Source organism: Streptomyces sp. NPDC085524 (assembly GCF_044541755.1).
Lineage (GTDB): Bacteria > Actinomycetota > Actinomycetes > Streptomycetales > Streptomycetaceae > Streptomyces.
Window position 1 is genome coordinate 1 of sequence record NZ_JBITTH010000001.1, and the last position, 55,124, is coordinate 55,124.

General features: G+C 70.9%; 54 protein-coding genes, 5 pseudogenes and 1 riboswitch (1 of these 60 running past the window's edge). Of the genes and pseudogenes, 34 read left to right on the top strand and 25 right to left on the bottom strand.

Annotated elements, in window-relative coordinates:
* Nucleotides 1-342: 342 nt before the first annotated feature.
* Nucleotides 343-2,493, bottom strand: coding sequence for a potassium-transporting ATPase subunit KdpB (gene kdpB, locus ACIGFK_RS00005; protein ID WP_400050016.1), 2,151 nt, complete (start codon nt 2,491-2,493; stop codon nt 343-345).
* A gap of 259 nt (nt 2,494-2,752) precedes the next feature.
* A complete protein-coding gene (locus tag ACIGFK_RS00010) occupies nt 2,753-4,654 on the bottom strand; it encodes an APC family permease (RefSeq protein WP_376661484.1) in 1,902 nt (633 codons plus the stop codon).
* A gap of 63 nt (nt 4,655-4,717) precedes the next feature.
* Between ACIGFK_RS00010 and ACIGFK_RS00015 the strand changes: the two genes are divergently transcribed.
* The 11 genes from ACIGFK_RS00015 to ACIGFK_RS00065 all read left to right on the top strand — a co-directional run bounded on the left by ACIGFK_RS00015 (nt 4,718) and on the right by ACIGFK_RS00065 (nt 15,661).
* Nucleotides 4,718-5,182, top strand: a complete 465-nt coding sequence (locus tag ACIGFK_RS00015; RefSeq protein ID WP_400050017.1) for a DUF4118 domain-containing protein — start codon at nt 4,718-4,720, stop codon at nt 5,180-5,182.
* Nucleotides 5,110-5,328, top strand: coding sequence for a hypothetical protein (locus tag ACIGFK_RS00020; RefSeq protein ID WP_376661483.1), 219 nt, complete (start codon nt 5,110-5,112; stop codon nt 5,326-5,328). Before ACIGFK_RS00015 ends, ACIGFK_RS00020 begins: the two co-directional genes overlap by 73 nt.
* A gap of 88 nt (nt 5,329-5,416) precedes the next feature.
* Nucleotides 5,417-5,572 carry a hypothetical protein gene (locus tag ACIGFK_RS00025; protein ID WP_376661482.1) on the top strand — a complete coding sequence of 52 codons (156 nt, stop codon included), beginning with the start codon at nt 5,417-5,419 and terminating at the stop codon, nt 5,570-5,572.
* Nucleotides 5,569-5,658 carry a K(+)-transporting ATPase subunit F gene (gene kdpF / locus ACIGFK_RS00030; RefSeq protein WP_037884112.1) on the top strand — a complete coding sequence of 30 codons (90 nt, stop codon included), beginning with the start codon at nt 5,569-5,571 and terminating at the stop codon, nt 5,656-5,658. The genes ACIGFK_RS00025 and kdpF overlap by 4 nt, the downstream gene beginning before the upstream one ends.
* 6 nt (nt 5,659-5,664) lie before the next feature.
* The gene (gene kdpA / locus ACIGFK_RS00035) at nt 5,665-7,329 is read left to right on the top strand and encodes a potassium-transporting ATPase subunit KdpA (RefSeq protein ID WP_400050018.1); all 1,665 of its coding nucleotides are present in this window, start codon (nt 5,665-5,667) and stop codon (nt 7,327-7,329) included.
* Nucleotides 7,326-9,428: a potassium-transporting ATPase subunit KdpB gene (kdpB, locus tag ACIGFK_RS00040; RefSeq protein WP_400050019.1), complete on the top strand. Its 2,103-nt coding sequence runs from the start codon at nt 7,326-7,328 to the stop codon at nt 9,426-9,428. Before kdpA ends, kdpB (ACIGFK_RS00040) begins: the two co-directional genes overlap by 4 nt.
* Before the next feature lie 6 nt (nt 9,429-9,434).
* Nucleotides 9,435-10,151, top strand: a complete 717-nt coding sequence (locus ACIGFK_RS00045) for a potassium-transporting ATPase subunit C (protein ID WP_376661479.1) — start codon at nt 9,435-9,437, stop codon at nt 10,149-10,151.
* 104 nt (nt 10,152-10,255) lie between these two features.
* Nucleotides 10,256-10,945: a response regulator gene (locus tag ACIGFK_RS00050; RefSeq protein WP_386473355.1), complete on the top strand. Its 690-nt coding sequence runs from the start codon at nt 10,256-10,258 to the stop codon at nt 10,943-10,945.
* A gap of 55 nt (nt 10,946-11,000) precedes the next feature.
* Nucleotides 11,001-13,544 carry an ATP-binding protein gene (locus ACIGFK_RS00055; RefSeq protein ID WP_376661936.1) on the top strand — a complete coding sequence of 848 codons (2,544 nt, stop codon included), beginning with the start codon at nt 11,001-11,003 and terminating at the stop codon, nt 13,542-13,544.
* A 613-nt stretch (nt 13,545-14,157) separates the two neighbouring features.
* Nucleotides 14,158-14,964: an SDR family NAD(P)-dependent oxidoreductase gene (locus ACIGFK_RS00060; protein ID WP_376661935.1), complete on the top strand. Its 807-nt coding sequence runs from the start codon at nt 14,158-14,160 to the stop codon at nt 14,962-14,964.
* A 334-nt stretch (nt 14,965-15,298) separates the two neighbouring features.
* Nucleotides 15,299-15,661, top strand: coding sequence for a GNAT family N-acetyltransferase (locus ACIGFK_RS00065; protein ID WP_400050208.1), 363 nt, complete (start codon nt 15,299-15,301; stop codon nt 15,659-15,661).
* A 28-nt stretch (nt 15,662-15,689) separates the two neighbouring features.
* Here the strand turns inward: ACIGFK_RS00065 and ACIGFK_RS00070 are convergent, their stop codons facing one another.
* The 4 genes and pseudogenes from ACIGFK_RS00070 to ACIGFK_RS00085 form a co-directional block, all read right to left on the bottom strand.
* The gene (locus ACIGFK_RS00070; protein ID WP_400050020.1) at nt 15,690-15,860 is read right to left on the bottom strand and encodes a hypothetical protein; all 171 of its coding nucleotides are present in this window, start codon (nt 15,858-15,860) and stop codon (nt 15,690-15,692) included.
* A pseudogene (locus tag ACIGFK_RS00075) lies at nt 15,811-15,933 on the bottom strand (transporter); the annotation flags it as partial. The pseudogene ACIGFK_RS00075 and the gene ACIGFK_RS00070, both read right to left, overlap by 50 nt.
* A 153-nt stretch (nt 15,934-16,086) precedes the next feature.
* Nucleotides 16,087-17,301, bottom strand: coding sequence for an MFS transporter (locus tag ACIGFK_RS00080; RefSeq protein WP_400050021.1), 1,215 nt, complete (start codon nt 17,299-17,301; stop codon nt 16,087-16,089).
* 1 nt (nt 17,302) lies between these two features.
* Complete coding sequence (locus ACIGFK_RS00085) at nt 17,303-18,670, bottom strand: NAD(P)-binding domain-containing protein (RefSeq protein WP_400050022.1); 1,368 nt, start codon at nt 18,668-18,670, stop codon at nt 17,303-17,305.
* A gap of 393 nt (nt 18,671-19,063) precedes the next feature.
* On the opposite strand from ACIGFK_RS00085, the gene ACIGFK_RS00090 reads away from it, so the two are divergent.
* Both ACIGFK_RS00090 and ACIGFK_RS00095 read left to right on the top strand, forming a co-directional pair.
* Entirely contained in the window at nt 19,064-20,149 is a 1,086-nt protein-coding gene (locus ACIGFK_RS00090) for an NAD(P)-binding domain-containing protein (RefSeq protein ID WP_400050210.1), read from the top strand.
* Nucleotides 20,137-20,505: a helix-turn-helix transcriptional regulator gene (locus tag ACIGFK_RS00095; protein WP_030724816.1), complete on the top strand. Its 369-nt coding sequence runs from the start codon at nt 20,137-20,139 to the stop codon at nt 20,503-20,505. The genes ACIGFK_RS00090 and ACIGFK_RS00095 overlap by 13 nt, the downstream gene beginning before the upstream one ends.
* 108 nt (nt 20,506-20,613) lie before the next feature.
* Here the strand turns inward: ACIGFK_RS00095 and ACIGFK_RS00100 are convergent, their stop codons facing one another.
* The 4 genes and pseudogenes from ACIGFK_RS00100 to ACIGFK_RS00115 all read right to left on the bottom strand — a co-directional run bounded on the left by ACIGFK_RS00100 (nt 20,614) and on the right by ACIGFK_RS00115 (nt 23,656).
* Entirely contained in the window at nt 20,614-21,429 is an 816-nt protein-coding gene (locus ACIGFK_RS00100; protein ID WP_376661432.1) for a sulfite exporter TauE/SafE family protein, read from the bottom strand.
* A gap of 33 nt (nt 21,430-21,462) precedes the next feature.
* A pseudogene (locus ACIGFK_RS00105) lies at nt 21,463-22,513 on the bottom strand (FAD-dependent oxidoreductase).
* The gene (locus tag ACIGFK_RS00110) at nt 22,510-23,301 is read right to left on the bottom strand and encodes an aquaporin (protein WP_400050023.1); all 792 of its coding nucleotides are present in this window, start codon (nt 23,299-23,301) and stop codon (nt 22,510-22,512) included. The pseudogene ACIGFK_RS00105 and the gene ACIGFK_RS00110 overlap by 4 nt, the downstream one beginning before the upstream one ends.
* Nucleotides 23,302-23,341: 40 nt before the next feature.
* Nucleotides 23,342-23,656, bottom strand: coding sequence for an ArsR/SmtB family transcription factor (locus ACIGFK_RS00115; RefSeq protein ID WP_376661430.1), 315 nt, complete (start codon nt 23,654-23,656; stop codon nt 23,342-23,344).
* A gap of 76 nt (nt 23,657-23,732) precedes the next feature.
* Between ACIGFK_RS00115 and ACIGFK_RS00120 the strand changes: the two genes are divergently transcribed.
* The 4 genes and pseudogenes from ACIGFK_RS00120 to ACIGFK_RS00135 all read left to right on the top strand — a co-directional run bounded on the left by ACIGFK_RS00120 (nt 23,733) and on the right by ACIGFK_RS00135 (nt 25,712).
* Nucleotides 23,733-24,356: a low molecular weight phosphatase family protein gene (locus ACIGFK_RS00120; protein WP_400050024.1), complete on the top strand. Its 624-nt coding sequence runs from the start codon at nt 23,733-23,735 to the stop codon at nt 24,354-24,356.
* A 47-nt stretch (nt 24,357-24,403) separates the two neighbouring features.
* The gene (locus ACIGFK_RS00125) at nt 24,404-24,823 is read left to right on the top strand and encodes an arsenate reductase ArsC (RefSeq protein WP_376661428.1); all 420 of its coding nucleotides are present in this window, start codon (nt 24,404-24,406) and stop codon (nt 24,821-24,823) included.
* A gap of 5 nt (nt 24,824-24,828) precedes the next feature.
* A pseudogene (locus tag ACIGFK_RS00130) lies at nt 24,829-24,957 on the top strand (thioredoxin-disulfide reductase); the annotation flags it as partial.
* Nucleotides 24,958-24,976: 19 nt separating this feature from the next.
* Nucleotides 24,977-25,712 (top strand): annotated as a pseudogene (locus ACIGFK_RS00135) (integrase core domain-containing protein).
* A 9-nt stretch (nt 25,713-25,721) separates the two neighbouring features.
* Here the strand turns inward: ACIGFK_RS00135 and ACIGFK_RS00140 are convergent.
* Nucleotides 25,722-25,832: pseudogene (locus tag ACIGFK_RS00140) on the bottom strand (pirin family protein); the annotation flags it as partial.
* 150 nt (nt 25,833-25,982) lie between these two features.
* Nucleotides 25,983-26,208, top strand: a riboswitch (cobalamin riboswitch).
* A 168-nt stretch (nt 26,209-26,376) separates the two neighbouring features.
* On the opposite strand from ACIGFK_RS00140, the gene metE reads away from it, so the two are divergent.
* The 7 genes from metE (at nt 26,377) to rpsR (ending at nt 32,410) form a co-directional block, all read left to right on the top strand.
* Nucleotides 26,377-28,701, top strand: coding sequence for a 5-methyltetrahydropteroyltriglutamate--homocysteine S-methyltransferase (metE, locus tag ACIGFK_RS00145; RefSeq protein ID WP_400050025.1), 2,325 nt, complete (start codon nt 26,377-26,379; stop codon nt 28,699-28,701).
* Between the two features lie 376 nt (nt 28,702-29,077).
* Entirely contained in the window at nt 29,078-29,248 is a 171-nt protein-coding gene (gene rpmF / locus ACIGFK_RS00150; RefSeq protein WP_376659600.1) for a 50S ribosomal protein L32, read from the top strand.
* Between the two features lie 4 nt (nt 29,249-29,252).
* Entirely contained in the window at nt 29,253-30,437 is a 1,185-nt protein-coding gene (locus ACIGFK_RS00155) for a GTP-binding protein (protein WP_400050026.1), read from the top strand.
* A 102-nt stretch (nt 30,438-30,539) separates the two neighbouring features.
* Entirely contained in the window at nt 30,540-30,704 is a 165-nt protein-coding gene (gene rpmG / locus ACIGFK_RS00160; protein WP_376659598.1) for a 50S ribosomal protein L33, read from the top strand.
* A 28-nt stretch (nt 30,705-30,732) separates the two neighbouring features.
* Nucleotides 30,733-30,981: a type B 50S ribosomal protein L31 gene (locus tag ACIGFK_RS00165; RefSeq protein WP_386466554.1), complete on the top strand. Its 249-nt coding sequence runs from the start codon at nt 30,733-30,735 to the stop codon at nt 30,979-30,981.
* 26 nt (nt 30,982-31,007) lie between these two features.
* A complete protein-coding gene (locus ACIGFK_RS00170) occupies nt 31,008-32,120 on the top strand; it encodes a CobW family GTP-binding protein (protein WP_386466724.1) in 1,113 nt (370 codons plus the stop codon).
* 53 nt (nt 32,121-32,173) lie between these two features.
* On the top strand, nt 32,174-32,410 hold the full coding sequence (gene rpsR, locus ACIGFK_RS00175; protein WP_400050027.1) for a 30S ribosomal protein S18: 237 nt from the start codon (nt 32,174-32,176) through the stop codon (nt 32,408-32,410).
* A gap of 317 nt (nt 32,411-32,727) precedes the next feature.
* On the opposite strand, the gene ACIGFK_RS00180 is transcribed toward rpsR, so the two are convergent.
* Nucleotides 32,728-33,117: a hypothetical protein gene (locus tag ACIGFK_RS00180; protein WP_376659595.1), complete on the bottom strand. Its 390-nt coding sequence runs from the start codon at nt 33,115-33,117 to the stop codon at nt 32,728-32,730.
* A 58-nt stretch (nt 33,118-33,175) separates the two neighbouring features.
* Nucleotides 33,176-33,358, bottom strand: a complete 183-nt coding sequence (locus ACIGFK_RS00185; RefSeq protein WP_376659594.1) for a hypothetical protein — start codon at nt 33,356-33,358, stop codon at nt 33,176-33,178.
* Here ACIGFK_RS00185 and ACIGFK_RS00190 point away from each other — a divergent pair.
* Nucleotides 33,345-33,575 carry a hypothetical protein gene (locus ACIGFK_RS00190; RefSeq protein ID WP_376659593.1) on the top strand — a complete coding sequence of 77 codons (231 nt, stop codon included), beginning with the start codon at nt 33,345-33,347 and terminating at the stop codon, nt 33,573-33,575. The two genes, ACIGFK_RS00185 and ACIGFK_RS00190, sit on opposite strands and share 14 nt — an antisense overlap.
* Nucleotides 33,576-33,755: 180 nt before the next feature.
* Here ACIGFK_RS00190 and ACIGFK_RS00195 read toward each other — a convergent pair whose 3' ends face one another.
* The 10 genes from ACIGFK_RS00195 to ACIGFK_RS00240 are packed head-to-tail and all read right to left on the bottom strand — an operon-like array spanning nt 33,756 to nt 44,945.
* The gene (locus ACIGFK_RS00195) at nt 33,756-35,255 is read right to left on the bottom strand and encodes an ABC transporter ATP-binding protein (RefSeq protein WP_400050028.1); all 1,500 of its coding nucleotides are present in this window, start codon (nt 35,253-35,255) and stop codon (nt 33,756-33,758) included.
* On the bottom strand, nt 35,252-36,061 hold the full coding sequence (locus tag ACIGFK_RS00200; RefSeq protein ID WP_376659591.1) for an ABC transporter permease: 810 nt from the start codon (nt 36,059-36,061) through the stop codon (nt 35,252-35,254). The genes ACIGFK_RS00195 and ACIGFK_RS00200 overlap by 4 nt, the downstream gene beginning before the upstream one ends.
* Complete coding sequence (locus ACIGFK_RS00205) at nt 36,058-37,014, bottom strand: ABC transporter permease (RefSeq protein ID WP_386466726.1); 957 nt, start codon at nt 37,012-37,014, stop codon at nt 36,058-36,060. Before ACIGFK_RS00205 ends, ACIGFK_RS00200 begins: the two co-directional genes overlap by 4 nt.
* Nucleotides 37,002-38,567, bottom strand: a complete 1,566-nt coding sequence (locus tag ACIGFK_RS00210; protein ID WP_400050029.1) for an ABC transporter substrate-binding protein — start codon at nt 38,565-38,567, stop codon at nt 37,002-37,004. The genes ACIGFK_RS00205 and ACIGFK_RS00210 overlap by 13 nt, the downstream gene beginning before the upstream one ends.
* Complete coding sequence (locus tag ACIGFK_RS00215) at nt 38,564-39,385, bottom strand: class I SAM-dependent methyltransferase (protein ID WP_400050030.1); 822 nt, start codon at nt 39,383-39,385, stop codon at nt 38,564-38,566. Before ACIGFK_RS00215 ends, ACIGFK_RS00210 begins: the two co-directional genes overlap by 4 nt.
* A complete protein-coding gene (locus tag ACIGFK_RS00220; protein WP_400050031.1) occupies nt 39,382-40,659 on the bottom strand; it encodes an MFS transporter in 1,278 nt (425 codons plus the stop codon). The genes ACIGFK_RS00215 and ACIGFK_RS00220 overlap by 4 nt, the downstream gene beginning before the upstream one ends.
* Nucleotides 40,656-41,714, bottom strand: coding sequence for a dipeptide epimerase (locus ACIGFK_RS00225; protein WP_400050032.1), 1,059 nt, complete (start codon nt 41,712-41,714; stop codon nt 40,656-40,658). The genes ACIGFK_RS00220 and ACIGFK_RS00225 overlap by 4 nt, the downstream gene beginning before the upstream one ends.
* A complete protein-coding gene (locus ACIGFK_RS00230; protein WP_386466572.1) occupies nt 41,711-42,832 on the bottom strand; it encodes a PLP-dependent cysteine synthase family protein in 1,122 nt (373 codons plus the stop codon). The genes ACIGFK_RS00225 and ACIGFK_RS00230 overlap by 4 nt, the downstream gene beginning before the upstream one ends.
* The gene (locus tag ACIGFK_RS00235) at nt 42,829-43,662 is read right to left on the bottom strand and encodes a Rossmann-like domain-containing protein (protein ID WP_400050033.1); all 834 of its coding nucleotides are present in this window, start codon (nt 43,660-43,662) and stop codon (nt 42,829-42,831) included. The genes ACIGFK_RS00230 and ACIGFK_RS00235 overlap by 4 nt, the downstream gene beginning before the upstream one ends.
* Nucleotides 43,659-44,945: an ATP-grasp domain-containing protein gene (locus tag ACIGFK_RS00240; protein WP_400050034.1), complete on the bottom strand. Its 1,287-nt coding sequence runs from the start codon at nt 44,943-44,945 to the stop codon at nt 43,659-43,661. Before ACIGFK_RS00240 ends, ACIGFK_RS00235 begins: the two co-directional genes overlap by 4 nt.
* 210 nt (nt 44,946-45,155) lie before the next feature.
* Here ACIGFK_RS00240 and ACIGFK_RS00245 point away from each other — a divergent pair, with 210 nt between their 5' ends.
* Nucleotides 45,156-45,716: a GNAT family N-acetyltransferase gene (locus ACIGFK_RS00245; protein WP_400050212.1), complete on the top strand. Its 561-nt coding sequence runs from the start codon at nt 45,156-45,158 to the stop codon at nt 45,714-45,716.
* 116 nt (nt 45,717-45,832) lie between these two features.
* Nucleotides 45,833-46,489 (top strand): DUF6445 family protein, encoded by a 657-nt coding sequence (locus ACIGFK_RS00250; RefSeq protein WP_400050035.1) that lies wholly within the window; start codon nt 45,833-45,835, stop codon nt 46,487-46,489.
* Between the two features lie 398 nt (nt 46,490-46,887).
* On the opposite strand, the gene ACIGFK_RS00255 is transcribed toward ACIGFK_RS00250, so the two are convergent.
* On the bottom strand, nt 46,888-47,853 hold the full coding sequence (locus ACIGFK_RS00255; protein ID WP_400050036.1) for a pirin family protein: 966 nt from the start codon (nt 47,851-47,853) through the stop codon (nt 46,888-46,890).
* Nucleotides 47,854-47,967: 114 nt separating this feature from the next.
* Between ACIGFK_RS00255 and ACIGFK_RS00260 the strand changes: the two genes are divergently transcribed.
* The 6 genes from ACIGFK_RS00260 to ACIGFK_RS00285 all read left to right on the top strand — a co-directional run bounded on the left by ACIGFK_RS00260 (nt 47,968) and on the right by ACIGFK_RS00285 (nt 52,285).
* A complete protein-coding gene (locus tag ACIGFK_RS00260) occupies nt 47,968-48,360 on the top strand; it encodes a tetratricopeptide repeat protein (protein ID WP_376655146.1) in 393 nt (130 codons plus the stop codon).
* Nucleotides 48,361-48,441: 81 nt separating this feature from the next.
* Nucleotides 48,442-49,638, top strand: a complete 1,197-nt coding sequence (locus ACIGFK_RS00265; protein ID WP_376655181.1) for a methyltransferase — start codon at nt 48,442-48,444, stop codon at nt 49,636-49,638.
* 28 nt (nt 49,639-49,666) lie between these two features.
* The gene (locus ACIGFK_RS00270) at nt 49,667-50,422 is read left to right on the top strand and encodes a MerR family transcriptional regulator (RefSeq protein WP_376655145.1); all 756 of its coding nucleotides are present in this window, start codon (nt 49,667-49,669) and stop codon (nt 50,420-50,422) included.
* Nucleotides 50,423-50,643: 221 nt separating this feature from the next.
* On the top strand, nt 50,644-51,201 hold the full coding sequence (locus ACIGFK_RS00275) for a DUF6230 family protein (protein ID WP_376655180.1): 558 nt from the start codon (nt 50,644-50,646) through the stop codon (nt 51,199-51,201).
* The gene (locus ACIGFK_RS00280; protein ID WP_376655144.1) at nt 51,192-51,623 is read left to right on the top strand and encodes a DUF6114 domain-containing protein; all 432 of its coding nucleotides are present in this window, start codon (nt 51,192-51,194) and stop codon (nt 51,621-51,623) included. Before ACIGFK_RS00275 ends, ACIGFK_RS00280 begins: the two co-directional genes overlap by 10 nt.
* Complete coding sequence (locus ACIGFK_RS00285; RefSeq protein ID WP_376655143.1) at nt 51,620-52,285, top strand: hypothetical protein; 666 nt, start codon at nt 51,620-51,622, stop codon at nt 52,283-52,285. Before ACIGFK_RS00280 ends, ACIGFK_RS00285 begins: the two co-directional genes overlap by 4 nt.
* On the opposite strand, the gene ACIGFK_RS00290 is transcribed toward ACIGFK_RS00285, so the two are convergent.
* Entirely contained in the window at nt 52,269-53,033 is a 765-nt protein-coding gene (locus ACIGFK_RS00290) for a metallophosphoesterase (RefSeq protein ID WP_376655142.1), read from the bottom strand. The genes ACIGFK_RS00285 and ACIGFK_RS00290 overlap by 17 nt on opposite strands.
* 167 nt (nt 53,034-53,200) lie before the next feature.
* Between ACIGFK_RS00290 and ACIGFK_RS00295 the strand changes: the two genes are divergently transcribed.
* On the top strand, nt 53,201-55,124 hold the 5' portion of the coding sequence (locus ACIGFK_RS00295; RefSeq protein ID WP_400050037.1) for a DUF4132 domain-containing protein. 1,673 nt of this gene lie beyond the right edge of the window; the window shows 1,924 of its 3,597 coding nt (coding positions 1-1,924); the start codon lies at nt 53,201-53,203; its stop codon lies beyond the right edge, outside the window.

The following is a 55,124-nucleotide window of genomic DNA, read 5'->3' on the forward strand; positions in this document are numbered from 1 at the left end:
GGCCTTCCAGCATCCACGCGCGCAGGCGCGAAGAGCGGGCAGGGGTGGCCATCGTCGGGCGCTCCTGTCGTACGGCACGGGATTCGGCCATCGGAATCGACGGCTGGGCCAGCGTACGCAGACTGATCACTCATGCACGCGAGGGGGCAAATCCTGACGCGTCCTTAACGCGAACAGTGCCACCGGTGGCGTAGCGAATGCCCGCTCATGCCCGGTCCAAGGTGGAGGACGAAAGGAGCGGGGGCGGCCCGGACGGGGCCGCCCCCCGCAGGGGGAATCAGCGGAGTGTGGATCAACGCTGGCCGGCCTGGTACGGCCGTGGTCTGGCGCCCTTGGCTGATGTCAGCCGAAGCCGGGGACGGTGGACACCAGCAGGTCGATGAGCTTGATGCCGACGAAGGGCAGGACCAGACCGCCCAGGCCGTAGACGCCGAGGTTGCGGCGCAGCAGGTCGTGGGCGGAGGCGGGCTTGTAGCGGACGCCGCGCAGGGCGAGCGGAATGAGCGCGACGATGATCAGCGCGTTGAAGATGATCGCCGAGGCGATCGCGGACCGGGGGCTGCTCAGGCCCATGATGTTGAGGGCTTCGAGGCCCGGGTAGGCCGTGGCGAACATCGCGGGGATGATCGCGAAGTACTTCGCGACGTCGTTGGTGATGGAGAAGGTGGTCAGGGCTCCACGGGTGATGAGGAGCTGCTTGCCGATCTCGACGATGTCGATGAGCTTGGTGGGGTTGGAGTCCAGGTCGACCATGTTCCCGGCCTCCTTGGCGGCCGAGGTGCCCGTGTTCATCGCCACGCCGACGTCGGCCTGGGCGAGCGCGGGCGCGTCGTTGGTGCCGTCGCCGGTCATCGCGACGAGCTTGCCGCCGGCCTGTTCCCGCTTGATGAGGGCGAGCTTGTCCTCGGGGGTGGCCTCGGCGAGGTACTCGTCGACTCCGGCCTCGGCGGCGATGGCGCGGGCCGTCAGTTCGTTGTCGCCGGTGACCATGACGGTACGGATGCCCATGCTGCGCAGTTCCGCGAAGCGCTCCCGGATGCCCTCCTTGACGACGTCCTTGAGATGGATGATGCCGAGCACCCTCGGCCCGTCCCAGTCGTGGACCGCCACCAGCAGGGGGGTGCCCCCGGACTCCGACACGGTGGCCGACCAGGTCACGGCCTCCGCCTGTACGGTGCCGCCGCGCATGGCCACCCAGTCGCAGACCTGGGCCGTCGCGCCCTTGCGGATGGCGCAGCCGGCCCCGTTGTCCCAGCTCAGGTTGACCCCGCTCATCCGGGTCCGGGCGCTGAACTCGGTGAACCGCGGATTGCTGAGGTCCTCCGCGGCGGCGGGCTGCAGTCCGTACTGCTGGGCGAGAGCGACGACGGAGCGGCCCTCGGGCGTCTCGTCGGCGAGCGAGGACAGCTGGGCGGCGTCCGCGAGCTTGATGTGGTCCACGCCGGGCAGCGGGATGAAGGCCGCGGCCTCGCGGTTGCCGAGGGTGATGGTGCCGGTCTTGTCGAGCAGGAGGGTGTTCACGTCTCCGGCGGCCTCGACGGCGCGGCCGCTCATGGCGATGACGTTGCGCTGGACGAGCCGGTCCATGCCCGCGATGCCGATCGCCGACAGGAGGGCGCCGATCGTGGTGGGGATGAGGGTCACGAGGAGGGCGACCAGGACGGTCGTGGACTGCGCGGCGTGCGCGTAGGCGGCCATCGGCTGGATGGCGACGACCACCAGGATGAAGATCACGGTCAGAGCGGCCAGCAGGATGTTCAACGCGATCTCATTCGGGGTCTTCTGCCGGGTGGCGCCCTCGACCAGGGCGATCATCCGGTCGAGGAAGCTGTCCCCCGAGCGCGAGGTGACCCGTACGACGACGCTGTCGGACAGCACGGTCGTACCGCCGGTGACCCCGGACCGGTCGCCGCCCGCTTCGCGGAGGACAGGGGCGGATTCGCCGGTGACGGCCGACTCGTCGACCATCGCGGCCCCGTCGACCACGTCGCCGTCGGCCGGGATCAGCTCGCCGGCCTCGACGAGTACGAAGTCGAAGGGCTGGAGCTCGGCGGGCGTGACCACCTCGGTCTCTGCCCGCTTCAGGTTCGCCCCGTACGTCCAGTGGTTCAGCCGCACGGCGACCGTGTCCGCACGCGCCTTGCGCAGCGACTCCGCCTGGGCCCGGCCCCGGCCTTCGGCGACGGCCTCTGCGAGGTTGGCGAACAGGACCGTGAGCCAGAGCCAGATGCTGATCACCCAGGTGAAGACGGACGGGTGGATGAGCGCCGAGAGCGTGGTCAGCACGGATCCGACGGCGACGACGAACAGCACCGGCTTCTTCACCAGTTCGCGCGGGTGGAACTTGCCGACGGCCTCTCTCATGGAGGCAGCCAGGAGCTCGGGGTCCACCACGTTCACCTGGCCGGAGCGTTTCCGGGACGGTCGGTCGGTCGGAGTCCGCGGAGGGGTGCCGAGACCCGGAGGAACGTGCTGCGCGGCGGCGGGAGGCATGAATACCTTCTGGATGGGTTTGAGGCGTGGTAGCCCTGGAGGCTGGTGGCCAGGTACGGGAGAGGGGTGTCGCCGCCGGGGACCGTCTCCATGGACCCCCTCGGCCGTCATGTGAGTATTCGAGGTCCCTGGCGGCGCAACAGGCAGGAAACTACTGCCCGTTCCATGGGAAATGCCGATGTGGGCGCGGGAATTGGCACCCTCTTGATGGCAGCGCACGAGACGCGTCAAGTCGCCGTCAGAGGTGCGTCAACACCCGTCAGTGTGCGTCGGCCGTGATCCGGAAGCGCAGCCGGCAGATCACGGCGTCGGTGTCGCGGCGGACCGCGTGGGCGACGACGGAGCCGCGCTGGTTCTGGAGCAGCCGCTGCCACAGGCGGGCGGGTTCGGTCTCCGGGATGAGCACGGTCACCTGGGAGTCGGGGTGGGCCTGCGCCAGCTTCCGCACGTACGCCGACAGCGGGCGGCCGAGCGAGCGGGCCTCCGGGGAGAGTTCGACCAGTTCGACGCCGGGCTTCCACAACTCCCAGTCCCGCCGTAGGGCTTCGGCCACCTGACGGTCCTCGGGGGCCGGGTGGGTGACGGTCACGGCGAGGACTTCGTCGCCGAGCGAACGAGCGGCCGTGAGGGCCTGGCTGGTCAGCCGGGACAGACCGGAGACGGGGACCACGACCACGGAGCGGGAGCGCCGCGGGGCCTGCGGGATCCGGCCCAGCTCCAGGCGTTCACCGATCTCGGTGTACGTGCGGTGGACCTTCTCGAAGCCGAGGACGAGCAGCGGCAGCGCGACGACGATCAGCCAGGCGCCCTCGGTGAACTTGGTGGCGGTCACGACGACGGCCGACACACCGGTCAGCAGCGCACCGAAGCCGTTCAGCGCCGCCTTCGCCTGCCAGCCGCGCGGGCGTTCTCCGTACCAGTGCCGGACCATGCCGACCTGGCAGATGGTGAAGCCGATGAACACGCCGATGGCGAAGAGCGGGACGAGGGTGTTGGTGTCGCCGCCGGAGAGGACGAGCAGGAGGGCGGAGACGAGCGCCAGCCAGATCACGCCGTGGCGGTGGACCTGACGGTCGGCCTTGAGGGCGAAGACGTGGGGCAGGTGGTTGTCGCGGGCGAGCAGGCTCATCAGGACGGGCAGGCCGCCGAAGGAGGTGTTCGCGGCGAGCGCGAGCAGCACCATGGTGGCGAACTGGACGACGTAGAAGGCGGCGTTGTGGCCGAAGGAGGCGTCCGCGAGCTGCGCGAGGACGGTCACGCCCTCCACCGGCTGGAGGTGGAAGCGCCCGATCAGGATCGCCAGACCGATCAGCATCACGCCCAGGAGCACGCCGAGCGCGACCTCGGTGCGCTGCGCGCGTCGGGCGGCCGGGGCCCTGAACGACGGCACGGCATTGGCGACCGCCTCGACTCCCGTCAGGGCCGAACAGCCGGCGGCGAAGGCCTTCAGCAGCAGGAGCGCTCCCACGGTGGTCGCACCCTCGCCGAGGACGGAGGCGTGCCCGGCGGCGGACGCCGTGCTGACGGGGCCCTCACGGAAGAACCCGACGACGACCATCGCGAGGATCGACGCGACGAACACGGCGGTGGGCACGAGGAACGCCTTGGCGGATTCCACGACCCCGCGCAGGTTCACCACGGTGACCAGTACCAGGACGCCCAGGCAGATCCACACCCGCTCCCCGTACAGCACGGGGAACGCCGAGGTCAGGGCGGCAACGCCGGCCGTGACGGAAACGGCGACGTTCAGGACGTAGTCCAGGATCAGCGAGGCCGCGGCGACCAGGCTCGTACGCCGGCCCAGATGACGTTTGGCGACCGCGTACGAGCCGCCACCGTCCGGGAAGGCCGCAATGACCTGCCGGTACGAGGCCACCAGCACGACGAGCAGCGCGGCGATCGCCAGGGTCACCGGGAGGGTGAAGCCCATGCCGTGGGCACCGGCTGCGGCCAGGACCAGCACGATCGACTCCGGCCCGTACGCCACGGACGCCATCGCATCCAGCGACAGCGCGGCCAGCCCCTGGAGGGCGGTCAGCCGGTGCCGGTCCTCCACCGCCGCCGCGCGGACACCGGTATCAGGAGGTTCCTCCGTGCCCGGAAGCTGCCCTGCAGTGCCGGTCTTCCCCATGTCCATCGACATCTCTCGCTGTTCCTCCATCGGACAAAGTGAGGACAGCGTCGGAATTCCATGGCTGGATCGCCAGGGTCCTTGACGTTGTCCATGCGGCCGCCGCGCCAGTCCTCACGCGCTCTTGATGCCGAAGCGGGACGGCCGTATGAGGTGCGTCAAGACCTCGCCGAGGTGAGTGGCCGTACCTCTGACGGGGGCAGAGTTGAACAGGGGTGTTCCCCAGCCCCACCCTCGACGAAGGGAGAAGGTCCGGCCGCCTGGTTCGACTTCTTCCTGACCGAGCCCTACCAACGGTTCGCGATCACCGACCGCGACGACGTCGAGACGGCGGTCCTGCTGCTCGTCGTCGGCCTGGTCGTCTCCCAGCTGGCGGTACGCGCCCGCCGGCTGCAGACAACCGTGATCACCGACGCCGCCGATCTGTCGAGCCTCCAGGGCACCGCCCGGCTGGCCGAGGACAGCCGCTCGCCGCAGACGGCGGCGTGTGGCTGCACCGACCGGGCCGGATCACGGAGTACGCCGACTGGCCGGACGGTGAGACCGAGCTGCGGGTGATCGGCGGCGGACACTACTACGGCCGTTTCCTGCGGGATCCCCTTCCCGGCCCGCTGCCCCCGGAACGGGACCGCCTGGTGGCCGTCGCACTGGCCGCGCAGGCCGGCTCCGCCCTGGACACGGCCGGCCTGGCCCACCTGGGCTGACCAAGCCTTTCCCGCCCCTTCCCGTATGGGTGGCGTTAAGAGATCCCCCGCGCCCGTATGGACACCGTCAAGGTGTCTTAACGCCGGGATGAAGACACGGTTATCTCGTCATCGGCCATCTGGCCGATTCATCACTTCCCACTTCACTCAGGAGCTCGCGATGGCCGATCTGGCCTTCGTCGTCACCACGATCGCGGTGTTCGCGCTGGTGGCTCTCATCGCCAAGGGGGTGACCAAGCTGTGAACGCCGAAAACATCGTCGGCCTCGTCGTGGCCGTCGCCCTGCTGGGCTACCTCGTCCTCGCCCTCGTCAAGCCGGAGAGGTTCTAGCCACCGATGAGTCCCGTTCTCGCTGGTGTGCTCCAGCTCCTCGCACTGATCGCCGCGCTCGCGCTGGCCTACCGCCCGCTGGGCGACTACATGGCCCGCGTCTACTCCTCCGAGAAGCACTACAAGCCGGAGAAGTGGATCTACAAGGCCATCGGCGCCAACCCGTCCGCCGAGATGCGCTGGCCCGCCTACCTGCGCGGCGTCCTCGCCTTCTCCGCGGTGAGCGTCCTGTTCCTGTACGCATTGCAGCGCCTGCAGGGCGTCCTGCCCGGCTCGCTCGGCTTCCAGGCGATCGACCCGGACCAGGCCTTCAACACCGCCGCGTCCTTCGTGGCCAACACCAACTGGCAGTCGTACTCCGGCGAGCAGGCCATGGGCCACGTCGTCCAGACCGGCGGCCTGGCGGTGCAGAACTTCGTCTCGGCCGCGGTCGGCATGGCCGTCGCCGTCGCCCTCGTACGGGGCTTCGCCCGCTCCCGCACCGGTGAGCTGGGCAACTTCTGGGCGGACCTGGTCCGCGGCACCGTCCGGATCCTCCTGCCGATCGCCATCCTCGGCGCGATCGTCCTGGTCGCCTGCGGCGCCATCCAGAACTTCGCCGGGATCCACGAGGTCGGCCAGTTCATGGGCGGTTCGCAGCAGTGGAACGGCGGGGCGGTCGCCTCGCAGGAGGTCATCAAGGAGCTCGGGACGAACGGCGGCGGATACTTCAACGCCAACTCCGCCCACCCCTTCGAGAACCCCACGCCGTTCTCGAACCTCTTCGAGATCTTCCTGATCCTGGTCATCCCCTTCGCGATGACCCGCACGTTCGGCCGCATGGTCGGAAGCCTGCGCCAGGGTTACGCGATCCTCGCCACGATGGCGACCATCTGGCTCGGTTTCACCGCGCTGATGATGTGGACGGAGTTCGCGCACCACGGCCCGGCGCTCCAGGCGGCGGGCGGTGCGATGGAGGGCAAGGAGACCCGCTTCGGCGTCGGTGCCTCCGCGATCTTCTCGGTCGCCACCACGCTGACCTCCACCGGAGCGGTCAACTCCTTCCACTCTTCCTACACCGGTCTCGGCGGCGGCATCCAGCTACTGGGCATGCAGCTCGGCGAGATCGCGCCCGGCGGCGTCGGCTCCGGCCTCTACGGCATGCTGATCATGGCGATCATCGCGGTGTTCATCGCCGGCCTGATGGTCGGCCGCACGCCCGAGTACCTGGGCAAGAAGATCGGCACCCGCGAGATCAAGCTCGCCGCCTGCTACATCCTGATCACCCCGGCACTGGTGCTCTGCTTCACCGCGGCCGCCATGGCACTGCCCACCCCGCCGCACTCGATGCTGAACTCGGGCGCCCACGGATTCTCCGAGGTGCTGTACGCCTACACCTCGGGCGCCAACAACAACGGCTCCGCCTTCGCCGGCCTGAACGCCGACACCCAGTGGTACAACTCCACGATCGGCATCGCCATGCTGCTGGGCCGCTTCCTGCCCATGGTCTTCGTCCTGGCCCTGGCCGGCTCGCTCGCCGAGCAGAAGCCCGTCCCCGAGACCGCGGGAACCCTGCGTACCGACAAGCCGCTCTACACGGGCCTGCTCGTCGGCACGATCCTCATCGTCACCGGTCTGACCTACTTCCCGGCCCTGGCTCTGGGTCCGCTCGCCGAAGGGCTCGCATCATGAGCACCGCCACTGAGACCCGTGCTCCGCACGAGGACCTGCCCACGGGCCACAAGCCGCCTGCCGGCCGCGTCGGCGGCGGCCTCTTCGATCCCAAGCAGCTGGTCAAGTCCTTCCCCGACGCGATCCGCAAGCTCGACCCGCGCGTGATGATCAAGTCGCCGGTCATGTTCGTCGTCCTCATCGGTTCGGTGGTCACCACCGTCCTCGCCGTCAAGGACCCGACGGACTGGTTCGGCTGGGCCATCACCGCCTGGCTGTGGCTGACCACGATCTTCGCCAACCTCGCCGAAGCCGTCGCCGAAGGCCGGGGCAAGGCCCAGGCCGACACCCTGCGGAAGGCCAAGACCGACTCCGTCGCCCGCCGCCTGACCCAGGACGGCGGCGAGGAATCCGTACCGGGCGCCGAGCTGAAGATCGGTGACCTGGTGGTCTGCGAGGCCGGGGACGTCATCCCCGGCGACGGTGACGTCGTCGAGGGCGTCGCCTCGGTCGACGAGTCCGCCATCACGGGCGAGTCCGCTCCCGTCATCCGTGAGTCCGGCGGTGACCGCTCGGCCGTGACCGGCGGCACCAAGGTCCTCTCCGACCGGATCGTCATCAAGATCACGACGAAGCCCGGTGAGACGTTCATCGACCGGATGATCGCTCTCGTGGAGGGTGCGGCCCGGCAGAAGACGCCCAACGAGATCGCGCTCAACATCCTGCTCGCCTCGCTGACCATCGTCTTCCTGCTGGCCGTCGTCACCCTGCAGCCCTTCGCGATCTACGCCGGCGCCGAGCAGTCGATGATCGTGCTCACCGCTCTCCTCGTCTGCCTGATCCCGACGACCATCGGCGCGCTGCTCTCCGCGATCGGCATCGCCGGTATGGACCGCCTGGTCCAGCGCAACGTCCTGGCCATGTCGGGCCGGGCCGTGGAGGCCGCGGGTGACGTGTCGACGCTGCTGCTCGACAAGACCGGCACCATCACCCTCGGCAACCGCCAGGCCTCCGAGTTCGTACCCGTCAAGGGCACCACCGAGGCCGAACTGGCCGACGCCGCTCAGCTGTCCTCGCTGGCCGACGAGACGCCCGAGGGCCGTTCCGTCGTCGTCCTGGCGAAGGAGAAGTACGGGCTCCGCGAGCGTCACCAGGGCGAGCTGGAGCACGCCGAATGGATCGCCTTCACCGCCCAGACCCGTATGTCGGGTGTGGACGTGGACGGCAGGCAGACCCGCAAGGGCGCGGCCGGATCCGTCATCACCTGGGTGAAGGAGGAAGGCGGCCAGGTCGCCGACGACGCCGACCTCCTCGCGAACGAGATCTCGGAAGCGGGCGGTACGCCGCTCCTCGTCGCCGTCAAGGACGGGAAGGGCGCCCGCGTCCTCGGTGTCATCCACCTCAAGGACGTGGTCAAGGAGGGCATGCGCGAGCGGTTCGACGAGCTGCGCCGCATGGGCATCAAGACCGTCATGATCACCGGTGACAACCCGCTCACCGCCAAGGCCATCGCCGAAGAGGCGGGTGTCGACGACTTCCTCGCGGAAGCGACGCCCGAGGACAAGATGGCCCTCATCAAGCGGGAGCAGGCCGGCGGCAAGCTCGTCGCGATGACCGGCGACGGCACCAACGACGCGCCCGCGCTCGCCCAGGCCGACGTCGGCGTGGCGATGAACACGGGCACCTCGGCCGCCAAGGAAGCCGGGAACATGGTGGACCTGGACTCCAACCCCACCAAGCTCATCGAGATCGTCGAGATCGGCAAGCAGCTCCTCATCACCCGGGGCGCGCTGACCACCTTCTCCATCGCCAACGACGTCGCGAAGTACTTCGCGATCATCCCGGCCATGTTCGCGGTGGTCTACCCGGGCCTGGACAAGCTCAACATCATGGGCCTGCACTCCCCCGAGTCGGCGATCCTCTCCGCGGTCATCTTCAACGCGCTGATCATCATCGCGCTCGTCCCGCTCGCCCTCAAGGGCGTCCAGTACAAGCCGACCAGCGCCGACAAGATGCTCCGCCGCAACCTGGGGCTGTACGGCGTGGGCGGCCTGATCGCCCCGTTCATCGGCATCAAGATCATCGACCTCCTCATCACCCTCATCCCCGGAATCGGCTGAGACGACATGAACAACTCTGTAGGCAACACCGCACGGTTGATCGGGGCCGGCCTGCGAGCCCTGCTCGTCCTGACCGTGATCTGCGGGGTCATCTACCCGCTCGCCGTCACCGGCATCGCCCAGGCCCTCTTCAACGACAAGGCCAACGGCTCGGAGATCAAGGACAAGAGCGGGCAGGTCGTCGGCTCCTCCCTCATCGGGCAGACCTACAACCTCCCGAAGCAGAACCCCGACGACGCCGAAGAGGCCGCGAAGCCGGACCCGAAGTGGTTCCAGCCCCGCCCCTCCAACGGCCTCGGCACCAACAGCGTCAACACCCAGTACTCGCTGATCCTGTCCGGCGCCACCAACCGCTCCGCGGACAACGGGGCCGTGAACGGCCAGTGCACCGAGGACGCCGAGGAAGGCACCCTCTGCGCGCAGGTCGTCGCTGCCAAGGAGGCGGTCATCGCGGACAACTCCACCGCCTCCTACAAGGTCAAGCCCGAGGACGTACCGGCCGACGCCGTCACCTCCTCCGGCTCGGGCCTGGACCCGGCCATCTCTCCGGAGTACGCCAAGCTCCAGGTGCACCGGATCGCCGAGCAGAACAAGCTCGACGTCAAGCAGGTCGAGAAGCTCGTCGCGGACCACACCACCGGCCGGACCCTCGGCTTCATGGGCGAACCCCGCGTCAACGTCCTCGAACTCAACACCGCCCTCAAGGCACTGACCAAGAGCTGATGTTCCCCCTTGCACGGACCGGGAGCCGGCAGGGCGCGAGCGTTCCGCGCCCTGCCGGCTCCTTACCGTCCTGCTGTTCTCGACGAAGGAAAGGCTGCACACCGATGACCCGGGTGCTGGTGGTGGAGGACGATCCCCAGCTCGTCCGCGCGCTCAAGATCAATCTCCAGGCGCGCAAATTCGAGGTGGAGGAGGCTCCGGACGGCGGCTCGGCCCTGCGGCTCGCGGCCGCTCGGAAGCCGGACGTCATCGTGCTCGACCTCGGGCTGCCCGACATGGACGGCGTCGACGTGATCAGGAGCGTCCGCGGCTGGAGCCGCGTGCCCATCCTGGTGCTGTCCGCCCGCCACACCTCGGAGGAAAAGATCCGGGCCCTCGATGCGGGGGCCGACGACTACGTGACGAAACCGTTCAGCATGGACGAGCTCCTCGCCCGTCTGCGGGCAGCCGCCCGCAGACGGGAGCCGGCCGGCGTCTCTCAGGCCGACGAGGTTTCGATCGTCACCACCGACGAGTTCACCGTCGACCTGGTCGCGAAGAAGGTGTACCGCGGCGACCGTACGGTACGGCTGACCCCGACCGAGTGGCACCTGCTGGAAATCCTCATCACCCACCCGGGCCGGCTGATCACCCAGAGCCGACTCCTGCTGGAGGTATGGGGTCCCAGCTACGGGGAGAACACCAACTACCTGCGCGTCTACATGGCCCAGCTCCGGCGCAAACTGGAGGCGGACCCCTCGCACCCGCGGTACCTGATCACCGAGCCGGGCATGGGATACCGCTTCGAACCCTGATCACCCGCCCGACCGCCAAACCGCCAAACCGTCAACAGAGAAGAAGAGTCTGAACATGGGACGCGGCAAGCTCCGCATCTACCTCGGTGCGGCACCCGGCGTCGGCAAGACGTACGCGATGCTCTCCGAGGCGCACCGCCGGGTCGAGCGGGGCACCGACTGCGTCGTCGGCTTCGTCGAGCACCACAAGCGCCCACGCACCGAGGTGATGCTGCACGGCCTGGAACTGATCGAGCGCCGTGAGATCGAGTACCGGAACAGCACCTTCACCGAGATGGACGTGGACGCGATCCTCGCCCGCCGCCCCGCGGTGGCGCTGGTGGACGAGCTCGCGCACACCAACGTGCCGGGTTCGCGCAACGCCAAGCGCTGGCAGGACGTCGAAGAGCTCCTCCAGGCCGGCATCGACGTCGTCTCGACCGTGAACATCCAGCACCTGGAGTCGCTGGGCGACGTGGTCGAGACGATCACCGGGGTCCGGCAGCGCGAGACGGTCCCCGACGAGGTGGCCCGGCGGGCGGACCAGATCGAGCTCGTCGACATGTCCCCGCAGGCGCTGCGCCGTCGCATGGCCCACGGGAACATCTACAAGCCCGACAAGGTCGACGCCGCCCTTTCCAACTACTTCCGGCCCGGCAACCTGACCGCCCTGCGCGAACTGGCCCTGCTCTGGGTGGCGGACCGCGTGGACGAGTACCTCCAGGAGTACCGGGGCGAGCACGACATCCGCTCCACCTGGCAGGCCCGTGAGCGGATCGTCGTAGGCCTCACCGGCGGCCCCGAGGGCCGCACGCTCATCCGGCGTGCCGCACGCCTCGCCGAGAAGGGTGCCGGCGGAGAGGTCCTCGCCGTCTACATCGCGGCGAGCGACGGGCTCACCTCGGCCTCGCCCAAGGAACTCGCCGTCCAACGCACGCTGGTCGAGGACCTCGGCGGCACGTTCCACCACGTGATAGGCGACAACATCCCCGACGCGCTCCTGGAGTTCGCCCGCGGGTGCAACGCCACGCAGATCGTCCTCGGCGTCAGCCGCCGCCGCTCCTGGCAGTACGCCTTCAGCCCAGGCGTCAGCGCCACCGTCGCCCGCGAATCGGGCCCGGACCTCGACGTCCACATCGTCACCCACGACGAGGCCGCCAAGGGCCGCGGCCTGCCCGTCGCCCGCGGAGCGCGGCTCGGCCGCTCCCGCCTCATCTGGGGCTGGATCACCGGCATCGCCGGCCCCGCCCTGCTATCCGTACTGCTGAGCCGGTTCGTCCCCGAACTCGGGCTCGCCAACGACATGCTGCTCTTCCTCACCTGCACGGTGGCGGCGGCCCTGCTCGGTGGGCTGCTCCCCGCGCTCGCCTCGGCGGCATTCGGATCCCTGCTGCTGAACTACTACTTCACCCCGCCGCTGCACGAGTTCACGATCTCCGACCCGAAGAACATCGTCGCCATCGCGATCTTCGTCGGCGTGGCCGTGTCGGTGGCCTCCGTGGTGGACCTCGCCGCCCGGCGCACCCATCAGGCCGCCCGCCTGCGCGCCGAGTCCGAGATCCTCTCCTTCCTCGCCGGAAGCGTCCTGCGCGGCGAGGACTCCCTCGACGCCCTCCTCGAGCGACTGCGCGAGACCTTCGCCATGCAGTCGGTCGTCCTCCTGGAACGCACCAGCGAGGTCGACCCCTGGACCACGGCGGCATCCGTCGGCACCGGTCCTGTCAGCCGGCCCGAGGAGGCGGACGTCGACCTGCCCATCGGCGACACCATGGCGCTCGCCCTGACCGGCCGGGTCCTGCCCGCCGAAGACCGCCGTGTCCTCGGCGCCTTCGCCGCCCAGGCAGCCGTCGTACTGGACCGCCAGCGCCTCGTCGACGAGGCCGAGAAGTCCCGCGAACTGGCCGAGGCCAACCGCATCCGCACGGCCCTGCTCGCCGCGGTCAGCCACGACCTGCGCACCCCGCTCGCCGGCATCAAGGCCTCCGTCACCTCCCTGCGCTCGGACGACGTCGAATGGTCCGAGGAGGACAAGGCCGAACTGCTCGAAGGCATCGAGGACGGCGCCGACCGCCTCGCCGCCCTGATCGGCAACCTCCTCGACATGTCCCGGCTCAACACCGGCACGGTCGTACCGCTCATCCGCGAGACCGACCTGGACGAGGTCGTCCCCATGGCCCTGGGCGGCGTACCGGAGGACAGCATCGAACTCGACATCCCCGAGACGCTGGCGATGGTCGCCGTCGACCGGGGCCTGCTGGAGCGGGCAGTCGCCAACATCGTCGAGAACGCCGTCAAGTACAGCCCCCACGGACAGCCCGTCAACGTCACCGCGAGCGCCCTCGGGAACCGCGTGGAACTCCGCGTCGTCGACCGCGGCCCCGGTGTCCCGGACGAGGCCAAGGACCGCATCTTCGAACCCTTCCAGCGCCACGGGGACGCCCCGCGCGGCGCCGGCGTCGGCCTCGGCCTGGCGGTCGCCCGCGGCTTCACCGAAGCCATCGGAGGCACCCTCACGGCCGAGGACACCCCGGGCGGGGGCCTCACCATGGTCCTCACCCTCCCCATCGCAGGAGAAGGCCCTCCGGTGTCCCCGGAGCTCCCGACGTCCGCGGTCACCTGACATCGGGGCAGACCCCTGGAACACGAGAGCCGTCCGGCCCCGGTATCCCTCTACCGGAGAGCCGGACGGCTCATGTGTGGTGCGGCGGGTGACCGACACGCGTTCGCGCAGGTCCGTACCCCCACGGTGGGACCATGCACGGTTGCGGGGGTGTTCAGGTCACCGCCCACCAGCCGCGTGCCGCCGGTCCGTCGTCCGGCACCGTCGCCACTTCAGTCTGCGCCCAGCCGGCGGCCCTGGCACCACTCCTTGACGCGTTCCTTCCACATGGAAGTCGATCTTTTACGCCGCCCTGACGGGCGGGCATCAGAAGACCGTCAAGGAGCCGCCCGGCACTTGCCTCCGGGTCCCCGATGCGCTGGGATTGCGCCATGAACAGCGGTCCGCGCTACGACGATCGGCCACCCCATCGGGTGCAGCCGACGGCGCCCGCTGTCCGCCCGGCCCTCTGATATCGGCCGCGCGTCCCACCGCGTACCTGCCGCCGGCCACTGAGAGGTGCTGGCCGAGGCTTCGTACGCGTCCTCACCTTCACCGCATGACCTGAACCCACGCCCCCGCCTCGCGCCGGGACGCCGGGCACGTCAGCCATGCCTGTTTCCAGGAATCCGCCATGCCCTCATCCCTGTCCGGCCGTAGCGTCCTCGTCACCGGAGCCACCTCCGGCATCGGCTACGAGAGCGCCCGCCAGCTCGCCGAGCACGGCGCCACCGTCCTCCTGCACGGCCGTACGCCCGAGGAGGCCCAGGCCGCCACCGATCGGCTCATCGCCACCGCCGGTGTCGCCGGAGCCCTTCTCCGGCCGCTCGCCGCCGACTTCGCCCGCCTGGACGAGGTCGAGAGGCTCGCCCGTGCCGTCGTGAGCGCGTACCCGCGCCTGGACGTGCTCGTCAACAACGCGGCCATCGCAGCCCCGGAACGCCACACGCTGACCGCCGACGGGAACGAGATCGCCTTCCAGGTCAACTTCTTGGCCCACTACCTCCTCACCAACCTCCTGGAGCCCGCGCTCACCAGCGACCCCGGGGGGCGCGTCGTCAACGTCTCCTCCGGGCTCCACCGCTCCGGCGCCATCCGGTGGAACGACCCGCAGCGTGTGCGTCGCTACTCCCGCCTCGCCGCGTACGCCCAGTCCCAGCTCGCGCTGACCGTCTTCGCCGCCGACCCGCGCGTCACCGCCGTCTCCGTCAACCCCGGCGTGTGCGACACCGGCCTCCTCCCGCTGTACGGCTACGAGGGAGCCCCTGCCGCCGAGGGTGCCCGGCACGTCGTACGGCTCTGCGACCCGGCCACGGAGATCGTCAACGGCGCCTACTACGACCGCTCCGAACGCGTCGCCCCGGCCGCCTGCGCCACCGAGGACCGCACCGTCAAGCGCCTCAGCAAACTCGCCGACCTCCTCGTCGGCCACACCGCCTGAAGGGATCCACGGACATGTCCAAGCGCGCACGCAGGAAGAGGGCCCGCCGCAAGAAGGGCTCCAACCACGGCAGCAAACCCTCCTGCTGACCACCAGCCCACCCCGTGGGGCGGCCCTGCGAAGGTCCGCCCCACTTCCATGCCCCGCAAGGAATTCTCGTGATCAATCCGCCCTCCCACCGACTCCCCACCCTCGTCCGCTGGTTCCCCGCCGGCGCCCCCGGGTCTGCCGCCCTGACCGAGCACGTCCTGACCACCCCACCCGGCGGAAGGCGGCACCCGTACGCAGGCCGACCGCGCGGGACAACCGGGCGCTGACCACGCTCCCGCCCGTGATGGGCTGGATCCACCGGACCTGGGGCGGCCCCGACGAGCTCGCCCGCTCCGGCTGCGCCTGGGCGGCCTTCCAGGGCGACCGCATCGTGGCCGTGGCCTGCACCTACTTCCTCAGCACCGCGTACGAGGACGTCGCCCGCGCGACCGTGCCCGACCCGCGCCTGCAGTACCTGGCCCTCGACTGCGTCAACGCCCTGTGCTCGGACATAGCGGCCCGCGGTCACACGCCCAGCTGGACCTGCTCGGCGAGCAACCGGCCCGGCCGCCTGCCCGCCTGGACCGCGGGCTTCCGTCCGGAACGGGAGTACGCCCACTACGCCGTCGGCGCACCGGCGACGCGCGGGAGTGCGGCCGCCGGATGACTGGCGGTGGCTGCGGCACGAAGCGCCGCTACACCGCCTGGTCGGATTCTCCCCGCCCGTCGGCCGGTGCCTGCAGCAGCCGGTCCAGCTCGTTCCCGGCTTCCTCGTACCCCGCGTCGGAGATCCGTTGCAGACCCCGCAGGTCTCCGGTCGCGACCGCCCGTCGGGTGAGCAGATACCCGGCGTGCATGCTCGTCAAGCCCCAGAGAGTCGATGCGCCCACCGTGGACAGGGCCGGTGCTGCATTCGGAGACGAGGAATCGGACCCCGAGCGCCGAACTTCCCGTTCACCGCGCCGAGATGCCCCTCCCCTCCGCCATCCGTTCGACCGAGCGACCGCAATGCCGAGCGTGAGCAGGGCGGCTCAGTGACGCACGAGGCTCCCGGACAACCACCACCCCGCGAAGCCGAGCGCCCACAACTGATCAGCGCTGTTGCGTGCGGGTCCCCAAGGCCGTGATAGCGGCAGTGGTGGAGAGGATGGCCAGCAGCGCGAAGAGCGCGGGGTAGCCGCCGAGGGGTCCGGCCAGGACTGCGCCGGCGAAGGGGGCGATGGCGGCAGCTGCGTGGGCTGGTGCGCCGAGGAGGCCGGAAAGTCGGCCGTAGTGCGTGGTACCCCAGCGATCGGTGACGGCTGTGGCCTGGAGGAGGGTGAGGTTTCCTCGGATCACCCCGGCGAGGACGGACACAACAACGAGTAGAGCGTACGGGCCGGCCACGACGGCGAGCGCAGCGGTGGTGGAGGCACCCAATGCGATCAGGGCGACGGTGCGGGCGCTGACACCTAGACGGCGGGCGAGGGTCGCGTACAGGGTGCGGCCGAGGGTCTGGCCCGCGCCACCGAGGCCGAGGACCCACGCGGCTTGGGTGGTGGTGTAGCCACGTTCGATCAGGAGGGGGACGAGGCCGATGACGACGGCGTACATCGCGAACGCGGACAGGGTGAAGGTGACGGCCAGCATCCCGAAAGCCCGGCTGCGCACGACTTGCTCATGGCCGCCGGTGACGTGCGGCGGGCTCGGAGGGGCCGGTGGCCACGGGGCTTTCAGGGCGAGAGCGTGGGCCGGGACGGTCAGGACGGCGAGGATGCCGGCCAGCACCACATAGGTCGCGCGCCAGGACATGTGGTCGGCCAGGGTTGCGGTCAGCGGTGCGAAGACGGTCGAGGCGAGCCCACCGGCGAGGGTGACGATCGTGAGCGCGCGAACGTGGTCGGGGGCCCACCAACGGGTGAGGGCAGCGAAGGCGGGCTGGTAGAAGATGGCGGCCATCGCCGCTCCGGCGATGAACCATCCGGCGAAGAAGGCAGGCAGGTTGGGAGCTGCGGCGATCACCAGCAGGCCCAGGGCACCCAGGACTGATCCTGCGGTCATGACCAGGCGGGGGCCGCGGTGGTCCAGGACGCGGCCGACGTAGATCCCCGCTATGGCGGATACGACGAGGGCAGCGGAGAACGCGGCGGTGGTCGCGCCCGCACTCCAGCCGGTGTCGGCGGTGATGGCCGGGTTGAGGACGATGAAGGCGTAGTAGACGACGCCCCAGCTGGTGATCTGGGTCAGGCACAGGGCGGGCAGCACGGCGCGTGGCCGCGACCGGACCCCCGTCCCGGTCGCGGCCACGCCGCTGTGAAGGTCGCTCACCTCAGCAGCCGCCGGAGGCGGCGGGCGCAGCGCCGATGGTGAGGGTGGCCGGGGCTGCGCAGCAGCCGCCGCCGCTGGTTGCCTCGGCGGCCTCCGGCTCGTCGAAGAGGCCCGCTCCGCCGCACACGCCCGTCTCGGGGAGGGTGAGTTCGACGCGCTCGGCCGCCTCCTGGTCGCCGGCGAGATGGGCGGCGACGGAACGCACCTGCTCGTAGCCGGTCATGGCGAGGAAGGTCGGGGCGCGGCCGTAGGACTTCATGCCGACGAGGTAGACGTCCTTCTCCGGATGGGAGAGCTCGCCCACGCCGTGCGGGTAGACCGTGCCGCAGGAGTGCTGGTTCGGGTCGATCAGCGGCGCCAGCTCCACCGGTGCCTGAAGTCGCTCGTCCAGGCCGAGGCGGAGCTCATCGAGGAAGGACAGGTCGGGGCGGAAGCCGGTCAGGACGATGACCTCGTCGACCGGGTCCAGGCGGCGGCCGTCCTCACCCACGAGAACCACGCGCCCGTCACCGTCACGTTCGAAGACGTCGGTACGGAAACCGGTGACCGCGTCCGCGTACCCGCCGTCCACGGCCGCCTTCGCGGCGAGGCCGAGGGCACCGCGGGCAGGGAGCTGGTCGGCCTCGCCGCCGCCGAAGGTCGAGCCGGAGATCCCGCGGCGCAGGATCCACGTGGCGTGCGTCCCCTGGCCGTCGTCGGACTTCGCGAGATCGGCGAGGTAGGCGAGGGCGGTGAAGGCTGAGGCACCGGAGCCGATGACCGCGGTGCGCCTGCCCGCGTACCGGGCGCGGACGGCGGGGTCCTTCAGGTCCGGGACCCGGTAGGCGATGCGGTCTGCAGCAGCCTTTTCGCCGAGAGCGGCGAGTCCGCTGCCGCCTGCGGGGCTCGGGGTGGACCAGGTGCCGGAGGCGTCGATGACCGCGCGAGCCAGGACCCGCTGCTCGAGGCCGTCGGCGCTCTCGTAGTGGACGACGAAAGGCTGGGCCTCGCGGTCGGCGTCGACGATGCGGTCGCGGCCGGTGCGGGAGACGCCGGTGACGCGAGCGTCGTAGCGGACTTGTTCGCCAAGTACGTCGGCCAGCGGCCGGAGGTAGAGGGCGGCCCAGTCCGCGCCGGAGGGGTAGGTGTCCTCGGCGGGCTTGACCCAGCCGGTCGGGGCGAGGAGCTTCTCGGCGGCCGGGTCGACGACCTCGCCCCAGCGCGAGAACAGCCGCACGTGCGCCCATTCGCGGACGGCGGATCCGGCGACGGGTCCGGCTTCCAGGACGAGGGGTTCCAGGCCGCGGTCGACGAGGTGGGCGGCGGCTGCGAGTCCGGCGGGGCCGGCCCCGATGACGACGACGGGCAGCTCGGTGGCGATCTCGCTCATGACATGTCTCCGGGTCTTGATGCGGGCAGGCGGGGTGGGCTGGGCTTGGGTGGTCAGCAGCAGCCGGCGCTGGCAGCGACGGCTTCGCGCTTGGCCTGCGGGTCGCAGCAGGATCCGGCTGCTTCCGCGCCCTCGCTGGTGCCACAGCAAGGTGAGGACTGTGCGGGGGCCGCCTCTGCGGCGGGCTGTGCAGGGGCAGAGCCGCAACAGGAACCCGCCGTCTCGGCGCGCTTGGGGCTGGTGGGGGTGACCGACTCGTTCATGACGACTCCCTCGTGTTTCGAAGTTTGTCTATGGCTTGCGTGATCAGCATGGCACCTGTATCGATAGACGTCAACATAGACATTCATCAATTTCAGTAGGGGTTGCGATGGAGCACGTGAAGTCGTCGCCATCGGAGGCGGGCAGTCGGGGCTTGCGTCCGCGCATGCTCCGGTCCGGACAGGACTGAAGCCAGTAGTGCTGGAGGCGTCGGACCGGGCGGCCGGGTCGTGGCCGCACCACTACGACAGCCCGACCCCGTTCTCCCCGGCCAGGTTCAGCGCGCCACCCGGCATGCCGTTCGGCGGAGATCTGGACCGCTACCCACACAGGGACGAGGTCGTCGCCTATCCGACCTCCTACGCCGCCCGCCTGCAGGCCGACATCCGCACCGGGCAGCACGTGACCGCAGTCGGGGCCGACGGCTGCGGATTCACGGTCGAGCCGGAGGGCGGCAGGCAGCTGTCGGCGCGGGCGGTGGTCGCCGCCTCGGGCAGCTTCGGCCGCCCACACCGCCCTGACCTGCCGGGCCTGGAGGGCTTCGCCGGCCAGGTCCTGCACGCGGCCGACTACCGCGACCCGGCTCCGTTCGCCGGGCAGCGTGTCGTGGCGGTCGGGGCGGGGAACTCCGCGGTGCAGATCGCCGCCGAGCTCGCCAGCGAAAGCCGCACGAGCCCGGCCACGCGGGCGCCGGTGAAGTTCGCCCGGCAGCACCTGCTGGGCAAGGACCTGCACTTCTGGCTCACCCGTACCGGCCTGGACACCGCCCCGCCTGGACGTCTCCTGAAGACTCCACCCGCCCCTCCGGTCCTGGATGACGGCCGCCACCGCGCCGCCCTCACCGCCGACTCCCCCGACCACCGCCCGATGTTCACCCGGCTCATCGACGACCGAGTCCCGTGGACCGACGGCACCACGGAGCGGCTGGACGCACTGATCCTCGCGACCGGCTACCGCCCCCACCTGCCCCACCTCGCCGGACTCGACGGCACCCTCGGCCCGGCCGGACACCCCCGCCACCGCGGCGGCGCCTCCCCCACCCATCCAGGCCTGGAGTTCGCCGGGCCGGAGTGGCGGCGCAGCCTGTCCTCGAACGCTCTGCGCGGGGTCGGCCGGGATGCCGGACGGGGGGCCCGCCGCCTGGCCGCCCACCTGGCCCGCCGTTGCCCCCTGCACCTTGGTTCGACGTGTGTCAACATAGACGTATGTCGAATGTGAAGGTTCTGCCGCTGCTGGAGCCCGACGTCGTCGCGGCCTGCTGCCCGCCGCTGAACGAGCGCCCGATGTCGGCCGAGGAGGCCGAGGTCGCCGCGAAGATGTTCAAGGCCCTCGGTGACCCCGTGCGCCTGCGCCTGTTCTCCGCCGTCGCCTCCCACGAGGGCGGCGAGGCGTGCGTGTGCGACATCTCCGACGTCGGCGTCTCCCAGCCCACCGTCTCCCACCACCTCAAGAAGCTGAAGGAGGCCGGGTTGCTGTCCTCCGAACGCCGCGGGACGTGGGTGTACTACCGGGTCGAGCCGTCCGTGCTCGCCGCCATGGGCGCGCTGCTGGCCGGCGCCGCGAAGACGGCGTGACCGCGGTGCGCATCGAGGCACTGCCGCCCGAGCGCGCCGAGCAGGTTCTGGGCTTCCAACAGGCCGGGACCGACGAGGCAACGCGACCTTCGAAACCCGTGCGTGCAGTCAGGCGTGACGGGCAAGCTTGACCGCGGAGACGAGGAGGATCACGGCGAGCACGGGGATGAGGATCACGTCCGGGAAGACACCGAGGAGCAGCCCGCCCAGGACCGCGCCGGCGACGGAGCCCGCGGCCATGGTCGCCGTGAAGCGGAGGTTGGCGCCGAGGACGGCGAAGCTGCCATCGCGGCTGTAGCGGGCGAACGCGACGAGCATGGTGGGCAGGGACACCAGCAGGGAGAGGCTCCCGGCCGTCTTGATGTCCTCGCCGAAGAGCAGCACGATCGTCGGGATCAGCAGCTCACCGCCCGCGACACCCATGATCGCGGCCACCACGCCGATGCCGAACCCGGCCACCACGCCGGCGGGTACCTGCGCCCCCAACGGCAGATCCAGGGTGCCCAAGGCAGTGGTGTGGGTGACCACGAGGGCGGCGGCCATGAGAACCATCAGGGCGGCCAGCACCTTGTGGAGAGTGCTGCTGCGCATGCGTACTGCCCACGTCGCTCCCGCCCATGCTCCCAGCAGGCTGCCAGCCAGGAGGTTGACCGCCACGGGCCAGCGCGCGGCGACCTCGGCCGCCGAGACCGCGCCAAGACGGGCGGGCAGCGCGACCAGGACCACCACCAGGCTCATCGCCTTGTTCAGGATGACCGCCGAGAGCGCGGCGAACCCGAAGAGGCCGATCAGCAGTGGCAGGCGGAACTCGGCGCCGCCCAGCCCGATCATCCCGCCCAGCACACCGATCGCTGCGCCCGCCCCGAACACGACCGGCGTCGCGGGCGTTGATTGGAGAGGGTCGAGGTTCACGTCAGTGGGCATGACGGGCATCCTTGCTGGTCACAACCTCATGCGCTACAACACGACCCCACCTTCGGGGAAAGGCACCGGCTGTGCGCGCAGGCTTCGTCCAGACCTCTGAGCACCGGATTCGACCAGGGCCTTGACGGCTGCAGCAGGCACAGCACGGGGCTGTGCGGTGAGGTGCGCGGCAATGTCGCGGGCGCCATCGCGGGCGGGGCGGCCGACGCCGATGAGGGTGGCGGAGGCCGGGCCGGTCCAGTCTCCGTAGCCGAGCAGGTGCAGGCCCGGCTCGGCTACGGCCCGGGTGCCGACGGTCGCGATGTGGCTGCGGGTGCCGCGAAGCCGTAGGGAGGCGAAGGGGGCGAGGGCGGGGCGTACGAGCGGGACGGCCACGATGTCGCCAAGGGAGGCGACGCCGCCGGTGTCGGTGCGGCCCTCATCGAGGGCGCGGCGGCGGGCGGTCGCCGCGTCGAAGAGGGCGCGGCCGTCGATGTCGTCGGTCAGGTAGCGCGGCGGACGCCTGGTCACCCAGGTCGGATCGACCCCGGCGTGGGCGAGGTCGGCCGCGATCTGCGCACCGGAGTTGCCCCCGCCCACAACGACCACGCGCTGCCCGGCGAACTCGGACGGGCTGCGGTACTGCACGGTGTGCAGCTGACGGCCCTGGTAGTCGCACCGCCCGGTGACGGCGGGCAGGAAGGGGCGGGTCCACGTTCCGGTGGCGCTGATGACCGCCCGCGCCGTCCACGATCCGGAGTCCGTCTCGACCCGCAGGCCGGGCCCGTCACGGTGCACGCTCTCGACCCGTGCCGCGCTGGACGGGGAGCGCGTAGCGCTTCTCGTAGTCGGCGAGGTAGTCGACCACGTGGGCGGCATCCGGGTAGAGCGCACCCTCCTGGACGGGCATGAGCCGCCCGGGCAAGGACGAGTACCGGGCCGGGGAGAAGAGGCGCAGGGAGTCCCACGCGTGCTGCCAGGCTCCGCCCGGCCCCGCCTGGGCGTCGAGGATGACGTGCTCGACGCCCAGGCGGCGCAGGTGGTAGCTGGCGGCGAGCCCCGATTGGCCGCCGCCGACCACCACCACGTCCGTGCGCTGTGTCATGCCGAAGGCGTTCCAGTGTTCGTCTTGCCGCGCATGAAGATGACCGCCACCAGCGCAAGGCCTACCCCGGCACCGATCAGCTGCATGCCGATGAAGCCGGGCACGGAGGCCGGGGCGATGCCCGCGAAGGTGTCCGTGAAGGCGCGGCCGACGGTCACGGCCGGGTTGGCGAAGGAGGTAGAGGAAGTGAACCAGTACGCGGCGCCGATGTAGGAGGCGACCGCTACGGGGGCGAAGCGGAGCCGGTCGGTGCGGGCCAGTCCGAAGATCAGCAGGATCAGGCCGGCAGTCGCCACGACCTCACCGAGGAGCAGGTTGCCCGCCGAGCGGTCGTGGGTGGACCACTTGACCAGCGGCTCACCGAACATCGCGTCCGCAAGGATCGCACCCGCGATCGCTCCTGCGATCTGCGAAGGCACGTACACGGCCAGCTCACGCGTGGTGACTCCGGCGCCGCCGCGGCGGGCGTTCCACCACTCGGCCAGCGTGACGGCCGGGTTGAAGTGGGCGCCGGAGACCGGCCCGAGGAGGGCGATCAGGACGCCGAGGCCGAAGACGGTGGCGGTGGAATTGGCCAGCAGCTGCAGCGCCACGTCGTCGGTGAGGTCGGTGGCCTGGATGCCCGAGCCGACCACAATCGCCACCAGCGCGGCGGTGCCGACCAGCTCGGCGGCGGCGCGGGCGATCAGAGGAGTGCGGGGCGGGGTCGCGCCGGGGGCTGGCTGGGGCGCGGCGGCGGCTATGTTGCTCTCCGCTGCAGGGGCGGCGACGGGCTCGGTGGCGGTCAAGACGGGTTCTCCTCGGGCAGGTGAGGCAAAGCGCGGAAGGCTATGGGCAGGACCGCTTGAGGTTCGCTTCGGCGGTGGCTCGCGCGGTCTGGGCGAGGTCGGCGAACTGACCGGCGAGGGCTTCGACGACTTCCGGGCGCAGGCGGTAGTAGATGTACCGGCCGCATGGCTCCGTCTCCACGACCCCGGCCTCCCGCAGCACCTTCATGTGGTTGGAGAGGTTCGTCTGCTTCGCGCCCGTCTCCTCCACGAGGTGGGTGGTGCAGAGCGTCTCGCGGGCGAGCAGGGTCACGATCTGGAGCCTGAGCGGGTCGGCCAGAACCCGGATCAGATCAGTGTCGACTGACGTCATCATGGACTGATACTGTCACATCAGTTGGGACTGACACCAGCCCGAGCTGATCCTATTGGCTCCTTTGAACGGGATCGCCATGCCCCCGCCTTCCTCGCCCCTCCTGCCGGACGAACGCCTGGCCGCCGGGGCCGCTCGTCTCGCCTCCCGATACGTCGGCCACTTCGCGCCGGAAACCGTGCCGGGCCTGCTCGCCGACTCCTACACGCGTCTCGCCGAGCAGGCACGGATCCGTACGCACCTCGTCGCGCCGGCGGAACGGCTGACCGCCGACCGCCTCGACGCCCACGCCCAAGGGCTGACGCGCGGGCCGTACCGCGTGTTGTTCGTGTGCAGCCAGAACGCCGGCCGCTCCCCGATGGCCGCCGCCCTCCCGGCCCACCGGGCAGGCGAGCGGGTCGCCGTCGCCTCCGCTGGCACCCACCCCGCGAACGCGGTGGAGCCGCACATCGCGCAGGCCCTCACCGAGGCTGGCGTGGACCTGGCCGACGCCTACCCCAAGCCGCTGACCGAAGAGGTCGTCCAGGCCGCCGACATCGTGATCACGATGGGCTGCGGCGACGCCTGCCCCGTGGTACCGGGCCGCCTCTACCTCGACCGGCCCGTCGCCGACCCCGACGGGGCACCGATCGCTCCCGTCCGCGAGATCCGCGACACCATCGACGCCCACATCACCGAGCTGCTCACCCAGCTCACCCCCTGAAGCCCCACAGATCCCCGCCGCGGTCACCTCACCCCAAGGAAGAACAGATGTCCTCCGCTCCTGCCGCCTCCGTCCTGTTCGTCTGCATCCACAACGCGGGCCGCTCCCAGATGGCGGCCGGGTTCCTGCGCCACCTCGCCGGCGACCGCGTCGAGGTCCGCTCCGCCGGCTCCGTGCCCGGCGAGCAGATCAACCCCTCCGCCGTAGCCGCCATGGCCGAACTGGGCATCGACATCTCCGACCAGAAGCCCAAGATCCTCACCCCCGAAGCCGCCCAGGCCTCCGACTACATCATCACCATGGGCTGCGGCGACGCCTGCCCGTACTTCCCCGGCAAGACCTACCTCGACTGGCAGCTCGAAGACCCGGCCGGCCAGGGCGTCGAGGCCGTCCGCCCCATCCGCGACGAGATCAAGGGCCTCATCGAGGGACTCATCGCCGAGATCGACGCGAATAGGCAGGTCTGATCCCGATGCCGCAGACCACCGCCGGTGACGGCATACGCGACGTCGTCATCATCGACTCCGGCCCCGCCGGATATACCGCCGTCCTCTACACCGCCCGCGCGCAGCTGAACCGTTCTCACTTCTCTGCCGCTCTGTTGTGAGCCATCAGAGAGGATGGGTCTCGTCCCCAAGAAGATTGACGCAGCCCTTCGCAGCCAGACTGTGCGTCTGGTGACAGAGCATCGTGCGGAGTACTCCTCCGAGCGCGCACTGCACGTCCAGGTCGCCGAATCCCTTGGCGTCTCCCGGGAGTCCGTGCGCCGGTGGGTGATGCAGTACGAGGTCGACGCCGGCCAGGTGGCGGGCGTGAGTTTGAAGACCGCGGCACGAACCTTGCGAGCCTGGTGTGCCCCAGCCGGCCCGTCCAATGCGGCCGCGGCACGCACCGTGACGGACGCCCTGGTCGAGGACGCGGTCCGCCGGCTGGCCTTCACCACCAACGTGGCCGGTGGGCGTGCGCTGGCTCCCGAGGGGCTTTATGCCGGCGCAAAATGCCGGCTCTCATCCGCCGCACCCTCCTGCCCGGGACAGGGTTCGGCGCCGTCGACCGCGCCATGCGCTCATCCGGGCGACGCAAGGGCCCCTGACTTGCTGGACCGCGTATGACAACGCGCTGATGGAGACGTTCAACGGCCGCTACAAGACCGAATGCATACGCACCAAGGTCTTCCACGACGGTCCCCGGAGGTCGGTCACGGACGTCGAATACGCCACCGCGTCGTGGGTCGAGTGGTACAACGACCGCCGGTTGCACTCAAGCCCGGGCATGATCAGCCCCACCGAGTTCGAGGCAGCACACTACGCTGGCACAGGGCCAGGAGCCGACTCCGCCCGGCCGGGGGCGGAATGAAACGGCAGGTCAACCCACCCTTCCCCTGGCTTTCGGGTGCGTCGGCGGGAGCTCGGGAGCAGGAAGCGGAGGGCCGTCATAGCCCTTGACCTCGCCGAATCGGGACCCGTTCATCCAGTCAAAAGTCAGCATCGGTACGGGTATCAGGGCTGACGTCCCAGCAGGCACGCACCCCTGGTTCAACGTGTACGGGCTTGCCCGACCCGCGAGGCCATCTCATCGGAACGTCCGGATTCTGGACTCCACTCGTCACTGAGCGATCCCGCGCCCTAGTCTGGCCGGGCAGCTGGTTCGCCCCGTCCTCCAGGCGGGATGCGTCGTAAGAGGGAACCCGGTGGGAATCCGGGACTGCCCCGCAGCGGTGAGCGGGAACGACCGCCGTCATACGCACTGGAACCGGTACCGGTCCTGGGAAGCGACGGCCAGTAGGTGCCCGCCGGGAGACCGGCAGGCGTGCCCGCGAGTCCGAAGACCTGCCCGTTGCCCGCACGCGGACGTATTCCGCGGGCGGATGTCCCGGTGACCTCGTGGGCGGGTCGGCGTACACGGCGAGCGGCACGTGCGGTGTTCTTTCCCGCGACGCGGTCCGCCCGTTCTGTCGTCCCTTCGCGTCCGCGTCCCGTCATCCGGGATGTTCTGGACACATCTCGCGAAGGAGAGTTCCGTGACAGCGAAGCCCGCAGCCGCGGCAGCACGAGCCACCGTGTACGGCTACCCCCGCCAGGGTCAGAACCGCGAACTGAAGAAGGCGATCGAGGGCTACTGGAAGGGCCGTGTTACCGCCGACACCCTCCGGCAGACCGCTGCCGACCTGCGCCGTTCGAACTGGGAGCAGTTGACCGAGGCAGGCATCCACGAGGTGCCGACCGGTGATTTCTCATACTACGACCACGTGCTGGACACCAGTGTGATGGTCGGCGCTGTCCCCGAGCGGCACCGGGAAGCCACCGCCGCAGATGCCCTCGACGGCTACTTCGCGATGGCGCGCGGCACGCAGGACGTGGCTCCGCTGGAGATGACCAAGTGGTTCGACACCAACTACCACTACCTGGTCCCCGAGCTCGGTCCCGACACCGTCTTCACCGCCGACTCCACCAAACAGGTCGCCGAACTGAAGGAGGCCCTCGCACTGGGCCACACGGCTCGCCCGGTCCTCGTCGGCCCCATTACCTATCTGCTGCTCGCCAAGCCCGCCCCCGGCGTGGCCGCCGACTTCCAGCCGATCACCCTGCTCGACCGGCTGCTGCCCGTCTACGCCCAGGTCCTGGCCGACCTACGCGCCGCCGGCGCCGAGTGGGTGCAGGTCGACGAACCCGCCCTGGTCCAGGACCGCACCCCGGCCGACCTGAACGCCGCCGCCCGCGCCTACCGTGAGCTGGGCGGGGCCACCGACCGCCCCAAGCTGCTCGTGGCCTCCTACTTCGGCCGGCTCGGCGACGCCCTCCAGGTCCTCGCCGCCGCCCCGGTCGAGGGTCTGGCCCTCGATTTCACCGACTCCGCCGCCTCGAACCTCGACGCCCTCGCCTCGGTCGGCGGGCTGCCGGGCAAGCGCCTGGTCGCGGGCGTCGTCAACGGCCGCAACGTCTGGATCAACGACTACCAGAAGTCCCTGGCCACCCTCGGCACGCTCCTGGGCCTCGCCGACCAGGTCGATGTCGCCGCGTCCTGCTCCCTGCTGCACGTCCCGCTCGACGCCAACGCCGAACGGGACATCGACCCGCAGATCCGGCGCTGGCTCGCCTTCTCCCGGCAGAAGACCACCGAGATCAGCACCCTCGCCCGCGGCCTCGCCCAGGGCACCGACGTGATCGCTGCGGAGCTGGCCGCCAACCGCGCCGACCTCGCCTCGCGCGCCCATTCCGCCATCACCCACGACCCTGCCGTCCGCGCCCGCACCGCCGCGATCACCGATGCGGACGGACGGCGCTCCCAGCCCTACGCGCAGCGAACCGCCGCGCAACGCGCCCACCTGGGGCTGCCGGTACTGCCCACCACCACCATCGGCTCGTTCCCGCAGACCGACGAGCTGCGCGTGGCCCGTGCCGACCTGCGGGCCGGCCGGATCGACGCGGCCGGGTACGAGGAGCGGATCGAGAACGAGATCCGCGAGGTGATCTCGTTCCAGGAGAAGACCGGCGTCGACGTGCTGGTCCACGGCGAGCCCGAGCGCAACGACATGGTGCAGTACTTCGCGGAGCAACTGACCGGCTACGTCGCCACCCAGCACGGCTGGGTGCAGTCCTACGGCACCCGCTACGTCCGTCCGCCCGTCCTGGCCGGAGACATCTCCCGCCCCGAGCCGATGACCGTCCGCTGGACGACGTTCGCGCAGGCTCAGACGTCCAAGCCGGTCAAGGGCATGCTTACCGGTCCGGTCACCATGCTCGCGTGGTCGTTCGTACGCGACGACCAGCCGCTCGGGAACACCGCCCGCCAGGTGGCGCTCGCCCTGCGCGACGAGGTGAACGACCTGGAGGCAGTGGGCACTTCGGTCATCCAGGTCGACGAGCCGGCGCTGCGTGAGACCCTGCCCCTGCGGGCCGAGGACCACGCCGAGTATCTGGCCTGGGCCACCGAATCGTTCCGGCTCAGCACCAGTGGTGTGCGGCCGGACACCCAGATCCACACGCACATGTGCTACGCGGAGTTCGGCGACATCGTCCAGGCCATCGACGACCTCGATGCCGACGTCATCAGCCTGGAGGCCGCCCGCTCCCACATGCAGGTCGCGGACGAACTGGCCGAGCAGGGTTACCCCCGCGAGGCCGGACCCGGTGTCTGGGACATCCACTCCCCGCGCATCCCGAGCACCGACGAGGCCGCCGGGCTCCTGCGCAAGGGGCTGGACGCCATCCCCGCCGAGCGGCTGTGGGTGAATCCCGACTGCGGCCTGAAGACGCGTGGTTGGCCCGAGACTCGCGCCTCCCTGGAGAACCTCGTTGCCGCCGCCCGCGAGGTCAGGGCGGAGCTGGCAGTCGACAACGGCTGATGCCGCGCCGTCTGGGCCGGGCGCCTCGGCGTCCGGCCCAGACCGGCCACGACCGGACAGCAGCGACGCCGTCACTGCGCAGCGGCCCCACGCCCCCGGCGCGACGCGGGGCCGCGATGCCGACCCCTCCACCACCCACCTCGCCCCGCCCGCCCCGACGCGCCTGGTCGACTCGCGAGCACGGGCGACGAGGTGGGGAGACCTGCCGCCCCTGGCGCAGGCCGGGCCCCGCCACCCAGCTGGAAGTCGATGAACGATCCATTCCTCAGGGGCGCCGAGGGCTGCCGACGATCCACGAGTTCCCGACATATTGAAAATGGTCATCGTTTTCATATAGCCTGCCGCCGAGACTTCCGACACCTCACAGGAGATCCCGATGGCCGTCCCCAAGCGGAAGATGTCCCGCAGCAACACCCGCCACCGCCGGGCCCAATGGAAGGCCACGACGCCGCAGCTCGTCCCGATCACGGTCGACGGCTCCGTGTACCAGGTCCCGCAGCGACTGGCGAAGGCATACGAACGCGGCCTCCTACACCCCGAAGGCTGAACCGATGGCACGCCCGACCAACACACCGCTCCCGGTCACCGTCCTGTCCGGATTCCTCGGAGCCGGCAAGACCACCCTGCTCAACCACGTACTGGGCAACCGCGAGGGCCTGCGCATCGCCGTCATCGTCAACGACATGAGCGAGGTCAACATCGACGCCGCGCTCGTTCGCGGCGGAGAGACGGCACTGTCGCGCACCGAGGAGCGGCTGGTCGAAATGACCAACGGGTGCATCTGCTGCACCCTGCGCGATGATCTGCTGGAGGAGGTCGGCCGACTGGCCCGCGAGGGGCGCTTCGACTACCTGCTCATCGAGTCCAGCGGGATTTCCGAGCCGATGCCCGTGGCGGCCACGTTCTCGTTCCCGCGCGACGACGGCGCCATCCTGGGCGACCTCGCCCGACTCGACACCATGGTCACCGTCGTGGACGCGGCGAACTTCCTGCCTGAACTCGCCGACGGCGACGAACTCACCGCTCGCGGCCTCGACCAGTACGAGGACGACGAGCGCACTGTCAGCGATCTCCTCATGGACCAGATCGAGTTCGCGGACGTCATCGTCCTCAACAAACTCGACCTGGTCGCGCCGACCGAGGTCGCCACACTGCGCGCGACCCTCTCACGACTTAACCCCGAGGCGAGGATCGTTCCCGCCGTCCGCGGTCAGGTGGCCCTCGAACAGGTGCTGGGCACCGGCCTGTTCGACATCGAACGAGCCCAGCAAGCCCCCGGCTGGGTCAAGGAGTTGAACGGAGACCACGTCCCGGAGACCGAGGAGTACGGCATCTCCTCGCTCGCATTCCGCTCGGACCTGCCGTTCCACCCCGGCCGGCTGTGGAACTTCGTCACCAAGGGCCTCGACAGCGGCACCTTCGGCCAGATCCTGCGCTCCAAGGGCTTCTTCTGGCTGGCCAGTCGCCCCCGCGTGACCGGTCTCTGGTCCCAGGCCGGCGCGGTGGCCCGCTTCGAGCCCTCGGGCGCCCGCGGACCGGACACCGCACAGGGCCAGGAGCTCGTCTTCATCGGCACAGGCCTCCGCGCCGACGCACTGCGGGCGGTCCTCGACGCCTGCCTCCTGCGCCCGGGCGAAGCCGTGCCCGCCGTGGACGACTTCCCGGACTGGGAGACGTACGGGATCGACGACGCCTGCGAGCACGAACACGGGCGGGCCGCGGGAACCGCCGCCTGAAGACTCCGGGCCGGACGGTGGTCGCAGCCACGGCACCGTCCGGTCCGGGATTCACCCAGACCACACTATTGAACATGATTTCCATTCTCGTATACTGAGGCCATGGCACGCAACGAAGTACGCCCGATCATCAAGCTCCGCTCCACCGCCGGCACCGGCTACACGTACGTCACGCGCAAGAACCGGCGCAACGACCCGGACCGGATGACCCTGCGCAAGTACGACCCGGTCGTCCGCAGGCACGTCGACTTCCGCGAAGAGCGCTGACACCTCCTCCCCCAGAGAGAGCCACCCCATGAAGCCTGGAATCCACCCCGCATACGGTCCCGTCGTCTTCCGCGACAAGGCTGCCGACTTCGCCTTCCTCACGCGCTCGACCGCCACCAGCGAGAAGACGGTCGAGTGGGAGGACGGCAACACCTACCCCGTCATCGACGTCGAGATCTCCTCGCAGAGCCACCCCTTCTACACCGGCGCCGCACGCGTCCTGGACACCGCGGGACGCGTCGAACGCTTCGAGCGCCGCTACGGAGGGCGCAAGTGATCCTCCCCGTCGTGATCGTCGGCGGCATGCACGCCGACGCACGCAAGGAGACCGTCGAGCACCTGCTTCGCACCGTGCCGGGAAGCGTCGCCCTGCACCACGATCTGTCCTCGGCTGCCGACGGCAACGTGGTTCGCACGCTGCGCGATTCCGGTGGTGAGATGTCCGCCGACGAGACTCCGCTGGTCAACGACTGCGCCTGCTGCGCACTGCGCGAGGATCTCGTCCCCGAGCTGGAGCGGCTGGCCGCAAGCGGCATGACCCGCCTGGCCGTGGTGGAACTCTGGGACTCCGTCGAGCCCAGGGCGATGGCCGAGGTCGTAGCCGCCCATGCCGGTGACGTGCTGGAACTCACCAACGTGATCACCGCCGTCGACCCCGCGCTCGCCCTGCCCTGCCTCGGCAACGGGGACGACCTCGCCGAGGCCGGACTCGCCGCCGCGGCCGCCGACCAGCGGACCGTCGGGGACACCTGGGCCCGCCAGCTTGAATACGCGCCGGTCCTCGCGATCGCCGACAGCGAGGAGGCCGACGACGAGGACCGCGCCCTGCTCGCCCAGCTGCACCCGACGGCCCTCCAGGTCCCCACCGGCTCCAGCGAACTCACCCGCTTGGCGTTCGCAGGCTTCGACGTGGAGACTGCCGCCGCCGCCCAGCACCCCGCCTGCGCGCTCCTCCCCCAGGAGGCCGACGAGGCCGGAGTCGCCACGCTCGTGTGGCAACGCCGCCGGCCTTTCCACCCCGAGCGGCTCTACCAGGCCCTGGAGGACCTGGCGCGCGCTGCCGCCCGCAGCCGCGGCCGGTTCTGGCTCGCCGACCGTCCCGACACCCTCCTCGCCTGGGACGCGGCCGGTGGCGCGCTGTGCGTGGAGAGCGCCGGCCCGTGGCTGGCCTCGCTGCCAGACGCCGCCTGGGATCTGGTCCCCGCCATGCGTCAGGCCGCTGCCGCCCTCGACTGGGACCCCGAACACGGCGACTGCTGCCAGCACCTGGTCTTCACGTCGCCCGGCCTGGACCGCGACGGGCTCGAACAGCTCCTGGACTCCTGCCTCCTGACCGAAGCCGAGTACACGGCCGGGCGGGAAGCGTGGAAGCAGCTCCCCGCCGCCTTCGGTCCGTTGCTCGACTCCGTTTCCTGACCCCTCCCGCCTCCTCACCGACACCCTGTAACCGAGTACCCCGAGGAATGCCCATGGCCCGCCGCCCCTCCCCCAGCAAGCCGCTGAAGTCCCGCCCCAACCCGCTGGACACAGCAGGCATCACGTACATCGACTACAAGGACACCGACCTGCTGCGGAAGTTCATCTCCGACCGGGGCAAGATCCGCAGTCGCCGGGTCACCCGTGTCACGGCGCAGCAGCAGCGCCAGCTCGCACTGGCCATCAAGAACGCCCGCGAGATGGCCCTGCTCCCGTCCGCCGGCCGGTAGCGGACGGCCCGTGCGCCACCCCGCCCCACCCCCGCTGCGAGAGCAACGACAGCTCCTTCCCGTGCACATCGTGCTGTTTCACGAGGCGGGGTTCGGGCTGCGCCGACCTGGCACAGGTCACCGCAGGCGAGTGCGATGTCGGCCGGCTCCCGCGCGACGTGGGAGGAGTGCTCCCCCATGGTGATGCCGACATCGGCCAGGGCGAGGGCGGGAGCGTCGTTGGTGCCGTCGCCGACCACGGCTACGGTATGGGCCTTCGGCTTGGAGGTCCCGGATCAGCTGGAGCGCGCCATCGGCGTCACCCCGCCTGATCATGCTCACCGGAGACGCGCAGGAGGGCGCCCAAGCCGTTGCCGACGCCCTCGGATCACCGAAGTACAGGCCCACGCGCTCCCGAGGTCACAGCTACTGATGACGGTCTCACCGCTGGCGCGCAACCGTTCGGCCCAACTCTGAGCGTCCTCGGTGAGGTTGACTCCGTGCTGGCGCAGGAGGGCGGGGCTCCCCACGAGGAGGCGGGTTCCGTCGCGTTCGACCCGCACGCCCATCCCGAGGCCCACTTCGCGCGCCTGGTAGATCGGCACATGGAGGCGCTGCTCGTCGGTGCGGACCACGATGGCCCGGGTGAGCGGGTGGCGTGCGTGCAGTTCGCCGGAGGCGGCCAGGCTCAACACCTCGTCGGCCGTGACCTTCTCTCTGACGGGCACCACCCTAGTGACCGGGGGCGGCCGAAGGTGAGGGTGCCGGTGCCCAAGACGACTGTGGTCACCCGGCCGATGCCTCCAGGTGGGTGCCGCCCTCGATGAGGGCGCCGCGGCGGGCGCCGTTGCCGATGGCCGCGCTGATGGCCGTCGGGGTGACGAGTCCAGCCGCGCAGGGGAAGGCGATGAGCAGCGTGGTCATCGCGCTCCGTGCGACACGGGTGACGACGTAGGTGAGAGCGGCCACGCACCTCACCGGTGACGACTGCCAGTTCCACCAGTGCCTCGCCGCTGAGCACCGCGAGCTCGACTCCTTCGCTCACGAGCCAGACACGCTCGTCACCGATGGTGAGCTGTTCCTCGGCGAGGGCCTGGCGGAACTCGCCGACGTTCAGCAGCGCCACAGGGCCGTGAGGGCGACCACGTTCTCCCGGAACACGAGGAAATCACCGTCGCAGCCGTGACCAGGGTGTCCGCGCCCGGGCTGCTGCGGCCGCGCAGCGTGCGGCTCAGTGCCATCGTGGCCCCGACGAGCGCGCCCCGCACCACGGGCTGAGCAGACGCGCATGGCGTCCTCTCTGCCGGAGGGAAACCAAATCTCCCCTTCGCTCCGTCTTCTACTCGGTGGCCAGGCACCGGTGTCTTCAGCATCGCGGCGCGGGGGCTGGCACTGCCGTCAGCGAGGCGGAGAGCAGCTCTTTGGTGACGGTGTGCTGCGGCATCTCGATCAGCTGTCCGGCCGGGCCTGCCTCGACGATCCGCCCTGCGTCGAGGACCGCGATCCGGTCCGCGAGGACTGCGGCCGCGGTGAGGTCGTGGGTGATGAACACCAGGCCGAGTTCGTTGGTTTCCCCGAGCCGGGCGAGGGAGTCGAGGATGGTGGCCCGGGCGGTCGCGTCGAGGCCGGAGGTGATCTCGTCGCAGATGAGAACGCGTGGTCCGGCCAGCAGGGCCCGGGCCAGCGCCGCCCGCTGGAGTTCGCCTCCGGAGAGCTCTGCGGGGCGACGCCCGGCAAGGTCCTCGCTGAGACCGAAGTCACCGAGGGTACTCAGGGCCGTACGCCGCGCGTCGCCCGGTGCCGCTCCGCGGAGCCGTATGGCGCTGCGGGCGACCTGGTCCAGGACCGGCCGGAGCTCGTCGAAGGCCGCCTTCGCGTCCTGGAACACGTACTGCACGGCGGCCAGTTCGACGCGAGTGCGGGAACGGAGACTTCGCGGCAGCGGCAGGCCGTCCAGCAGGACCGTGCCCTCGTACGCGCGGTGCAGCCCGGCCAGGCAGCGTCCGAGGGTGGTCTTGCCGCTGCCGGAACGGCCTACGAGTGCCAGGCACTCCCCTGCTGTGAGCGAGACCTCGATATCGCTCAGCACCTCGGCAGCCCCCTGCGTGGTGCGGTGCCGTGCGGTCAGGTTCCGCGTCTCCAGGCGCATGGGGCCGCGCGGGCGGGGGGTTCGCGCAACGCGCGGCTTCCCCGGTACGGGACCGTCCAGGACGGATGACGCCGGTCCGCGGTCCACGACCTTGCCGGCCTGCATCACGACGATCTCGTCGGCCAGTTCCCGTACGACGTCCAGGTCGTGGCTGAGCAGGATGACGGCGATGTCCTGTGCGGCTACGGCCGCCAGTTCCGCCACGATGCCCTGTTTGGTGAGGACGTCCTGGCCGGTCGTGGGTTCGTCCGCGACGATGACCCGCGCGCCCAGCAGCAGCGCCTGGGCCAGGACGACCCGCTGCTGCTGTCCGCCGGAGAGCTGGTGCGGGAAGCGGCGCAGCACGGCCTCGGGGTTCGGCATCCGGGCGAGGCGCAGGGCTTGTTCGACGCGGCTCCTGCGCTCTCGCCGGTGGCCGCCCTGCCGGGCGGCGATGTCGGTGAGCAGGGCGCCGACGCGCCGGGCGGGGTTGAGAACGGAAGCCGGGTGCTGGGGTATGTATCCGACCGGGCCCGCTGGTGTGCGGACCTCGCCGTCGACGACGGCGCCAGCCGGGTACTCGCCCAGGAGGGCAAGCCCCGTGGTGGTCTTCCCGCTGCCGGACGGGCCGATGACTGCGGTGATCCTGCCCGCGTGCGCGGCGAGGCTCACGCCGTCGACGATCGCCCGCCCGCCGATCTTCACGCGCAGGTCCCGTACGTGCGCGACGAGGGTCATCGCGTCGCTCCCTTCCGGGGGCTGTGCCGTTGGAGAACGGCGTCGAACAGGAGGTTGGTGCCCATCGACAGGCCTGCGATGAGCAGGGCGGGCACGACCACGGCCCAGGGCTGGAGGAAGAGTCCGGTGCGGTTGCGGTCGACCATGACCGCCCAGTCGGCGGCGTCCGGCTGTACGCCCACGCCGAGGAAGGCGGCGGTCGCGACCAGGTACAGGGCTCCGGTCAGCCGGATCCCGGCGTCCGCGGCGAGGGTTCGTCGCATGGAGCGGGCCACGTACCCGATGGCCGTGCGCCACCAGGATTCGCCCTGCATGCGCAGTGCTTCCACGGCCGGCCGGGAGGCGATCTCGACTGCTGCCGCGTGTACGACGCGCGCGGCGTCGGGTACGGCGGCCAGGCCGACCAGGACGGTGAGTCCGGCGGGTCCCGGGGTGAGGGTGGCCGCGACGAGCAGCACCAGCAGGAGCGAGGGGACCGCGATGACCACGTCGAGGGGCCGCATCAGTGCTTCTTCCAGCCAGGTGCGGCGGGTGAGGGCTGCGGTGAGGCCCAGAGGGACGGCGACGAGGTAGGCGAGGGCGGTGGCCGCGATCGCCACGAGGACGACGGAGCGGCCGCCGAGGAGCACCTGCTGCCAGACGTCACGTCCGCTGAAGTCGGTGCCCAGCCAGTGCCCGTCGCCGGAGGCGAAGGAGACCGAGCGGGGACCGGCCGAGCCCGCCACGAAGGGACCCACCAGGGCGAGTACGACAGGGAGGCCGATCAGCACGAGGGCCGGAAGGGACCTCGTGGGCTTCTGCTTCATGCCGCCACCTCGGACCGGGGTGCGAAGCGGCGGGCGGCCAGGTCGGCGGCAAGGTTGACCACGACGGTGACGATGCCGAAGACGACGGCCATGCCCTGGACGACGGGGATGTCGCGCGCGGCGACGGCTTCGACGAGGACGGTGCCGAGGCCGGGGATCACGAAGAGGGCCTCCACGACGATCACTCCGCTCAAGAGCCAGTCGCAGGTGCGGGCCAGTTGCTGAATGGCGGGGGCAAGAGCGTTGGGCAGGGCGTGGGTCCAGGTGATCCGGGCGCCGGAGACTCCGTAGCGGCGGGCCTGGGCGACGTACGGCGATGCCGTCGCGTCGATCATCCCGGCGCGTACGAGGCGGCTGATGGTGCACACGGGCCGCGACAGCAGGACGACGACGGGCAGGATCAGCACGGCGGGCTCGGTGAACACGTCGGCGCCGACGGCGGTGGGCGGCAGCCAGCCCAGCCACAGTCCGAAGAGCGTGGCGAGCAAGACCCCGACGGCGAATTCCGGTACGGCGTGCACGGCGAGGGTCAGGGCGCTGACGGTCCGGTCGAGCGGGCTGCCCTCGCGGCGGGCGGCCAGGACCCCGAGCCCGACCGAGAGGGGGACGAGCAGCGCGAGGGTCGCGGTGGCCAGCAGCAGGGTGGGGCCGAGTCCGGCAGCCAGGTAGCCGGTGACGGGCCGTCCGCTGACCAGGGAGGTGCCGAGGTCTCCGTGCAAGAGGCCGACGACCCAGTCGGCGAGGCGTTCGGCGGCGGGCCGGTCCAGGCCCATCGTCTCGCGGATGCGGGCGATGCGGGCGGGATCGGGCTGGTCCCCGGCGAGGGCGACGGCCGCGTCGCCGGGCAGTGCCTCGGTGAGGGCGAAGACGAACAGGACGACGGCCGCCGTCTGCCCCAGGCCGAGGAGCAGGCGGCGGCCGACCCATGAGAGGTGCGGTGTCACGCGAGCCAGATCTTGTCGAAGCGGGCCCAGTCGAGGGTGTTGGCGGGGGCCTGCTTCGACACCCCGTGCACCTTGGGTGCGGTGGCGATGATCCAGTCGGCGAAGCCCCAGATCAGGAAGCCGCCCTCGTCGTACAGCCGGCGCTGCATCCGCTCGTAGAGGGCGCCGCGCTGCGTGACGTCACGGGTGGACTGGGCCTGCTGGTAGAGGTCGTCGAAGTCCTTCTGCTGCCACTTGGTGGCGTTGGTGGTGGAGCCGGTCAGCAGCCGCTGGGAGATGTGGGACTCGATGGGCATGGCGCCCGAGCGGTAGGAGGCGAAGGTGCCGTTGTTCAGGATGTCCTTCCAGTAGGTGTCCTTGTTGCCGACCTTGATCTCGACGGTGACTCCGGCCTTGGCGGCCTGCTCCTTGAAGATGCCGGCGGCCTCGACGAAGCCGGTGGCGGCGGGGGCGGTGTCGAGGGTGACCTTGAGGCCCTCGGCCCCGGCCTCCTTGAGCAGGGCGCGGGCCTTGTCGAGGTCCTGGGTGCGCTGCGGGAGGCCGGCGGAGTAGTACTGGTAGCCCTTGCCGAAGAGGTCGTTGCCGATCTCGCCAGCGCCGGAGAGGGCTCCGTCGACCAGTTCCTTGCGGTCGGCGATGAGGAGGAATGCCTGGCGGACCCGGGGGTCGTTGAACGGCGGGCGGTCGGTCTTCATGACGAAGCCCTGCATCGCGCTGCCCGGAAGGCGGATGATCTCGATCTTCCCTTTGCCCTCGTGGGTGCGGGCGGTGGCCGGGTTCAGCTCGTGGGCGTACTCGACCTGGCCGCCGAGCAGGGCGCTGACGCGTGCCGACTCCTCGCCGGCGACGACGAATTCGAGCTCGTCGAGGTGGGGCGCGCCCTCCCAGTAGGCGTCGTTGCGCTTGACGACGAGGGAGCTGCCCGGCTTGAAGGAGAGGAAGGCGAACGGTCCGGAGCCGACCGGCTTGTCGAAGGAGGCGGCGTCCTTGGGCACGATGTACGCGCCGAAGGCGGCGAGGACGTTGGGGAATTCGGCGTACGGGCGCTTGAGCTTGAACTCGATGGTGGAGGCGTCCATCGCGCGGCTCGCGTCGAGGTCGATCGGCTCCAGGGACGCCTTGGCGCGGAAGGTGCCCTTGGGGTCCGCGATCCTGCGGTAGCTGTAGAGGACGTCCTCGGCGGTGACCGGCTTGCCGTCGTGGAAGGCGGCCTTGCGCAGGGTGATGCGCCAGGTGTCGAGGGCCTCGTTGGGCTCCCAGCGCTCGGCGAGCCTGGGGACGGCGGCGAGGTCGGCGCCGAAGTCGGCGAGCTTGTCGAAGAGGGCCTTGGCGCGGGCGGCGTCGACGAACAGGTTGGCGGCGTGCGGGTCGAGTGTCTCGTTGGCGCCGCCACCTGCGAAGGCGGCGCGGAGCCGACCGCCCTTCCTGGGGGCTCCCTCGGACGCGTTCTTGGCGTCCGGGGCGGTGGCGCCGGTGCCGCAGGCGGCGGTGAGGGCGAGCGCGGTGGCGCCCGTGACGATCAGGAAGCCTCTGCGGGCGAGGCTGGAGCGGGCGTCGTTCATGCGTGGGTGTCTCCGTTGCGGGGGTGGGGCGTGAGCCGGGCGATGAGGTGGAGGCGGTCGGAACTCGTGGTCCCGTCCGGGGCCTGGCCTTCGCTCCACGGCGGTTCGGTGCGCGGGCCGGGTCCGTCGTGCAGTGCGAGAACCTCGAAGCCGGCGGTGGTGAGGAAGTACCGCAGCTCCTGCGGGAAGAGGAGCCTCCATGCGGAGAGCTGCTCGTCCGGAAGGGAGCCGTCGTCGGCGCTCCAGGTCCTTCGGCGGCGCAGGAGTTGTGCGCCGTGATCGATCCACAGGGTGGTGTGGGAGGTGTACGTCGTGCCGCGCCAGGCGAAGGAGGCGGTGCGCGGGCCGTCGAGGAGTTCGGTGTTGCCGAGGAAGAAGGCCCCGTTGCGCATCTCGGAGACGAGCAGCCCGCCGGGGGTGAGGTGGGCGCAGCAGCGGGCCAGGAAGGCGGTGAGGTCCTCGTTGGTGTGGCAGTAGAGCAGGGCGCTGTCCATGCAGACGATCGCGTCGAAGGTGGTTCCGAGGTCGAAGTCGCGCATGTCGGCCAGGTGATAGCCGGGACCGGGGTGGTGCGTGCCCGCGTGGGCCAGCATGGCCTGCGAGGTGTCGATGCCGGTGACTTCGCGTCCGGCACGGTGGTGCAGCCAGGCGGCGTCCCGGCCGGTGCCGCAGCCGACGTCGAGTACGCGGGGTCCGGCGTCGTGGTGGGCCAGTACGTCCTCGGTCCAGCGAGCGGCGAGCCGTTCGGGGTCGGGGAAGCGTTCCTCGTAGAGCGGGGGGTGGTCGGTGAGCAGGTTGTTGCTCGTGGTGGCTGTCATCGGGTCTCGCTTCGGGGACGGTCGGGGAGAGCGGGGGCCGTCGTCGGATCGGGTGCCTGCCCCTCGGGCAGAAGGCGTCGCCGCTGGAGGTGTGTGACCGCTGCGGCCGAGATCATGCCGAGGGCGAGGCAGCAGACGTACGGCAGCCAGGTCAGGCCGGTGTGGCCGGCGGTGTCCATGGACCAGCCGATGGCGGCGCTGCCGCCCGCTGCGGCGACCCCGGAGACCGCGTAGAAGAGGCCATAGAACGTGCCGGTCAGGTTCGCTCGGCCGAAGGCCGGTATCAGCTCCATCACGAAGGGCTGGGCGACCATCACGCCGAGGTGCAGCAACAGGGCCCCGGCGAGCACCGGCAGGAGGCGCAGGGGGTGGGCGGTGGCGGGGCCCGCCACGAGCATCGGGGGCAGGAATCCGAGGCCCATGAGGCCCAGGCCGGTGGCGATCCAGCGCCCCCTGCTCCCCCGGGCTTTCAGGACACGGGTGATGCGCAGCTGGAACAGCAGGTTGGCGAGAGTCCCGGCGAGGAAGAGCAGGCCGACCGAGCCGCTCCAGCCGGAGGCATCGGTGGCCGCGCGGGGCAACAGCAGGTACAGCTGGTTCTCCAGGCCGTACATGCCGACCAGGGCGAGGGAGAACGCCAGGAACCGACGGTTGCCCGCGACTTCACGCCAGTCCCCAAGCACCCGGGTGTCGGGCGCGGGGACCTTCTGGGCGGGCAGCACCAACAGCTGGGCGAGGGTCAGAACGGCGAACACGCCGGCTGCGGTGACCGCTGCCGCCCGGAAGTCCACGAGCAGCAGCAGGGTGCCGAGCAGCGGGCCGAGGAGTGCCCCGGTGATGGCGAAGACGTTGAAGAGTGCGAACGCCTCCGCCTTGCGGTCTCCGGCCTCCTGGGCGACGTAGGTCCGCACGGCGGGGTTGAAGAGGGCCCCCGCCAGTCCGCTGAGCATGGAGGCTGCGATCAGCAGCGGAAGGCTGTCGCCCAGGGAGAACAAGCCGAATCCCACGGTGCGCAGGGCGCAGCCGGCGATGATCACGCCTCGGGCGCCGAGCCGGTCGGCGGCCGAGCCGCCGATCAGGAACAGTCCCTGCTGGCTGAGGTTGCGCAGGCCGAGGACGATGCCGACGACGGCGGCCGAAAGCCCCAGGTCGTCGGAGAGATGGGTGGCGAGGTACGGGATGAGCAGGTAGAAGCCGGTGTTGACGCCGAGCTGGTTGATCAGGAGGAGGCGTACGGCGAGCGGGAAGCCCCGCATGGAGCTGAGGATCCTCACCGTACGACCGCCATGTGGGTCCGTCTGACTCCGAGGCCTGCCCGGTCGGCGGCTCGTACGGTGCCGTCGGCGCCACCGATGCCCGTCCAGGGGTCGTCGGCGAGCAGCAGGTGACCATCGAGGTCGACCCAGCGGGCCCGGTCGGCGATGTGCACGGCCGGCGCGATGCCAAGTGAGCTGGCGGTTAGGCAGCCCAGCATGAGATCCGTGCCGGAGCCGCGCAGGGCTTCGTGAATGCGCAGGGCGGCCCGTACCCCGCCGCACTTGGCGAGCTTGACGTTGACTCCGTGGACCAGTCCGGCGAGCGCGACGGCATCCTCGTAGCAGACGGCGTCCTCGTCGGCGATGACGGGCACCGGAGAATCCTTGGCCACGCGGGCGAGCGCGTCGGGGGTGCCCGGTGCGATGGGCTGTTCCACGGCGGTGACTCCGAGGTCGGCGAAGCGCGGGAGCAGGTCGAGGGCCTGGCGTTCGGTCCACGCTCCGTTGGGGTCGATCAGCAGGCTCGCCTCGGGGGCGCCGGTGCGTACGGCGGCCACGCGCGCGAGGTCCTCGGCCGGATCGGGGGATCCCGTTTTGACCTTGAGGGCGGTGAAGCCGCTCATGGCGAGCCGTGCTGCCTGTGCGGCGGCTGGTACGGGCGCGGTGATGCCGATCGTACGGGTGGTCTGCGCGGCCGGTGCGGTGTGTGTGCCCAGTAGCTGGTGGGCGGGCCGGCCGGCCCGCTTGCCGACCAGGTCGAGCAGGGCCGCCTCCAGTCCGGCGAGCACACCGGCCGGCAGCTCCGACATGCCGGGCAGCGAGTCGGCCGTGTGCGCGTGCCACGCGGTTTCGGGGTCGGGGAGTCGTTCGACGACGGGGCGCGCCGTGGTGAGGTGCCGGACGATGCGCGCGGTGGACAGGGCGAGGTAGTCGCTGCTGACCACCTCGCCCCAGCCGGTCATGCCGCCGTGTTCGATCGCGGTCCAGACCGCGTCGCGGCGGGACATCACGGAGCGGGAGATGCGCAGCGGCTCGGCCAGTTCCAGCTCGGTGGTGTGCCAGGTGAGTCTCATGCGGCACCTCCACGCGTGGGTGCGGGCAGGTGCGGCCGGGTGGCCGCGAGCGGGTCGACGACGGTGCGGCAGCGGGTCCAGCCGACGGCCTCGGTGGCGTGCGGGTGTGCGATCTCCAGCGGTCGCATGGCCAGTTCGGCCTGATCGAGGCCGTGCGCGTGGCAGAAGCCGTCGTCGTAGACGGTGCCGAGGTAGCGGTGCGGTCCGTCGGGGAAGACCGTCGCGACAACTGCGCCGGCCTCGACCCGGGAAGCCCAGGCGGAGACGAGGGCGACTGCTCCGGTGCTCCAGCCCCCGCTGACGAAACTGGTACGGGCGAGCCGGCGGCAGGCGTCGACGGCTTCGGCCGGGCCCACCCAGTGGACCTCGTCGAAGGCGTGGTGGGCGACGTTGCGCGGGTGGATGCTGCTGCCGAGCCCGCGCATGAGACGGGGTCGTACCGGCTGGCCGAAGATCGCCGAGCCGACCGAGTCGACGCCGATCACCTTCAGGCGCGGCCAGCGCCGGCGCAGCGGTCCGATGAGTCCGGCACTGTGGCCGCCGGTACCGACGCTGCACACCAGGACGTCCAGGTGGTCCAGCTGTCCGCAGAGTTCGGCCGCCATCGACAGATAGCCGGCCGCGTTGTCGGGGTTGTTGTACTGGTCGGGCCAGTAGGCGTCCGGGATCCGTGCCAGGACTTCGCGGAGCCGGGCGATCCGGGCGGCCTGCCAGCCGCCCTCGGGGGCGGGTCGCTCCACCAGCTCCAGCTGGGCGCCGTACGCGCGGAGCAACTGCCGCATGGAGGGTTCGAGTTCGCGGTCGCCGACGAGGACGACGGGATGGCCGAGGGCCTGTCCGGCGAAGGCGAGACCGACCCCCAGGGTTCCGGAGGTGGATTCGACCACGGTGGCGCCAGGGCGGAGTTCGCCGCGCTGTCGGGCACCGCGCAGCATGGACACGGCGGACCGCGCCTTCATCCCACCGGCTCCGAGGCATTCGAGCTTGGCCCAGAAACCCGGGTGGGCGTAAGGCAGTTCCGCATGGATCCGCGCGAGCGGGGTGTGACCGACCAGCGTCAGCAGCTCCGGGTTCGTGCTGTGGGCCGGCGGGCGGGAGAGCGGGGGTGCGAGGGTCACCGGGTGCCTCCGTAGCGGTGGATGACTCCCGGGCCGCCGTCGAGCCAGAAGAAGGGGTACGGCTCGGCGGACACGGCAGTGACCCCGGTGCCCACGAATCGTGGGAGGACGGCGCTGCCGGTCTGCGCGAACATGACCAGGGGCTTGCCGGTGGCCGCGGCATGGTCGAGCAGCGGCTGGAAGGTTCCGTTACCGAGGGTCATGCCGGAGGCGAGGATGGCGTCGCAGTGCTCCAGCTCCGTGAGGGCATCGGTCCGTACGGGCTCGCCCCACTCGGTGGTGCCTCCCTTGAGGTCGCAGGGCACGTATCCGGCGCCGCGCTCGCGCAGCTGTTCCAGCAGGGAGTTGACCACTCCGACGACGAGGACCCGGCGGACCCCGGTCGCCGGCAGCAGATCGACCACGGCGCGGGCGCGGGCTCTGGAGCGGTGCAGGGAGCTGCCGGCCGGCAGGGCGTACGGACGGGCCCCGTGTTCGGGGGTGTGGGGACGCACCCGGCTCAGGTACGCGTCGAGCGCGGCGACCCGGACGGGAAGCATCGGGTGGTCGAGGAGCTCGGCCACCGAGGCCCCGACACAGTCGTCGAGTGCTGCCACCGACAGTCCTCCCGGCTCCACGGCGCAGGACCCGACGGCCGCGTCCAGGCGCAGGCTGAGCACCTCGTTGCGGTATCCGCTGGTGCGGCCTGTGTGCCGGACCGCCTGGGCGGTGGTGAAGGCGAGCGCGATGCGTTCCTCAGCAGGGTCGGAACCGTAACTCCCGGTGCGGACCGCCTTGATGAGCTGGTCGACTGTGCGCACTGCGGGCTCGTGGAGGGCGGTCGCGGTCATGCGGACACCGCCGACGGCAGCTCGGCGCCCTGCTCCTCGAAAGTGGGCTGCAGGTGCGCGATGAGCCGCTCCGCGGCCTCGCGGGCCCCGCTCCCCCGGGTGTCGGCCGCCATGACGTGGCCGAGGTACTCGTTGTTGCTGGTCGCGGCCCGTACTGCACGGCCCGGCTCGGCGAGGGTGAGTTCCAGCACCCCGGGCTGTGCCCGGACCTCGTCGGCGCCCTGGATGCCGGTGAGGGTGCCGGTGGCGTCGGGGAGCAGGAAGGCGATGGCGGCACTGCGCACCCCGGTCGGGCGCGGCGTGAGGTCGGGCAAGCGGCCGAGGGCGACGTCGACGCAGGCGGTGGCCAGGTCGATGCCCGTCACGTGCCGGACGAGTTCGGTGATCCGGTTGCCGGCGGGCCGGGGGTTGACCTCGACCACCTTGGGTCCGTCGGGCGTCAGCTTGATCTCGGTGTGGCAGACCACGCGGTCCAAGCCGAGGGCCGTCACTGCGGCCACAGCCGTGTCGACCGCTTCGCGCTCCGAATCCGGCGCGAGGTCCGCCGGGAACATGTGACCGGTCTCGATGAAGGCCGGCGCCCCTCCGATGCTTTTGTCCGTGACACCGACCACGCCCAGGACACCGCCGAAGGAGACGGTCTCGACGCTGACCTCGGGGCCGGTGAGCAGCTCTTCGAGGAGGATGGTGGGCGTACGGTCCTGCCCGCGCGCATTGACCGGGAACCCGGCCAGCGCCCGGCAGGCGAGCTCCAGCTCCCGCTCGTCGCGGACCTCACGGACCAGCATCCCGGCGCACAGGTCCACGGGCTTGACCACCAGGGGGTAGCCGATCTCCCCTGCGGCGACCGCGGCTTGCGCGGTGTCGGTACACAGCGCGAAGCGGGGGCCCTGCACGCCGGCCTCGGCCAGCACCCGGCGGGTCAGGTCCTTGCGGCAGGCTCCCTCGACGGCATCCACGGCCGGGCCGCGCAGTCCCAGACGATCGGCGATCCGGGCCACGGCCGGCAGGTAGTAGTCACAGGAGGAGACGACCCCGTCGAAAGCGAGCACCGCGTGCAGGCGTTCGAGGTGGGGCAGCAGCTCGTCCATGTCGTTGGTGTCCGCGGTGATGATGTTGCGCGCGGCCAGCAGCGGGTGCCGTCCGTCGGACCCGGCGTCGCGCAGGTAGTGGTGCAGGTCCCGGGTGACGAAGGTGAACTCGTGTCCGCCCTCCCCGATCGCCCTGGGCAGCAGCCTGCTCATCGACCCCACCCAGCTCTCGACAACCAGCAGATGCGCCAAGGGACTTCCTCTCACCATGCCGTCACGAACGTGGGGCATACCTGCGAAGCGGGCCGCCTGACGGGAGGCGTCCGCACCGAACCGAGGAGGAAGCTACCTGAAATCGTTTTCATTTCCAATAGGCCGGATTTCCGGTAGCCTGCCGCTCACGAGACCGGAGTGCCGGAAGGGAGCCACCGCGCCATGAGAGACCTGACACAGGGGCAAGAGATGGGGCCCTACGTGGTTCGGCATGCCAGGCCCGAGGACGTGCCCGGCGCGCGGAGCGTCATGCTCGACACGTTCTACCGGGAGTTCAGCTACGGGTACGTGCCCCAGTGGCACGACGACGTCGTCGACATCGCCGACACCTACCTCACGCACCCGCGCCACACCCTCGTCGTGGCGGTGCTGGGCGAAGAAGTGGTCGGCACGACCGCACTGAACTCCCGCGGCCCCGCACACCCCCCGCACCCGCGCCGGCTCGCCGAGCGCTACCCGTCCGACCGCACGGCGCAGCTCCTGCGGGTGTACGTGCGCCCGGACCACCGCAGGCACGGGCTGGCCCGCGCCATGGTCAAGACAGCCTGCGAGTTCGCCGCCGGCGTCCCCGGCTACGACGCGATCTACCTGCACACGAACGTCGACATCCCGGGCGCGGAAGCCTTCTGGCGCAGCATGGCCGAGGAGGTCTGCGACGCCCGCACGACTGGCGAGCACGGCGGCTACGGGACGGTCCACTTCGAAATCCCGATCCCCGTGGCGGCCACCGTCGGCCGACTCAGCAGCTGACCGGGCCAAGCGGAGAGACGCCGCCCGCAGCCAGTCCTGGGGCCCGGGCATCTCTTGCCGCAGTCTTGGCCGCGCCTTTGGAGACCCGTCCCGAGCGCCGAACTACCGTTCCCGCCATGCCCCCACGCCCCCTCCCGTACCGCAAGCCGACCCGCGGCCGCGACTACTGGATCCTGGACGACGTCCTGCCCGACCCCGATGCCGTACGGGCCCGGTGCCTGGCGAAGGAGGACTGGGTCCAGGGCGCCCCGCACAAGCCCGAACCCTGGCCGGGGCTGCGCGCGATGCCCGCGCTGGAGCCGGACGAACTGGCCCGCGTCGAACGGCTGGTGCGGCAGGCGACCGGAGCCCGGCGGATCTGGCCCGAGCCCCCTGCCGGCGGCGGCACCTTCAACCACAACTGCGTCCAGGTCGTCGGCAAGGACGAGTGCGAGTCCCGCCCCCACACCGACTCCCGCACCGTGTGCCGCTACGCCGCGGTGCTCTACCTCAGCCGGGACACGCCCAAGGACTGCGGGACCAGCTTCTACCGCCAGCAGCTCCCGGGCGGCGGGCTCGGCGGCAACCAGGTCCTCGCCCCCCACAACAACCTGGTCGACGCCCTCGGCACCCGCTTCGTGCCCCCGGACTCCTTCACCGAGGACCTCCGCGTCCCGCACCGCTACAACCGCCTGCTGCTCTACTCCGCCAACCTCATCCACAGCGCGACCGGCTACTGGGGCACCACCCTTGAGGACAAGCGCATGACGGCCGTCTTCTTCTGGATGGCCTAGCCGCGATGCCCACCGGGTTCTCGGACCGCATGGACGCGGTCACCCGATTGCACACAAGATCCGCCCCGCACCCAGCACCCACTTCAGTCACGGATCGCACGCCTCGGCCCGGATCCGCGGGCAAGGTCGTGGGAGCCGACGGCGCAACGGCCGCCGCCATTGTCCTTTGCAGGCAAGGCGACCCGACGCAGCCCGAGACCAGATCTGACCACTCGTCAGTAAAGTCGGCAAAACGTCAGCATCCGTCCGACCAAAGTTGATTACAGCCTGCAACACGCGAGACTCGACCACCGGCGCCGGAGACTACCGGACCACCTCCGGCAACCTCCCTTCCGAAACCAGGAGCGGAGGGCTGGACGCGAGGACCGCACCCAGCCCGTTCCACATAAAGCAGCAGGTCAACGCACCCTTCCCCGGGGCTTCAGGTGGGTTGGAGGCAGTTCCGGGGAGGGAATCGGAGGGCCGTCGTAGCCCTTGACCTCGCCGTATCGGGACCCGTTCATCCAGTCTTCGCGGGCCTGCGCGATATCATCGTGTGCCCGTCCGATCCAGTTCCAGAACATGACGATCTCCTCCTCGAACGGCTCGCCGCCCAGCAGCATCAGCCCCGCGTCCGAGGCTGCCCGCAGGGGGAGTTCCGTGCGGCCGCAGCCGAGGTAGAGCATCGAGCCCGGGAGGACCGGGACGCCGTCGACGTGGGCCTCGCCGGACATGGAGAGGACCGCGTACTCGAAGTCCGGGTCGAGCGGGAGGCGGGTTTCGGTACCCGCCGCGAGGGCCAGGTCCGCGCCGACGATCGGCGTGTACGCCGTGCCCGGCGAGGTCGCCGTGTCCAGGGTGCCCAGGATGACCGTCGCCGTCAGGCCCGGGGCCGTCACGTGCGGGAGCTCGGCGTGGTGCTGGAAGTGCGGTTCCACGTCGCGGTGGGCGTCGGGGAGGGCCACCCACAGCTGGGCGCCGTGCAGCAGGCGGGCGTGCGGGCGGGGGCTCTCCTCCGAGTGGCTGATGCCGCGTCCGGAGGTCATGAGGCCCAGTTCGCGCGGGCGGATGGTGGCGAGGCTGCCGACGCTGTCGCGGTGCAGCACCTCGCCCTCGTGGAGCCAGCTGACCGTCTGCAGCCCGGAGTGCGGGTGCGGCGGGACCTGCATGCCGGGCTCGTCCGCGATGTCGTCCGGGCCGTAGTGGTCCACGAAGCACCACGCGCCGACCATGCGGCGGCCCAGGTTCGGCAGGAGCCGGCGGACCTCGGTGGACTCGCCGAGCTTCACGGTGCGCGGGCTGAGGAGCTCCCGCACCGGTTCGGCCACGACGAATCCGCGGCCGCCGCAGGCGGAGAGAGCGGGCTGGCGATCGAGATTGCTCATGTGGACAACCTAGCCGCGCGGGGGCACCGGCGTGAGGTGGAATGTTCCACCGCCCGGACGTGTTGGAGGCTCCGTACACACCACCCGAGCGCCGGAAGGGACGCCGTGGAGCGAATGACCGAGAACGGGCCGGCCGAGCCGATGGACGCCGTCTTCGCGATCAAGGATGCGGACTACCTGGAGCACGGGACGGCGGCCGACCGCTGGACGCGCGCCGGGCTCTTCTTCGACGCCAAGGAGTACGCGACGGCCGCCCGCCTCCTGGAGGGCCTGGCGGGCGAGGCGCCCGAGCAGCTGGCGCCCCGGCTGCTGCTGGCCCGCGCCTACTACCACTCCGCGCAGCTCTCGCGCGCCGAGCGGGAACTGCGCTCCATCCTGGAGCGCTGGCCGGTGGAGGACTACGCGCAGCTGATGCTCGGTCGCACCCTGGAGCGTCAGGGCCGGGCCGCCGAGGCCCGCCCGTACCTGCGGATCGCCGCCGCGATGGCCGGCGAGTTCCCCGAGTAGGGGTTCCCGAGTGGGGTCTCCGGCCGCGCTGGTGCGGGACCGGGGCCCCGGCTCGGTTAGCCTGGGGCGGATATGAACCGTCTGACCACGCCTTTCGGCTCCTACGAGCTCACCCGCTTCCCCGAGGACCCGCGCGACCGGCTCCGTGCATGGGACGCCGCCGACGAGTACCTGCTGCACCACCTCGACTCCGGGACCGGGGAGCGCGGCCCGGTGGACCTGGCCTCCGCGGGCCGGATCGTCGTGCTCGGGGACCGCTGGGGGGCGCTGACCACGGCGCTCGCCGCGTACCACCCGACGCAGATCACCGATTCGGCGCTGAGCCGGTCCGCCACCGCCGCCAACCTGGACCGTGCCGGGATCGGCACCGCCAAGAGCACGGTCACGCTGCTGACCACGCAGGACCCGCCGCCGGAGAAGATCGACGTCCTGCTGGTGCGCGTCCCCAAGAGCCTGGCGCTGCTGGAGGACCAGCTGTACCGGCTGGCTCCGCACGTGCACGCGGGCACGGTCGTGGTCGGCACCGGCATGGTCAAGGAGATCCACACCTCGACGCTGCGGCTCTTCGAGAAGATCCTCGGCCCGACGAAGACCTCGCTCGCCGAGAAGAAGGCCCGGCTGATCTTCTGCACGCCGGACGCCCCCGGGGCCGTGCGCCCCGTGGCGGCCGATCCGTGGCCGCTGACGTACACGGTGGACCAGGAGGCGGGTTCGGGTTCCGGGCTGACCGTCGTCAACCACGCCGGGATCTTCTGCGCCGACCGGCTGGACATCGGCACCCGGTTCTTCCTGCAGAACATTCCGACCAACACCGACGGCGCCCGGGTCGTGGACCTCGGCTGCGGCAACGGCCTCGTCGGCACGGCGGTGCAGGTGCACGACCCGGACGCGGAGGTCGTGTTCACGGACGAGTCGTACCAGGCGATCGCCTCGGCGCGGGCCACGTACGAAGCGAACGTCCGCGCGGGCCGCCGGACCGCCGAGTTCCACGTCGGCGACGGGGTGGCGATGCTGCCGCCCGCATCCGTCGACCTCGTCCTGTGCAACCCGCCCTTCCACTCGCACCAGGCGACGACGGACGCGACGGCGCTGCGGATGTTCGCGCAGTCGCGCAAGGTGCTGCGGCCGGGCGGCGAGCTGTGGGTCGTCGCGAACCGGCACATGGGCTACCACACCCATCTGCGGCGGCTGTTCGGCAACAGTGAAGTCGCTGCGAGCGAACCGAAGTTCGTGGTGCTGCGGGCGGTCAAGCGGCGCGAGTCGCCGCGCCCCATGTGACCTGCCGGTACGTCTTATGCTTCGCCGCGTGAGCAGCGAGGCGGAGAGCGATGACACGGGCGGCGGGCGCTACCGCCGGGAGGACGTGGCCCGGGCGGCCGGCGTCAAGGTACGCAACCTGCGCTACTACCAGGAGCGCGGGTTGCTGCCGCCGCCGCGCCGGGAGGGCCGGATCGCCTGGTACTCCGAGGACCATCTGACGCGGCTGCGGCTGATCAGCGATCTGCTGGGCCGCGGGTACACGGTCAACGGCATCGCGGAGCTGCTGCACGCCTGGGAGGGTGGCGGCGGACTGTCCGGACTGCTGGGCCTGGAACGGGAGATGACCCGGGACTGGGTCCGGGAGGAGCCGGTCACGATGACCCGGGCCGAACTGCGGGAGCTGTTCGGGCCGACGGCGACCGCCGAGGACACCCGGCGGGCCGCGGAGCTGGGGTACGTCACCGTCGACGGGGATCTGGTCACGCACCCGAGCCGGCGGCTGCTGGACGCGACGCTGGCGCTGGTGCGGCAGGGGGTTCCGCTGGCCGAGATCCTGGACGCGGGTGACTTCGTACAAGCGCAGGCGGCGGCTCTCGCGGACCGCTTCGTCGCGCTGTTCCGGCAGCACGTGATCGGGCCGGAGGGGCTGGAGCGGCTTTCGGCCACGCAGCTGCGGCACGTCACCGAGGCGGTCGCGGCGCTGCGGCCGGTGGCCGGCGAGGTCGTGGCCACGGAGTTCGCCCGGGCGATGGCCCGGCGGGTGGATGCGGAGGTCGCCGAACTGCTGCGTACGGAGCAGTAGGAGTCGGCTCAAAGGGTGCGCTCGCACAACCTTGCCAACCCCCATTGGCACTCTTACATTCAACTCGTCGGTAACAACGGTGCACAGCCGAAAAAAGGGACGATCTCATGGTGGATTCCCCGCATTTATCCGGCACTTCCGATGATTCTGGTCCTTCTGGTCCTTCTGGTCCCGATGAGGACAGCGGTTCCGGCCGCGTCCGCTGGCGGCGGTTCGCCGTCCTGACCGTACCCGCCGTCGCCGTGACCGCCGGCCTCGGCATCGCCCTCGCGCAGGGCGCGCTCGCCGCCTCCTTCGCCGTGTCGGGGCAGCAGTTCAAGGTGTCGGCGAAGAGCCTGGAGGGCGAGGGCTTCGTCCAGTACGGCAGCGTCGACGTCAACGCCCGCGAAGAACTCATCCCGGTGGCCGTGACCGCCATCCGGGAGGCGAAGCTGAACAGCCTGTGCCAGTCGGTGGTCACCTCGCTCCCGGTGATCGGCGACATCTCGCTCAACCTGACGGCCGGCCGGGACAAGCCCGTGGAAGCGAGCAACCTGTTCGTGGACGCGACGCAGCTCTCCGGTGACGCGGTCTTCAGCAACATCGAGATCGGGCGCGACGCCTCGACCCTCGACAAGGGCCCGGCCGATGCCCAGGGGATGCAGGACCTCTTCGCCCAGCAGGCGGACACGGTCAGCATCAGCAATCTGAAGCAGACGGCGTGGGCGACCAACGCCGGCACCTTCAAGCTCTCCGGACTGAGCATGGACATTTCCAAGGGCAAGAAGGAATGTTTCTGAGCCGCCGTCGGCGGTGGCGGCAGTGGCGGCGCGGCAGACCCTTCTGGGGCGGGCTGTTCGCCGTCCTCGCCGGGGCCTGGATCTGTGTCCTGCCGCTGGCACCGCTGAAGATCATGCTCCAGCAGGGGGTGGCGGGGATCCCGTCCGTCCTGATGGGCATCGTGATGATCGTGCTCGGTCTCACCGCCTGGTTCTCTCCCGCTCAGCGCAGCCTCGCGGGTGTCCTCACCACCGTGATCGCCACGGCCGCACTGGTCCTGTCGAACCTCGGCGGGTTCCTGATCGGCACCCTGCTCGGCATCCTCGGCGGCGGCCTGATGTTCGCCTGGCAGCCGTCCCGGACAGCCCGCGCGCCCTCACCCGCTCCCCCGCCGCAACCCTCCCCCACCGTGCACCAGGATCCCCAAGGAGCACAGCCATGAGCCGTACGCGTACCGCTCTCGCCCTCGGCACGGCGACCGCCGCTGCCCTTTCGCTGGCCTCGTTCACCGCCTCCGCCGCTCCGTCGGCCGCCGCCGTGTCACCCGCGGCCGGGTCCACCACCGTGACCCCGGCCGGGCACGCCTTCAAGGCCGCCCTCAGCGGGAAGGCCACCCTCAAGGCCGGTTCGGTGACGGTGACCTGCTCGGTCTCCGTCTCCACCGGTACGGTGCCGGCCGCCCCCGGCAACCAGAACGCCTCCGGGCCGGTCTCGTCGCCGATCTCCCCGCCGACGTACAGCTCCTGCACCTCCAGCATGCCGGGGGTGACCCCGACGGTCACCACCAGCGGCGCCTGGACGGTGTCGATGCAGAACGGCTCCCCGATCACCGCCACCATGACCGTGCCGGTCGGCGGACTGGTGGTCAAGACGACCGGCCTCGCGAGCTGTACGGTCACCGCGGCGCCGACCGCCGCGGCGAACGTGGGCGGCACGTGGGCGAACGGCGCGCCGTCGAGCCTGACCTTCACGAACGCGTCGGTACCCGTCAAGGTCACCGGCGGGTTCGGCTGCCCGACGAGCGCGACCTCGTCCACCTTCAACGCGGTCTACCTGGTGACCGATTCGACCGACCCCGCCCAGCAGATCACCGTGGGCCCATGACCACCCGGTAGTGGGTCGTCAGCCGGCCGTCGTCACCGATCACGTGGAAGGCGACGGCCGGCGGCTCGTCGAGGTGGACCCACTCGTCGGCTCCCCTGCGTCCTTCCCACGGCAGCCGGATGGTGGAGACCACGCCCGGCGCCACCAGGACCGGCCGGCCCGCGAAGGTGGTGGCCGCCGCGGTGTGCGCGTGCCCGCACAGGAACGCCTTCACGTGCGGGTGCCGCTCGACGAGTGCGGCGAGGCGCTCCTCGCCGAACTGGCGGATCCCGTCCACGTACGGGGCGTGCAGCTCGACCGGCGGGTGGTGGAAGGCCACCAGGACCGGCGTCTCGCGCGGGGTGCCGGCCACCACCTCCTCCAGCCAGGCCATCGTGGACTCCTCCAGGAACCCGTGGTGCTCACCGGGTACGGAGGAGTCGCACACGGCGAGCACGAAGCCCTCGCCGCGCAGCACTTGGTCGACGGGCTCCGCCGAGGGCGACTCCTCGCCCATCAGGCCGCGCCGGAACGCGGTCCGTTCGTCGTGGTTGCCGGGGCAGACGACGAGGGGGTGGCGTGACCTCAGGAGCTTTGCGGCCTCCTCGTATTCGCCGACCTGGGCCTCGTCGGCTATGTCCCCGCTCACCAGCACGGCGTCGAGGTCGTACGGCAGTTGCTCGAGGTACTCCATGACGGCGCGGGTCCGGCCGGCAGCGCGCTCACCGTTGTCGAGATGGACGTCGCTGAGGTGGGCGATCACGATCACGGGCGATGTCTCCTTTGACTTCTCCGGTCGAGAGATGTCGCTGAAGGATATGCGTTCGAAGATCCGGAGAGCCTGCCCGTGCGCCGCGTACACAGCCCGCGGAACCGTTGTCAGTGGGGCCGTTTACTGTTTCGGTCAACTGATCACGCGCGACAAGGGGAGGCAGCGTGCGGCGCTGGGAGTACGTCGACGGAGGCTCGGCCAAGTTCTGGGAGGCCGGGGCGGAGGGCACCTCGGTGACCGTCCGCTTCGGGCGCACCGGGACGGCCGGCCAGACCCGGGTCAAGGAGTTCGGCTCCGCCGCTGACGCCCAGTCGTACCTGGTCAAGTCGATAGCGGAGAAGGAGCGGAAGGGGTACGCGGAGAGCGGCGCGGCCGAGGGCGCCGGTGCTCCGGAGGCCGCTGCACCCGTCACCGCGGAGGTGGCGGACGCCCCGGCCGTCCCCGTCGACGAGGACGCGTTCACGCTGCCCGCGGCGTGGAAGCGGAATCTGCTGCCGCGGCGCGGAGGGGTGGCCCGGACGGTGCCCCCCGTCGAACCGGCCGCGCAGGAGCAGCTGGAACTGTGGCTCCAGGGCGGCGCCGTGAAGGTGGAGTCGGCGCTCGGGTCGCCGACGAGCGACCCCGAGCTCGTCGACGCGGCCCGCGCCCACCGGGCGGGCCGCCCGAGTGCACGCGGCGCCGCGGTCCTCGCCATGCTCCTGCACCGGCAGTCCGACTACTTCACGGTGACCGTCGACGCCTGGGTGGCGGCCTTCGGGCTGCCGTTCGCGGCCTGCGCCGCCGTCGAGCTGCTGGAGACCACCCTCACGTGGGACAGCAACCGGATCGACGGGGTCCGGGCACGTCTCGAGGACGAGCCCAACGGCGGCGGCCGGCACTCGGCCCAATTGGCCTGCGAGCGCGTCAGGGCCCTGTTGTCCGTGGCCGACGAGGAGACGTACCGGTCCGCCGTCGCCGCCCTGGCCGGCCACCGGCAGAGCACCCGCCGACGGGTCAGCGTGTCCTTCCTGGTCCCCTCGGAGCAGGAGTGGGTGGAGGAGTGCTGCGCTGATCCGGCGGCGCGCAGGCATTCCGAGGTCACGGTGCGGACGATGTTGCTGTGCTCCCTCGGATCCCCCGGGCAGGTCGCCCTGCTCGGGGACCGGGTGGACCTGGGCTGGCGCGGCTGGAGCCCCGCCGTCGTGTCGACCCTCGGCGAGGGCGTCGGCGTGGAGATGGCCCCGCTGCTCGCGGCCGAGCTGAACCGGGGGTACATCGACACCGACGGCACCAAGGCCATGGCGGCGGCCCTGGGCGAACTGCCCTCCGACAGCGCGTTCGGCTTCCTCATGGACCGGATCGACGACAAGCACGTGCGGGCCTGCGTGATCGCGGCGGCGCGCCGGTTCCCGCGGCGGGCGTTGCGCATGCTGGCGCAGGCATCGCTCGGTACGGGAAAGGCGGCCACGCTGGCCGGAGCGCTGCTGCCCGGGCACGTGACCGCCCACCGGGAGCTCGCGCTCGCCGCGCTGCCGACCCTGCCCGAGGAGGTCGCCTCGGTCGTCGCACCCCTCGTGAACCGGGCGGACCGGGAGCCGGACGCCCCGGCGGAGGCACTGCCGCCGCTGCTGACCAGCCCTCCGTGGACGCGCAAGCGGACGGTGGTCAAGCCGCGCGTGGTCAGCGGGCTGGTGGCACCGGCCGGGGCGAGCATCGCCTGGCGGACGGGCGAGCAGGAGGTGTGGGCCGCCACGGAGTCCTGGGTGACCGGCTGGTACCCGTACCACCAGCCGCTGGAGCAGTACGTCGAGGAGCTGCGGAACGGCACGCGGCAGCGCGTGTGGGACACACTGGGGGTGTTCGTCAAGGGGCCCGTGGAGATGGTGCGTCCGCTGCTCGCCGACTGGCACGGCACCGGGTCCTCCTACGCCGGGCTGAGTTCCTTCAAGCCGCTGGTCGCCCGCCACGAACTGGCCGCGCTCCATGTGGCCGTGAACATGGCGACCCGCAATCCGACGGTCATGGGGCCGCTGCTCCTGCCCTTCCTCGACCTGCGCGTGGCCCGCCTGATGGCCGAGTGGCTGGTCCGGCTCAAGGTCGCGGGTGACA

Excerpts from the sequence above, each read along its gene's own strand:
- ACIGFK_RS00055 (WP_376661936.1), top strand. The coding sequence starts at position 11,001 with ATGGGACGCGGCAAGCTCCGCATCTACCTCGGTGCGGCACCCGGCGTC.
- kdpA (WP_400050018.1), top strand. The coding sequence starts at position 5,665 with ATGAGTCCCGTTCTCGCTGGTGTGCTCCAGCTCCTCGCACTGATCGCC.
- ACIGFK_RS00225 (WP_400050032.1), bottom strand. The coding sequence starts at position 41,714 with ATGAGACTCACCTGGCACACCACCGAGCTGGAACTGGCCGAGCCGCTG.
- ACIGFK_RS00260 (WP_376655146.1), top strand. The coding sequence starts at position 47,968 with ATGACCGAGAACGGGCCGGCCGAGCCGATGGACGCCGTCTTCGCGATC.
- ACIGFK_RS00255 (WP_400050036.1), bottom strand. The coding sequence starts at position 47,853 with ATGAGCAATCTCGATCGCCAGCCCGCTCTCTCCGCCTGCGGCGGCCGC.
- kdpB (WP_400050019.1), top strand. The coding sequence starts at position 7,326 with ATGAGCACCGCCACTGAGACCCGTGCTCCGCACGAGGACCTGCCCACG.
- ACIGFK_RS00050 (WP_386473355.1), top strand. The coding sequence starts at position 10,256 with ATGACCCGGGTGCTGGTGGTGGAGGACGATCCCCAGCTCGTCCGCGCG.
- ACIGFK_RS00010 (WP_376661484.1), bottom strand. The coding sequence starts at position 4,654 with ATGGAGGAACAGCGAGAGATGTCGATGGACATGGGGAAGACCGGCACT.
- ACIGFK_RS00045 (WP_376661479.1), top strand. The coding sequence starts at position 9,435 with ATGAACAACTCTGTAGGCAACACCGCACGGTTGATCGGGGCCGGCCTG.
- ACIGFK_RS00085 (WP_400050022.1), bottom strand. The coding sequence starts at position 18,670 with ATGAGCGAGATCGCCACCGAGCTGCCCGTCGTCGTCATCGGGGCCGGC.
- kdpB (WP_400050016.1), bottom strand. The coding sequence starts at position 2,493 with ATGCCTCCCGCCGCCGCGCAGCACGTTCCTCCGGGTCTCGGCACCCCT.
- ACIGFK_RS00115 (WP_376661430.1), bottom strand. The coding sequence starts at position 23,656 with ATGATGACGTCAGTCGACACTGATCTGATCCGGGTTCTGGCCGACCCG.
- ACIGFK_RS00215 (WP_400050030.1), bottom strand. The coding sequence starts at position 39,385 with ATGACAGCCACCACGAGCAACAACCTGCTCACCGACCACCCCCCGCTC.
- ACIGFK_RS00025 (WP_376661482.1), top strand. The coding sequence starts at position 5,417 with ATGAAGACACGGTTATCTCGTCATCGGCCATCTGGCCGATTCATCACT.
- ACIGFK_RS00155 (WP_400050026.1), top strand. The coding sequence starts at position 29,253 with ATGGCACGCCCGACCAACACACCGCTCCCGGTCACCGTCCTGTCCGGA.
- ACIGFK_RS00120 (WP_400050024.1), top strand. The coding sequence starts at position 23,733 with ATGCCCCCGCCTTCCTCGCCCCTCCTGCCGGACGAACGCCTGGCCGCC.
- ACIGFK_RS00015 (WP_400050017.1), top strand. The coding sequence starts at position 4,718 with ATGCGGCCGCCGCGCCAGTCCTCACGCGCTCTTGATGCCGAAGCGGGA.
- rpsR (WP_400050027.1), top strand. The coding sequence starts at position 32,174 with ATGGCCCGCCGCCCCTCCCCCAGCAAGCCGCTGAAGTCCCGCCCCAAC.
- ACIGFK_RS00060 (WP_376661935.1), top strand. The coding sequence starts at position 14,158 with ATGCCCTCATCCCTGTCCGGCCGTAGCGTCCTCGTCACCGGAGCCACC.
- ACIGFK_RS00100 (WP_376661432.1), bottom strand. The coding sequence starts at position 21,429 with ATGCCCACTGACGTGAACCTCGACCCTCTCCAATCAACGCCCGCGACG.
- ACIGFK_RS00195 (WP_400050028.1), bottom strand. The coding sequence starts at position 35,255 with ATGACCCTCGTCGCGCACGTACGGGACCTGCGCGTGAAGATCGGCGGG.
- ACIGFK_RS00165 (WP_386466554.1), top strand. The coding sequence starts at position 30,733 with ATGAAGCCTGGAATCCACCCCGCATACGGTCCCGTCGTCTTCCGCGAC.
- rpmG (WP_376659598.1), top strand. The coding sequence starts at position 30,540 with ATGGCACGCAACGAAGTACGCCCGATCATCAAGCTCCGCTCCACCGCC.
- ACIGFK_RS00065 (WP_400050208.1), top strand. The coding sequence starts at position 15,299 with ATGGGCTGGATCCACCGGACCTGGGGCGGCCCCGACGAGCTCGCCCGC.
- ACIGFK_RS00280 (WP_376655144.1), top strand. The coding sequence starts at position 51,192 with ATGTTTCTGAGCCGCCGTCGGCGGTGGCGGCAGTGGCGGCGCGGCAGA.
- ACIGFK_RS00095 (WP_030724816.1), top strand. The coding sequence starts at position 20,137 with ATGTCGAATGTGAAGGTTCTGCCGCTGCTGGAGCCCGACGTCGTCGCG.
- ACIGFK_RS00250 (WP_400050035.1), top strand. The coding sequence starts at position 45,833 with ATGCCCCCACGCCCCCTCCCGTACCGCAAGCCGACCCGCGGCCGCGAC.
- ACIGFK_RS00170 (WP_386466724.1), top strand. The coding sequence starts at position 31,008 with ATGCACGCCGACGCACGCAAGGAGACCGTCGAGCACCTGCTTCGCACC.
- ACIGFK_RS00235 (WP_400050033.1), bottom strand. The coding sequence starts at position 43,662 with ATGACCGCGACCGCCCTCCACGAGCCCGCAGTGCGCACAGTCGACCAG.
- ACIGFK_RS00285 (WP_376655143.1), top strand. The coding sequence starts at position 51,620 with ATGAGCCGTACGCGTACCGCTCTCGCCCTCGGCACGGCGACCGCCGCT.
- ACIGFK_RS00245 (WP_400050212.1), top strand. The coding sequence starts at position 45,156 with ATGGGGCCCTACGTGGTTCGGCATGCCAGGCCCGAGGACGTGCCCGGC.
- rpmF (WP_376659600.1), top strand. The coding sequence starts at position 29,078 with ATGGCCGTCCCCAAGCGGAAGATGTCCCGCAGCAACACCCGCCACCGC.
- ACIGFK_RS00200 (WP_376659591.1), bottom strand. The coding sequence starts at position 36,061 with ATGAAGCAGAAGCCCACGAGGTCCCTTCCGGCCCTCGTGCTGATCGGC.
- ACIGFK_RS00210 (WP_400050029.1), bottom strand. The coding sequence starts at position 38,567 with ATGAACGACGCCCGCTCCAGCCTCGCCCGCAGAGGCTTCCTGATCGTC.
- ACIGFK_RS00125 (WP_376661428.1), top strand. The coding sequence starts at position 24,404 with ATGTCCTCCGCTCCTGCCGCCTCCGTCCTGTTCGTCTGCATCCACAAC.